Origin of the sequence: Pedobacter sp. ISL-64, assembly GCF_018613605.1 — a bacterium.
Lineage (GTDB): Bacteria > Bacteroidota > Bacteroidia > Sphingobacteriales > Sphingobacteriaceae > Pedobacter.
The window spans coordinates 296960-354630 of sequence record NZ_JAGGPU010000010.1 but is presented as its reverse complement, the minus strand read 5'-3'; the positions used below and the strand labels follow the sequence as shown (position 1 = coordinate 354630).

Sequence of the window (57671 nt, the reverse complement as noted above, 5' to 3'; positions counted from 1 at the left end):
TAACTGTGGCGACAATAGTAGTCCGAGTACAATAGTGCCTACGATTATCTCTGGCATTTGTTATTGAATTAATCGATTACAAAAGTGCTAGCTTGCTTAAAGATCTTGTTTTTGTACTGGAGGTGCTGATAACAATCCTTTAATATCACTCTCTACTTCCTCTTCTTCGCCTTTTTTCTTTTTCTTATTTTTTGCTTTTAAGCCTTTACCACTTAAACGTTCCTCAATGATTTTATCATATTCGGTTTGTTGTTCTGGCCTTAAAACATTGCGGATATTTTTTGAGGTTTCGTTCTGTAGTTTATAAAATTTATCTACATCCTCTTCGCGTGAGTTGCCTGCCTGTTGTCTTTTGATTAAATCTGCCTGCTCTTTCGCCTGGTTATAGGTAAAGCTGTAAATTACGCTTTTTTGCGTGCCATTTAGTTTTAATCGCTTATCCAGATCCTCCACATTCTTCTGTGCAATTTCCCCTGGAGTAGGTACTTTATTTTGCTGTGCACGCACCAATCCATTTACACCAACAATAACTAAAAATAAAATTACAAGCCTTTTCATTTCGAACATTTTATATCTGCGAAGTTACTTAATTATCTTAAAACAAGAAAGTCCCGATTTGCATCGGGACTTTCCTAAATTTTATTAAATGTTTAGCTTATAAAGCTTTTTTGTAAAGCTCGGCAACTGCATCCCAGTTAACTACATTCCAAATTGCCGCTAAATAATCAGGGCGTTTGTTCTGGTACTTTAAGTAATATGCGTGCTCCCAAACATCGATACCTAAAATTGGCGTTCCTTTAACTTCAGCAACATCCATTAAAGGGTTATCCTGGTTTGGTGTAGAAGAAACCTGAAGTTTTTTATCAGCACCTACTGATAACCAAGCCCAACCAGAACCAAAACGGGTAGCACCAGCTTCTTGTAATTTAGTTTTAAGATCAGCAAACGAACCAAAAGTTTCGTTAATTGCTTTAGCTAAATCGCCAGTTGGCTCACCACCTTTATTTGGGCCTAAAATGTTCCAGAACAAAGAGTGATTATAGTGACCTCCGCCGTTGTTTCTCACAGCAGCTGGGAATTTTGAAATGTTTTTTACAATTTCCTCGATGCTAGAAGTCGCTTCTGGCTTACCTTCTAAAGCTTTATTTAGGTTGGTAACGTAAGCTTGATGGTGTTTATCATGGTGGATTTCCATGGTAGTTTTATCAATATGCGGTTCTAATGCATCGGTTGCGTAATGTAACGCAGGTAATTCAAAAGCCATAATGTTTTATGTTTAAAGATTTAAAAATGTTTCTTGTAGCAAATATAACATTAGAACGTTAAGATTTGTTCATGTTATTATCATCAAATCGTTTTGTGCGCTGTTGTTGTAAAGTTGGGAGGATTTAAAAGCTGTAATGTTCAGGACGATAGCCAACAGTTTTAATGAAAAACTAACTTTTTAGTCAATAGTTGATGGTCGATAGTAAAATAGCCCGTTTCCCTATGAACTATAAACCATGAGCCATTAACTCATCTCTTCTACCTTTTCTTTGCAAAAAAATCCCTCATCAATATTGCACATTCCTCTGCCATTATCCCTCCTTTTAACACCGTTTTTGGATGCAGCAGATTCGCGTTTTTGGAAATAAAGCCTCTTTTTTCTTCTCTGGCGCCATACACAATGCGGCCTATCTGTGTCCAATAACTTGCACCGGCACACATTACACAAGGCTCGATGGTTACATATAAGGTACAATCCCTTAAATATTTTCCGCCTATCGTTTGCGCTGCAGAGGTAAACGCCTGCATTTCTGCATGCGCAGTAACATCATTAAAGCGCTCAGTTAAATTGTAGCCACGACCAATAATTCTGTTTTTACTAACCACTATTGCGCCGATTGGAATTTCATCTTCAGCCAAAGCTTTTTTTGCCTCTTCCAAAGCCAATTTCATATAATGGATATCCTCTTCTTCAGGGTCGGTATTTTCGAAGTTGTAAAAACTCATGTAGCAAATATAGGGTAAGACTTCCGAAGTTTCCAAAGGTAACAGTCAGGCGAAACCTCTGAAGTCTATAGGTAAATTTTTCTGATTAGGTTTTTGGAGCGCAGTTACAGTGCTAATCGGTTACCTCAGTCCTGCTTTCCGTTACAAGTCCTCATTCGTACCTCACTCCGGTCTTTTCACTTCAATCAGGGCTATTGAACAAAGGTCTGTGCTAATGGTGAACAAATAACGCGCTGACTTCCGAAGTTCCCAAGGGCAGAGCGCCACAAAACTTCGGAAGTTTACAAGCATTACAAAAGTTTACTCCCGTTAGGAACTTTACTTTGTACGGCAGTCAATACAATATCACCGTTCTCGTCAGCAAAACCAGTTACCAAAAATTCGGACATAAATTTTCCGATCTGTTTTTTCGGGAAGTTGATCACCCCTACAATCTGTTTCCCCGGTAATTCGTCCAAAGAATAATGTTTGGTAATCTGCGCACTGCTCATTTTTATGCCGAAGTCGCCAAAGTCTACCTTAACTTTATAGGCAGGCCGTCGGGCTTCAGGAAATTCGAAAGCCTCTAAAATGGTGCCTACCCTCAATTCTACCTTTTCGAAATCATTCCAGGTTATCTCTTCCATAGCTTAATTTTAATGTAACGGCAAAAATATAAATTATTAAAATAATTCGATTGTAGCTTAAATTAGGAATAGCATTCAATTCAACCGATTGCATTAAATGGAATAGATTTTACAAAAAATTTGCGTTTTATATTTTAACTACTATCTTTATGCAACCGTTTGCATAGCCAAATATTAAAATAATTTAAAACGATGTATTTATTAGGGATTGATTTAGGAACCTCATCTATAAAAGTTGCAGTTGTTGATGTAGCTTCACAGAAAAACATTGCGACAGCACAATACCCGGAAGAGGAAACAGCAATTAAATCTATGCAATCGGGCTGGGCAGAACAATCACCTGATGATTGGTGGCAAAATGTTCAGCAAGCCATTCTCAAATTAAATTCGACAGGCTTATTTAATCCTAAAGAAATTAAAGCCATTGGCATTGCGTACCAAATGCATGGTCTGGTTGTAGTAGATAAAGACCAAAACGTACTCCGCGATAGTATTATTTGGTGTGATAGTAGGGCGGTAGAGCTAGGCAATAGTGCTTTTGAGGCCATTGGAGAGGAGAAATCGTTAAAACACCTCCTAAACTCTCCGGGAAACTTTACAGCCTCAAAGCTGGCCTGGGTAAAAGCAAATGAGCCAGATATCTATAACCACATCGATAAAATAATGCTGCCGGGCGATTTCATCGCAATGAAATTAACAGGAGAAATTACAACAAGTATTTCTGCATTATCTGAAGGCATTTTCTGGGATTTTGAAAATCATGAAATTTCCAAAGATGTAATGGATTATTACGGAATCTCAGGCAACGTTATTCCGCAGGTGAAAGCTTTATTTTCCGAACACGGTTATTTAAAAGCTGATGTTGCAGAGTCTCTAGGCCTGTCAGCCGGTACCCCTGTCGCTTATAAATCCGGCGATCAGCCCAACAATGCACTTTCTTTAAATGTATTAAAGCCTGGAGAAGTTGCTGCAACGGCCGGAACATCAGGTGTGATTTACGGAGTAAGCAATAATCTTACCTACGATAAACAATCGAGGGTGAATACCTTTGCACATGTAACCTATTCAGAAGAGAAAAAACATACCGGCGTTTTACTTTGCATTAATGGCACTGGCAGCATGTACCGTTGGGCAAAATATAATTTCGCACCACAGTCTACATATGCCGAACTGAATAATCTGGCATTAAAAGCACCAATAGGAAGCAATGGCTTAAAAGTACTTCCCTTCGGAAACGGTGCCGAGCGGATGTTAAACAACAAATATACCGGCGCCCAGTTGTTAGGTATCGACTTAAATCTTCATAATCAATCAGATATTTTTAGGGCAGTACAAGAAGGGATTGCCTTTTCTTTCCGCTATGGACTGGATATTATGAGAGAAAACGGCATGAAACCTAAAGTAATCCGTGCTGGGAGAGCCAACCTCTTTTTAAGTGATGTATTTGCACAAACTTTTGTCGACGTCACGGGCATTCCGGTAGAACTTTACGAAAACGACGGTAGTGTAGGCGCAGCCTTAGGTGCTGGGATAGGGGCTGGGATTTTCAAAAACGCAGAAGAAGCTTTTAACAACCACGAAGTAATTAAAACTTTAACCCCACAACATTCGGCAGCATACGAACCCATTTATCAGGATTGGAAAAAAATATTAGAGAAACAATTAGCAATTGGTTAATGATTGATCGTACATAGCGAGACCGACTATGAACTATTGACCAACAGACCACCAACCAAAAAACAAAATAACATGACAAAAGTAGTAACAGGAGCAAAGGAATTTTTTAAGGGCATTGAGCAGATCAAGTTTGAAGGCCTGGGAAGTGACAATCCATTGGCATTTAGATGGTATGATGCCAACAAAGTAGTAGCGGGCAAAACCATGAACGAGCATTTTAAATTTGCCTGCGCGTATTGGCATTCATTTAATGGCAATGGTGCAGATCCGTTTGGTGGCGCAACGCACATTTTCCCTTGGGATGAAAAAAAAGATGCAGTAGAAAGGGCAAAAGATAAAATGGATGCCGCCTTTGAATTTATCACTAAAATGCAGATTCCTTATTATTGCTTCCATGATGTGGATGTGGTAGATTATAGCGACGATATTGCCGAAAACGAGCGCAGATTACAGGCTCTTGTTGAATACGCCAAGCAAAAACAAGCAGATAGCGGGGTAAAATTACTTTGGGGAACAGCGAATTTGTTCAGCCATAAGCGCTACATGAATGGTGCATCTACGAATCCTGATTTCCATGTGCTGGCACACGGAGCTGCCCAGGTTAAAGCAGCTTTAGATGCTACAATTGCACTTGGTGGCGAAAATTATGTGTTCTGGGGAGGAAGAGAAGGCTATATGAGTTTGTTGAACACCAACATGAAACGCGAGCAGGAACACCTGGCAAAATTCTTACATACCGCTAAAGATTATGCACGCAAACAGGGTTTCAAAGGAACATTCTTCATCGAACCGAAACCATGTGAGCCTTCTAAACATCAATATGATTACGATGCGGCAACAGTAAAAGGCTTTTTACAACAATACGATCTGCTCGCCGATTTCAAATTAAATTTAGAAGTTAACCACGCTACCTTGGCCGGCCATACTTTCCAGCACGAATTACAGGTTGCAGTAGATAATGGCTTATTAGGCTCTATCGACGCAAACCGTGGCGATTATCAAAATGGCTGGGATACCGATCAGTTCCCGAACGATATTAACGAACTAACGGAAACCATGTTGATCATTCTAGAAGGTGGTGGCTTACAGGGTGGGGGTGTAAACTTCGACGCAAAAATCCGCCGTAACTCTACCGACCCGAAAGACCTGTTCTATGCACATGTTGGCGGCATGGATATCTTCGCAAGGGCATTGATCACTGCAGATGCCATTCTTCAAAAATCTGATTACAAAAAAATAAGAACCGACCGCTACGCTTCATTTGATAGTGGAAAGGGTGCAGAATTTGAACAAGGCAAACTAAGTTTAGAAGATTTGAGAAATTACGCTGCAGAAAATGGCGAACCAGAGGTACGCAGCGGAAAGCAAGAATACCTGGAAAACTTAATTAACAGGTATATTTAATTTATTTTTATAAATGTAATCTCAGTGGTCTGTGTCCTCACAGGCCACTGGCATTTGATTTAATTAGAATGATCTGTGGAGACACAGACCACGGATGAGAACCGGGGCGGCCTCCATTAATTTAACCCATCCCGGTAGCGTGTGGAAAGCAGAATAGCTGTTAATTTTTAGCAGCCCAAATTAATAAACGTTACTTTAACACTTTTTAATTCAAAAAAAAGCAGAGATTAATTTATGATTTTACTACATTTAGATTTCTAAACCAAATAACCACTATTATATTAATGAAAAACAATTTATTGGACACGAAGGATTACATTGTATTTGCGGTGTACTTCGTTATTGTGGCTGCTTACGGTCTGTACATCTACAATAAGAAAAAATCCGCATCCACAGGCTCAAAAGATTATTTTTTAGCTGAAGGTTCACTTACATGGTGGGCAATCGGTGCATCTTTAATTGCATCGAATATTTCTGCTGAACAGTTTATCGGCATGAGCGGATCGGGCTTTAAGATGGGATTGGCAATTGCAACTTACGAGTGGATGGCTGCCCTTACCCTGGTTATTGTTGCTGTTTTTTTTATTCCGGTTTACCTGAAAAACAAGATCGCCACAATGCCGCAGTTTTTACACCAACGCTACAACGGAACCGTTGCCATGATTATGGCTGTGTTCTGGTTATTGTTGTACGTAGTGGTAAACTTAACATCAATTCTTTATTTAGGTGCTTTAGCTGTTAGCAGTATCTCTGGATTCGATTTGACTTTCTGTATGTATGCCATTGCGGCTTTTGCCATCGTAATTACACTGGGCGGAATGAAAGTAATTGGCTATACCGATGTTATTCAGGTATTTTTCTTAATTCTGGGTGGTTTGGCTACAACATACCTGGCATTAAACCTGGTTTCTACCCATTATGGAACCTCAGGTATTTTTGAAGGTTATAGCCTGATGACTTCAAAAGCGTCAGAACACTTCCACATGATCTTAAAACCTGAAAATGAGAATTACATTGATTTACCGGGATTAAGCGTATTAGTAGGCGGTATGTGGATTGTAAACCTTAACTATTGGGGCTGTAATCAATACATCACGCAACGTGCTTTAGGTGCAGATTTAAAAACTGCCCGTGGGGGTATTTTGTTTGCTGCATTCTTAAAGTTATTAATGCCAATTATTGTGGTATTGCCAGGTATTGCGGCTTATGTACTGTATAAAGATGGGGCTTTCCAATCGGAAATGCTGCAGGATGGCTCTGTTAATCCAGACCGTGCTTACCCTGTACTGTTAAACTTATTACCTGCCGGATTAAAAGGTTTATCGTTTGCAGCATTAACTGCAGCGGTTGTAGCCTCGTTAGCTGGTAAAGCAAACAGTATAGCAACCATTTTCACGCTAGATATTTACAAAAAAGTATTAAAAACCGATGCTTCTGAAAAGAACCTTGTTTTTACAGGTAAGATTGCGGTAGTTGTAGCCATGGTATTGGGCGTTATTATTGCACCATACTTAGGTATCGATAAAAAAGGTGGATTCCAATATATCCAAGAGTATACAGGCTTTGTTTCTCCGGGTATATTTGCCATGTTTATTCTCGGTTTCTTCTGGAAAAGAGCAACCTCAAATGCAGCACTTTTTGCAACAATTGGTGGTTTCGGATTATCGTTATTGTTAAAGGTTCTTCCTACATGGACCGATCTTTCCTGGTTATCAGGAGTAGGCTTCTCAGTTAAAAATGCAGCTGGTATTTACGAAATCCCTTTCTTAGATAGAATGGGTATTGTATTCGTGTTCTGTATTATCGGCATGGTAATTATCAGCTTGTTCGAAAACAAAAACGGTGTTAATCCAAAAGGACTGGAAATTGATTCGAAAATGTTCAAAACCACCACAGGTTTCGCTGTTGGTTCGTTAATTATTATCGGTTTATTGGTAGCCCTTTACAGTGTATACTGGTAGAAGATATCTTTTTATTATATTCATAAAGCTTTTCTGGAAACAGGAAAGCTTTTTTTGTTTTAATACAAATTGATCACTTTCACCAGGCAATTATTTTTTTTTAAAAAAGCTTATTTGAGCAAATTATAAAAGCGCCTTTTTTTTGGAAAGCAGATACAGCAGCATTGGTTAATGACAGCCCTGCTCTCTGCTACTTCCGATGAAAAATCGGAACCACTCCGATCAGGTTTAGGTGGCAGAGAAGGTGCTACTATTGTTGACTATGGAGTGCAGAAAAGAATTTTTCAGAAAATGCGGTTTTACCTTTAATAGCTGCAAAGACTGCTCAAATTAGCCCTGATTGAAGTGTAAAGCCCACATCCCGATTTTTCATCGGGAGAGGACTTGTAACGGAAAGCAGGAATGCCGTAACCGACTAGTATTACAATTGCGCTTCAAGAAAAAACTATCTTAAAACACTAGGTTTTCAATCTAACAATCGTTATAATATTTATCTATACCATTGCTTTAGTTCGTGGAGACACTAAACAAGGCGTCTGTATCTACCTGTAGGGGATATCTTTTTATTATAGGTGACCCATGAATTTATTTCAAGGTCTTTATAGCATGATAGATGCTGACCACGCAGTAGCTACAAGACATTTAAAATACTACTTCTACTTGTAAAATAAATTCAGCATGACGATCTCTGTTGTTTTTCGATGAATTACTGCGAACAAGGTCCGTCAGGGATTTCCTTACTGATTTTAAGCACTTTCATCACCACCAGGGTAGAATCGAAATCAGGTGAAACCGTAGCGGTATCAGACTTCGCGAAATAACCTTCTAATTCTACATATACTGGCTCGTAAGGCTTTTCGAACCCCAGGTTACTATAAGAGAGCTCTAAGTTTTTTACACTGTCTTTAACCCAAAATTCACGCCCATCCTCACATAAGGTAAAAGACTTCATTTCGGGGCCAAAACTATACAAACCTTTAACCGTTTTCAGATTACTTTTTTCTCCCTCGGCTTTATCGTTTCTACAAGCTGTAGCAGCTACGCCAAGGAGCACAACAAATACAATTGCTTGTTTAAATAACTTCATTTTATATAGTTTGATTAATTTGATCTATCTTTTTAACACTTAAATTGGATGACAAAGCAGATGCCAAAAATGAGAAGATGCCTACTGTAACAAAAACTAAAACAAAATCCTTCCATTTTAATCCGATTGGATAGGAACTTACCAGCGTTTTATTTACTTCATCACCCATTTTGATAAAACCATAAGTGTGCTGAAAATAATAAAATATGAGGCCGATAATTAAGCCCAGCACACAGCCAGACATGGTGATCATCATTCCTTCAAATAAAAATATACGTTTGATTAATTTCTTGCCTGCGCCTAAACTGCTCAGAATGGCTACATCCTTCACTTTATCGATTACTAACATGGTTAACGACCCTATGATATTAAATATAGCAATAATCAGGATAAAAGTAAGAATAATATATACCGCCCATTTTTCGGTATTTAAAATGTGGTAGAGTGATTTATTTTGCTCGGCCTGATTTCTGACTTCATAATCCTTCCCAGCTTTTTCGATTACCTCTTTTTGAAAATCGTCTACATCAGTACCGGGCTGGAGATTGATCTCTATTGCAGACACATTTTTCTCTTCGCCTAAAAGTTCGCGGGCAAAATTCAATGGCACAATAATACCATTATCGAAATCTTGTTGTACTTCAAAAACACCACTTACCCGAATGTTCTTTACCACAAAATCGTCGGCAGGGTTTAAGCTATTTGCAGCGATATCTTTCTTTGGCGAATAAATTTCCAGCTCTGTAAAGGGATCGACAGTATTTACGGCCAGATAACTCTGCAGGGCAGAACCAATTACTGCATTATCGCCGCTTCTGTTGTGCAGTATAAAATGGCCTTCTTTTATGGTACTATCTAATTTGGTGTTCTTTAAATAGTCTAAACTTACGCCCTTAACCATTCCAACAGCTTGTTTGTTGTTGTATTTCAATAAAGCATTTTCTTGTAGCACCTCGGTAAAAGCAGCCACATCTTTATTTTTTCTGAGCTGATTAAAATAGCCTGTGTTCGGATCAAAAGTTTTCCCCTTAGCCGGTGTAATGGCAATTTGTGGGGTAATGGTATCGAACATATTCAATACTACTGTTTCTAAACCGTTAAATACCGAAAGGATAATAATCAATGCAGCGCTACCCACCATTACACCTACCATTGATATCCCCGATATCAGGTTAATGGCATTGGTAGATTTTTTGGCAAAAAGATACCTTTTGGCAATATAAAACGATGTATTCACAGCGGCAAAGATAAATAAAAGGTTGAGGGTTTTAAGGTTAAAGGCTCCAGGTTGTAAAGCCTTTAACAATTATGAACCTTTAATCCTGCTAAAAAAATGGATTATGTTGTTTTTCAAAACCAATGCTTGTAGCTGGTCCATGGCCAGGATAAACTTTGGTTTCATCAGGTAAGACAAAAAGTTTATCGGAAATGTTTTGGATTAATTGCTGATGATTACCTCCAGGCAGATCGGTACGGCCAATACTCCCATAAAAAAGTACATCACCACCTATTAAAATATGATCGGCTGAACTGTAAAAACACAGGTGGGCCGGCGAATGCCCCGGAGCAAAAATTAAGGTCAGTGTACTGTTACCAAAAGAAATTGCTCCTGTTTCGGGCAAAAAGGTATCGGGCAGAGGAGATACATCATAACGGGTAAAGCCCATAGATGGTGCATAACCGGGAACCGCATTTAAAATTGGCAATTCGCCCGCATGTAACTGTGGTTTTAAGCCATAGGTTTCGAACACAAATTTATTGCCGAAAACATGATCGAGATGACAATGTGTATTGAGTAATAAAACAGGTTTTAATCCTTCATTTTTAATGAAAGCCGCTAATTCATTTTGCTCAAAACCTTCGTACATGCCCGGATCGATAATGACACATTCTTTGGTTTCATCATAAAGCACATAAGTATTTTCGCTGTAGGCGTTAAATGTGAAGGTTTTTACTGTAATCATAAAAATTTTAAAAAAATCCTGTTTCCAAAAGCAGGACGACAAAATAATAAATTAATTTTTCCACCTAAAGGTAGAAATCAAGGTATCGATATCCTTTTTAATAAATTTAACAACGGGTTCAATAGAGTCGTATTGTGGGCGTTCATTAAAATATAAAGCTCCTCTAAAGTAATGTTTGGCACTATCGGTTAAAAAAAACTGAACTGATGATGCGGTATTCCCCTCTATGGCGTAATAAATGCCGTAAACTTTATGATCGGGATAATTGATGAGTTTTTGATCAATCGCACTGGCTTTTATGGTATGTTTAAAAGCCAGTTTTCGGGCATCTTCTACCATTTCATCATACTCGCCTCTACCCGAAATATCATAGTACGTTAAATGCAAAAAGCCATTAAACTGCTTAAAGTGTAAGTTGTACCAGTTCTTTTGGGCATCGCGGCTTTGATCTTGTTCTACCGCAGCATAAGTTGGATATTTGAAAGTAAAAGGGACAGGTTTAGTAAATACAGTATAATCTTTTTTAGGGAATACGATCCTGTAGTAAGCTTTTGGCTTTGGGCTATAATTGTGGTTCTGACAAGCTGTTATAAACAAAAGCAGCACAAAGGGAAAGCAGATCAGTTGTTTTAGTTTCATAACATTTTATCAAAGATTGCGTCGTCGTTCCTCCTTGCAATGACGATAAGTTAAATTATTTATTCCAGATTGCCCAAGCTTTTTCTGCTTGTTTGTACAGCATTTCCAAACCGTTTTTAATTGCTGCACCGCGCTCGGCAGCTTTAACCAAAAATGCTGTCTCCAGCGGATTGTACACTAAATCGTAAGCTAAATACCCTGGCCCAACTAAACTGTAATCAATTTCGGGAAAGGTATCTACATTTGGCGACATCCCCAGGGGTGTAGTATTGATCAATAACTGGTGTGAGGCTAAAATCTCTGGCGTAACTTCCGAATATAGAATAGCACCCTTAACAGCCGTTCGTACCACAACCTGATATTGGATATTTAATTTCTCTAAAACGTACTTTACCGCTTTCGCCGCCCCACCATCACCAAAAACCAGTGCCTTTGTGTGTTGCGGCCCCAACAATGGTTTTAGCGATTCTTCAAAGCCATATGCATCGGTGTTGTAGCCTTTTAAATAAGTCGCACCTTCAAAACTTTTGATCGAAATACAATTTACGGCACCAATTTTTTCCGCAGCTTCGTCTACTTCGTTTAAATAGCAAAGCACGTTAACTTTATGCGGAATAGTAACATTAAGCCCACAAAGTGACGGATTTTCACTTAGCAGATCGGGCAGTGACTTAATATCGGCAATAGGAAAAAGCTCATATTGATGATCGGCTATGCCCTCATTTTGAAATTTTTCCGTGAAATACTTTTTCGAGAAAGAATGAGAAAGTGGGTATCCGATTAAGCCGTATGTTTTCATAAGCATATTTACGTCATTGCGAGGCACGAAGCAATCTTAATGCGATAGAAATAACTACCTACAGATTGCTTCGCGCCTCGCAATGACGAGTTTTATCTTTTATTTTACCTGGTTCAGGAAATAATCAAAAGTATCACCACGTAAACCTAAACGAATGGTTTCTAAAGGAATAACTTCTGCCGGGGCAATATTACCAAGGTTTACATTGCTGCCGATTAATTTAATAAACCAAACTTGCTGTTCTTTTTGAGGTGCTTCCCAAATAATGGTTTCTTCAGGAATCTGGGTTAAAATTTCATCAACCAATCCTTCACGAACCTCACCACTTCCACGGTAAATACCAACATTACCACCTTCGCGGGCTTCGGCAATTACTTTCCACGATCCCGCCTCGATTTCGGCCTGCATTAATTTAATCCACTTATATGGGGCAAAAATTTTAGCTGCATCTTTACTGCCTACTTCAGAAATAACGGTTACCTGTTTAGTGAGTTCGCGAATAAACTCACATTTTTTGTCGTGCTCAATTTCGATAGAACCATCAGAAACTTCTGCATATTCCATTCCATATTGATCTAAAATGCGTTGGTAATCTGCGAATTGATTACGGATAATAAATGCCTCAAACAGTGTTCCTCCAAAATAGGTAGGAATACCTGCACTTTTATATAAAGCTAATTTTTCTTTAAGTTTTGGGGTTACGTGTGATGTAGCCCAACCTAATTTCACGATATCTGTATGTACGCCGGCAACTTCAATAAAATCTTCAACCTGACGTAGGCTCAATCCCTTATCCATAACCATTGTTAAGCCTTTTTGGCGTGGTTTAGCTGGACGTTCGGGAACGTTTAATAATGGATAATTCATATGCGTACAAAAGTGAAAAAAATTTTGAGATTTATTTGTTAAATTTTTCTCACAAGGTCGTTACTTAATATATCTGTTTATAACGTTCAAAATGGCACTATTATCCTGCAATTGTGGCAAATATTCAAATAAAATATAGTGTTTATCGGGGTCGGTTGTTAAAGCCGTTTCCAAATATCCCAGTGCATCGCTATAATTCCCTTGGGCAAAAAGATAGGCTACCATCCGGTAATACAGTTCTGCTGCTTCCGGATTATTCTTAATCGCTTCTGCCATCGTTTCCGATGCTTCCAGCAATTTCCCCTGTTCGTAAAGCACGGTACTAAAATCTAACCAGGCTTCAATATCCAATGGATTAAACTCCAATACCTTTTCGTAAGCTTCGATTGATTCGTCAATCTGGCCTAATTTATAATAAGCATCGGCCATTGCAAACCAGAAATCAGGGTTCTCGGCCTCTAAATCTATTGCTTTTTTATAAAAATGCAACGATTCGAAATAACGTTCTTCAAAATTCAGCGTAACACCGATCCCAAACCAGGCATCTGCCATTTTGGGATCCATTTTTACCGATTTTTTGTAGTAAGAACGGGCTTCGTCCATTTTTTCCAGTTTCTCGTAACATTCGCCAATGGCACAATAGGTATCGGCATTAGGCTGTTCGTATTCGAAAGTCTGTTTATAAACATCTATCGCCTCATCATATTTATCGAGCTGAACCAGCGCATTACCTTTATTGAAATACGCAGAGCTAAAATCTTCTTTGATCAGGATCGCATAATCATAAGCATCGATCGCTTTTTCGAAAAGATTCAACTTATGGAAACTATTGCCCAAATTATACCATGCCGCATAAGAATACGGATCGGTATCGATGTATTGCTGATAAAACTTGATACTTTCTTCTTGTTTATCTAACACATCGTAACAGAAAGCCAGCTCATATAAACCATCCTGATTCTCCATATTCTGCTCTAAACTAAGCTTAATATAGGTAATGGCGCTTTCATAATCGCTCATGCTCTGGTAAACATAAGCCATCTGTAATAAAATTTCATCGGTACTTTCGGCCAGCCCCAAAGCTTTTTCATAATTTTCCAAAGCCTCGTCAAAACGTTCGGTATTTTGAAAAATATTACCGCGAAGCAAATAAATATCTGGTTCTGACGGCTCTAAAAGTTCAGCTTTTTGCAAGGCAATAAACGCCTTTTCGTGATTGTTGGTTAAAATGTAAAGATGAGCTTGTTTGATTAAAAACACTGTTGCATAAGGGTGCTGACTGATTGCAAAATCAACAACCTGCAAAGCTTTGACCGGATCATTTTTCTCAATGTAGAAATCTACAATGTATTCGAATGCCCCTGCATCGAAGAAATACTGATCCTGATTGCGGAGCATTTCTTCGTAACGTTCTACCGACCGTTGTGCATCTTCGTTGGATTCAAAAAAGAATTCTTCTTCCATATATTATACTATTAAAGAACCGTGCCAATTAGCAGAAAAACACATTATAAGTTTACAAGTTTTAATTATCCGTTTTTAAAATAATTATTAACATCAATCGGTTAAAACAGCGTAAATAGCTGACTATAAAGCGTATTGACTGTGATTAAGATGTGTGGATAATCTATAGATTTTTTGCAACATCGCGGTTCCTTTTCCCTTCTTTGACAAAAATACTATAAATTTATGGTATATACGTAATTAAGAAGTCATGAAAGGATTAGTCATTTTTGCCCTGTTTTTACTAGGTTTTGCTACAAATTCCTTTGCGCAAAGCGATGAAGAAAGTGCCATCCAAAAAACCATAAATAACCTTTTTACCGGTATGAAGACTGGAGACAGCACTTTAACCAGAACTGCCTTTGCACCAGCAGCAATCATGCAAACCATTACGAACAAAGAAGGTAAAACAGGTATACGTACAGAATCTGTTAACGACTTTATCAAATTTATCGGCACTCCACACCAGGAAAAATATGATGAGCGTATTGTGTTTACCAAAATATTAATCGATGGTCCTTTGGCTTCTGTTTGGACAGACTATAAATTTTATCTGGGCGAAAAATTTAGTCATTGTGGGGTTAATTCCTTTCAATTGGTAAAAGGAGATAAGGGCTGGCAGATTGTTTATATTATCGACACCAGGAGAAAAGAGGGATGTAAAGAGTAAACGCCAGCTTAATTTAAGCTGTTGTAGTATTCAAATATTTTAACCAGATCCTGATCTTGTTTGGGTTCTAATTGCTCGTTTTTGATAAATGCCAACACCTCCTCTTTTTTGTTTGCTAAAGCATTGGCAATATTCTTTGTAGATGGGGTTAACTTTTGAATCGTACCGTTTTTACCGGTAAAGTAATTAATGTGCTTTACCAATTCGGTGATCTTCTTTTTGGTGTACCAATCTTCGACCACATCTTTTTTTACCACATATTGTTTTAACAACATAATGTTGCCGTGAACGGCGACTTCGTAAAAGCCAACGGCATTATCGATTTTCATTTTGGTAAAATGATGCGGATTACCTAACGAATCGGGCGCGGTAAAGGATTGTACCGAAGCTTGAATGGCATACACATTGTTGTTTTCGGTGTACTCGAGCTGTTGTGTTTCTATATTGTACCGTAAAGCCTTTACGGTCAATTCTTTTTGCGTAATTGTTTTTATTTTACAATCGGCATAGGCCTGATTAAAATATGGGCTTCCCTCTATGTTGTTTTTCGCAACAGATACCATAAGTGGTTTTGCACCAATTCCAACCGTAACATTTTGCGAAAAAGAAAAAATTGAAGCACAAACCAGAAAAAACAATAAAAAGAACTTTTTCATGAGGATAATTTATTTTAAAAACATAAAAAATTATTCAGTCGGTTTATTTCGTTTTGAAAGAAAAAAATTCGGAAACAAAAAGCAAAACAAACTAAAGAAAACAACTAAAAACATTGTGATATGCAATATTAAACTTGATAAAAGGTAATTTACTAAAACATTTTAGCTGCTATCTAAACGCAATTTATAACATTTTTAACATAATCCTCTTTTTTTTTGATTTAGTGATAATAAAAACTGTAATTCGCGGATTATTAACTTAAATAAACTTTAAAAAACTATGAAAAAACTCGTACTGTGTTTATTCATATTTTTATTTTTCGGCATTGTACAAGCAAATGCCCAGAGTAAAAATATTACTGGGAAAGTGGTTGCATCTAACGATGGATTACCTCTTCCTGGGGTGAGTGTCCGTGTGAAGGATACCAAAAAAGCAACATCTACCGGTTCGGATGGAAAATTTACCATCAGCGTTAATGCAAATGAAGTGCTGCAATTCTCTTATATCGGCTTTGTAGCCAAAGAAATTGCTGTTGGTACCCAATCAAACTTTAACGTAAACCTGGAGCCAGACTCAAAAAGTTTAAGTGAGGTTACGATTTCTACTGCTTTGGGTATTAAACGCAAGCCAAAAGAAATTGGTTACGCTACACAACAGGTAACAGGCAAAGCTTTAACTTCTAGCAGGCCAACCAACTTAGCAACCGGTTTATCGGGAAAAGTTGCGGGTTTACAGATTAACCAGGCCAATAATCAGATTGATGCTGGTGATCAGGTAAGGGTGGTATTACGTGGTAACAGATCGTTTACCGGAAACAACCAGGCACTTTTGGTATTGGATGGAATTATTGTACCATTAAGTCAGTTAAATTCGATTAACCCGAACGATATTGAAAACGTAAACATTCTAAAAGGTGCAAATGCTGCCGCATTATACGGATCGGATGCTTCGAATGGAGTAATGATTGTAAGTACCAAGAGGGGATCTGCTGATGGAGGTACCATCACTTATACTAATTCCACTTTACTAAATCGTTTAAGTTACTTCCCAAAGATGCAAACACAGTTTGGAGGCGGTACTACTCAGGATGATTTCGGTTTTGGATTATACACCCCCTTTGAAAACCAGACCTTTGGCGAACGTTTTGATGGTAGTATCAGACCATTAGGGCGTATTTTAGAAGATGGCACTTATCAAATGGTACCTTATACTTATAAAGACGGCGAAAAAGAAAGTTTCTTCGAAACGGGTATTGATGAGCAGAACGACATTGCCTATTCAGGCGGAAATGAAAACGGAACAACTTATATCAACCTGCAACGTGTAAACAGTAAAGGTTATGTTCCGGGCGATAAATCAAACAGAACAGCCATCCGTGTTAACGGAACACGCAAAATAAATAAATTTTTAGCTGATTATTCATTCAACTATACACAAAGAAATTACGATAAAAGTACCAATCAGGTATATAATAACGTGATTAATACCCCGGGTAACGTTCCCTTAACCGAGTATAGCGATGTAACATCGAAATACGGTAACCCGAACGATTATTACAACGATTACTACCAGAGTCCTTATTTTGGCTTACAACAAAATCGTAACAACGAAAGAAGAGACGATTTATTGGGTAACCTGTCCTTCACTTACAAACCACTTGATTGGATTAGCTTAATGGCAAGAGGTGGTTTGAGTACCAAAAACACGCAGGGTAAAAACAAAAACTACGCCTATACCTATTCGGATTTTGCGCACGATTCGGGCAAAGGTTCTGCTGCTACACAATACATTAAATCATCAGTAGGCGATTACAATGAATTTGAAAGCAGATACACAGGTGATTTTCTTGCAACCGCGACTAAAACGTTTAATCAATTTAAATTTACCGTAATCGGTGGTGCGCAGGTGATCCAAAAAAACTATAAATACATGACTCAGTCTGGGTCGAACCTTGTAGTTGATAACTTGTTTAACATTAACAACCGTACCGGTGAAATTGTAGGTTCTGAAACGGAACGCAACTCGCGCCAAATGGCTGTATTTGGAGATATAACCGCTACTTACCATGATTACTTAACCATTCACATCTCTGGTAGAAATGACTGGGATTCGAGATTAGCAAAAAGCAACCGTTCTTTCTTCTATCCAGCAATTGATGCAGCGTTAACGCTTACAGATGCGATTCCTGCATTAAAAGAAAGCAAGGTTATCAGCAACTTAAAAATCCGTGGTGGTATATCTAAAGTTTATGCCGTACAGATAGATCCATACAAATTAGTTTCTACGATCAGCCCTGCAGGTAATTTCCCTTATGGCGGTACTGCTGGTTACTCTATCGATAACGTTGTATACGATCCAAACTTAAAACCAGAGCAAACCATTTCTAAAGAAATTGGCTTTGATATTGGCTTCCTAAATAACCGCATTACATTAGAAACTTCGGCATATCTTCAAAACACAAAAGATCAGGAGATTATTAATGGGGTAGATTTATCGGGTACAACCGGTTATACCAATGCGATTATCAATACAGGTGAAGGCCAGAATAAAGGGATTGAGTTTAGCTTAAATGCAGCTCCGGTTATTGGCCTTGCTAACGGTTTTAGATGGAATGTAGGGGTAAACTATTCTTACAACACCAATAAAGTATTATCATTATATCAGGGACAAAACCAATTGGGTATTGGCGATAACAACTATATCGTAGTTGGCCAGAGTTTTCCATCTTTACAGGTAAGTACTTATCAAACAGATCCACAAGGACATGTTATTGTTGATGCTAACACAGGCTTACCGATTTCGAGCCCAATTAATAAAGATTTCGGTCAAACCAACCCAAGCAGTGTTTTAGGTATAAACACCAGTTTTACCTTTAAAAATTTCACTTTATCAGGAGTAGCAGAATACCGCAGCGGTAACGTTTTTTATAACAGTTTTGCCAGCACGCTTGATTTTGCAGGTATCAGTTATACTTCTGCACAGGCAGCCCGCGAGCGTTTCGTTTATCCAAATTCAGTTATCCAAACTTCGCCAGGCGTATTTGTACCGAACACCAATACCACTACTATTAATGGCAATGGATCGTTTTGGGCTGATGGCATTCGCAATAACACTGCTTCTAACTACGTAATGAGTGCTGCGTTCTGGAAAATCAGAGAGCTTTCTTTGGCTTACCAGGTACCAACACAATGGTTACAAAGCAGAGCGAAATTTATCAAAAACGCGAGTATCGCCTTAATCGGAAGAAACTTATTTATGTTCAGACCAAGCGATAACATTTACACCGACCCGGAAATTAACGTGGGTACTGGTAATGCGCAAGGCGTTAACAACTTAAACCAAACGCCACCAACACGTATTTATGGTTTTACCGCAACAATTGGCTTTTAATAATTAAAAAAAAGACATGAAAAAGAAATTGATATATATGTTTACAGTGTCGGCAGTACTACTGCTTGGCGCATGTAAAAAAGGATTTTTAGATATTAACGATAACCCGAACAACGCTACAGCAGTTAAACCTGCGCTGGTTTTAACGGGTGCATTAAACAATACTGCTGCCTATACTACAGGTGGTTCTATTTTTTACAGCTTTGCGGCTTTGTGGATGAATTACTGGATGACACCAGGTGGTGTTTCTGGCTGGTACGAAGAACGCTCGTACAACTTTACCACCAACTGGAGCGGTTCTACAACACTTTGGGCTAATCTTTACGACAATGTAAACGATTATACCTATTTAGAAACACAGAGTAAAGCAGCAGGTCAAAACTTTTATATTGCCATTGCAAAAACAATGAAAGCATGGGATTACCAGTACCTGGTAGATTTTTATGGCAACGTACCTTATTCACAGGCGTCAAAATCGGTTGCTTTCCTTAATCCGAAATACGATAAGGCACAGGCCATTTACGAAGATTTGGCTAAACAACTGGATACTGCAGCAAACTTATTTAAAACCGCAACAGTTTCTCCGGCCGATGCCGCAGCCGATATTTATGCTAAAGGAGACTTAAAAAAATGGGGCAAATTTGCCAACACTTTAAAATTAAGAATCTTATTGCGTCAATCTGAAATAGCCGGAAGAGCGCAATATATTAAAGATGAGATTGCAAAAATTAACGCAAATGGATTCGGATATATTGGAACTGGTGAAGGCATTGCCAACAATCCGGGTTATTTAAACACCGCCGGTAAGCAAAACCCATTTTGGGCAGTTTATGGTTATGGTGTTGATGGCACAAAAACCGCTTCTCATGGTTATATGTTGGCCAGCACTTATGGATTAGACTTTCTTCAGGATAATGACGATCCGAGATTAGGTAAATTCTACACTACAGTTAACGATGGCGCAGGCAGTACTTATGTAAGTTTGGTTTGGGGTCAGGAGGTTAATTTTGATCAAACACTTACAACAGTGTCGGGCATAGGTAAAGGGGTATTAAAATCGTACGATCAAGCGCAACCGATTATGACCGATTTTGAGAGTCTATTCTTACAAGCTGAGGCAGCACAAAGAGGATACCTAACCAGCAGCGCAGAAAGCAATTATAAAGCTGCTGTGACGGCTAACTTCGTTTACCTAGGCTTAACTGAGGCTGAAGCGACAACTTATCTTACGGATCAGGATGTTGCAAAATGGGGTGGTACTGACGAAGAAAAAATGGCTTTGATTATCAAACAGAAATGGGCCGCAATGAATGGTACGAATGACATTGAGCCATGGACGGATTACAGACGTTTAGAGCTTCCGAAAGATATGCCAATCTCTATTGCTTCTACAGTAACTACGAAGAAGATTCCGGTAAGAATGTTATATCCACAAAGAGAATATAACACCAACTCTGCCAATGTAATTGCGGAAGGTACAATTAACCAGTTTACTTCCAGAATTTTCTGGGACGTTAAATAAATCAATTAAAACGATGAAAAATAAAAATATATTTAACGGATTTATTGCAGCGCTATGCGTAATGAGTCTATCTTCTTGTTTAAAAAACAAAAATGAGCAACCCGATTTTTCAGCTACAACTCCTGTGGTAGAAATTCCGGTTGGTTCGCCAGTTGGCGATGGTAGTGTGAATTCGTTAACCACATCACTTATCCAACAAGATGCGGCAAGCGATTACTTTTTTTACATTAATTATGCCGCATCAAGCACAAAAGCAACTGATATTAAGGTAACATTGTCAATCGATCCGACGGCACTTGCAGCTTATAATGCAGCGCACACTTCAGATCCGGCATTAACACAAGTGCCTTCAAATGCTTTTACAATGCAAACCACGATTACTATTCCTGCAAACCAACGCAGGGTACAGGTACCGGTTAAATTTGTAAGCACAGCGCTTAATCCGGCAATAGGTTATGGCTTACCAGTAACCATTACCGATGCATCGGGAGAAGTGATTAGCAAAAAATTTGGCTCTGTGGTGGTTAAAGTAGCCGTAAGGAACAGATATGATGGAAAATATAGCTTCAAGGGTTATGTTTTTAGAGAAGGTGATCCTGTATTAAGCGGAAACTTTAAAGGCTTAACCAAGGATTTACCAAGTAACGGTGCAACCGCTGTAGATTTTGGCCAGGTTTGGTCGAATGGTGGTGGTGTTGGCGGTATTGATGGTTTAACGATCAATGTTAACCCTACAACCAACAAGGTAACCATGAAAAGTACAGCTAATGCAACATTGATTAACGATCCGGCTTACGATAGCCGTTACGATCCAGCTACTAAAACTTTTTACATCTCATTCAAATGGGGGGTAAGTCCAAGTAGCCGATCAGCTACCGATACCCTTACCTACGTATCAATCAGATAATAGAATACTTAATTAACGCAAGAGGCCCGTTTGATTGGTTCAAACGGGCCTCTTGCGTTAATTTCTATTTAACCGCTAAAGGACCTAACGGTTTAACCATTATTCTTTTTCTAAATCTGCTGCTCCTTTTTTAAACAGCTCAGCTTGTTTACTTAAGTTGGCGTTTGCTTGTGCATTGCCACCTGAAGCTGCTGCCTGTTGCGTTTTAGCCTGGGCAGCTGCAGTATAAGCACCCACAAGTTGCTTATTTAAATAGGCTTGTAATTTTAATCTTTCAATGGCGACAGCAATGTTCATAATACCTTTCTCGGTAACTGCAGGATTATTGTTTGCTCTCAGGTACTGAAAATACTGGCCAACTACTGCAAAAACACTATTCCTGTCACCTGTAAGCATAATGTTATCATAAAATGCCTGATACTCATCCTTTGGTTCGTTGATATATAACGTTGCGATAGAAGGCGCTATATGTGCTTTCGTATCTTCATCTAACGATGCTAAAGCTGCGATGCTTTCTTGTGGAGCCAGTTTGGCTAAACCATCAACACCGGCAGCAATTACCTTGTACGATCTATCTTTTAAACTTGCTAACACTAAAGTTTTGTAAGCTTGATCGCCAGTTTCAGCTAATTTCACAATTGCAGCTGATCTTGCTTCGGTATTTTTATCTGTTTTGGCAATCTGAAGTAAAACCGGTAAAGCTGCTGTTTTAATCTGAGCATCATCCAGGTTAATCCCATCAATACTTAAAGCGCGTAAATCTGCAGATTTATCTTTTAAACCTTCTAACAATACCAGCTGGCCGCTTTTGGCTTTGCTTTGCATAATAAATTGCAGGGCTTCAATTCTATTGGCATAACTGGGCGCATTTTTGTATTGAAAATAATAGTTTTCGGCGGTTTTATTGTCATTGGTTTCGCCGACTAAAATTTTATCCGCATCAAAATCGATTAAATCGGGTTTAGCGCTCACTTCGAAGCTAAAGTTCTGCTCACGGCTATTGATCAGGATTTCTTTTCTGATTTTTTTGCCTCCTGCATAAATATCAATTTTAATGGGCAGTGTAAAGATCTGCACGCTCGAATCCTGTGTTTGTTTAACCTTAATTGTTGCCTTACCATTTTCGTAACCATAATCGATACTTAAAACCGGATGGCCACCATTGTAATACCACTGATTAAAATAAGGGCTCCAGTCTTTTCCGGTAACCTCTTCCATAGCCAAACGCAATTGATGTGTTTCGCCATTTTTAAAGGCATTGGTGGTGAGGTAACGGTTAAGTGATTTGTAGAAAGCGGCATCGCCCATTTGATTTTTTAGGGCATATAAAATAATCGATCCTTTAGCATAGCTGATGTTATCGAACATATCTTCCTTGTCGCCATAATAAAAGCGGGCTAAAACAGGGCTTTCTCCTTTTTTGGTCGATCCTAAATAAGATTGTAATTTGTCATAACGTGATTTATCTTCCGCATCTTTGCCAGCATCATGTCCGTGCCAGATCACTTCGCCAAAGGTGGCAAAAGATTCGTTCATGGTTAAGTTAGACCACGACTCTGCGGTCACATAATCACCAAACCATTGGTGAAAAAGCTCGTGCGCAATGGTTCCTTCTTCATTTTCATCCAATAACTCGCGATCTGTTTTCTGTACCTGCTCGCCATGTAAAGTAGCCGTAGTATTTTCCATTGCGCCCGAAACGTAATCTCTGGCTACCACCTGCGCATATTTATTCCATGGATAATCTACCCCTAACAAATTGCTGTAAAACTGGATCATATCAGGTGTTTTGCCAAAAATCTGCTTGGCATAGGGCGCAAATTTCGGTTCGAGGTAATAGCTTACTTCCTTACCTTTATAGGTATCTTTTGTGATTTTGAATTCGCCAACCGCCATCATAAATAAATATGGCGAATGTGGCAGATCCATTTTCCAGGTATCGGTCCTTGTTCCATCTGCATTGGCTTTCTGGCTCACTAATTTTCCGTTAGAAAGCGTTGTGTATTTCGATTTTACCGTTATTGAAATCTCTTCAGTGGTTTTCTGATCAGGTTTATCGATAGTTGGAAACCAAGCCGAAGATGATTCAGTTTCACCTTGTGTCCAGATCTGTGTTGGTTTGTTTTTATCGGTACCATCCGGGTTGATAAAATATAAACCTTTAGCATCGGTTATGGCAGCACTCCCCTTTACTTTCAATTCATCGGGTTTAGCGGTGTAAGCAATATACACTGTATACTTTTCGGTATTGGTGTACTTCTTATTTAGGGTGATATAAAGCTTATTATCTTTATAAACATATTTAAGCGGGGTATTTCCTTTTGCACCAACCAATGCAATGGTTTTAATATCCATTCCCTGCGCATCGAGGGTTAAAGAGTCGGTAGCATAAAAATGAGGTTTTAAAGTAACCCACTCTTTACCGTATAGGTTTCGCTTTGCATAATCAAAAGACACATCGAGTTTGGTATGAACCAGATCGTTAACTTTAGTTGCAGTTACACGGTAAACATTTAAGTTGTTCGATTTTTCTACGGGCTGATCCTGTGCAAAAAGTGGATTAGCAGTAAAAGCAGAAGCCAGCATCACACCACAGGCAATAATTTTTTTATTCATTTTTATGTTTTTACAAATTAATTTTACTTTGAACAAGCTATTTGTGCTAAAGTAAAAACGCAAATGTAGCTCCCTTTCTTTTGTTTTTTACAAACGCATTGAAATATTTAATTAGTTGCTACTGGCTTTAAAATGTAACCTTTAAGCTGCAACCCTTTTATCAAGCCTTCAGTACCCACTAAATGACCCGCTCCAACCGCAATAAATAACGATTGCTTCTGCATTAGGGCTGGCAGCTGATCTAACCATCTTTTGTTCCGGTTTTTTAAGAGCTCGGTCATAAATTCTTTGTTTTCCTCGTCTTGATTTTTAAAGAGTTCAGTTAATTTTCCTATATCCTGAGTGATGTAATAAGTTTTCAGCTCCTCCATTTTTTGTTTGCTTTTATCCACTTCTCGGATCGATTTTAGCAATGCTTTCTTTTGTTTCTGCAGATCACTGTCAAATAAAAGTGCCCCCTGATATTCAGCTGTTTCCAAACCATATAATGATTTTCCATTTTTTTTTGCATACTTCTGAAAGCTTTCATCCATACCTTTGCCTATATCTTTTAACATATCTGGGCTTTCAAAAAGCATCATCATTATTGATACCATTGCGGGCTTGAAATTGTTCAATTGCTTTAATTCAAAACCTGGTTGTTTGCTTTTGAAATAATCTTCTACTTCCTTGTATTCTGACTTTGTTAATAAACTATCAAGCGTATTATTTTTCATCACTAAAAATGGGGCCATTTTAGTTTGCATAGTACTATCCATTACAATTTCGCCCACTACTGCGTCGGTAGATTTAAACTTTTCCTGCAGGACCTTCATCGTATCTGCAAATTTAGCCCCTATTAAATGATGGGTACCGAATAGATAGGAAGGCTTTTTTAATCCATTACCAGAAATTTCCCACAAGAGCGAGTTAGTCGCCTTTTTTGTTTGTGCCGAAAGGGTAATACTGAACCCTAAAAAAGCAACGAGCAATAATTTTATTTTCATCTTTCCATTTTATAACAACTGAAGCCTAATTGATATCATTATTCTTTTGGAAAACTACGCTATTTATATTGCAAAGCAAAAAGCACAAATTATAGCCTTATTTACATCTGGTTATGCTTAAAGGAAGATATTGATTATGGAAATAATTTAAAGCGCAGAATGTGACCTCCTTTCTGTTAATTTTTTGTTTTTTTGTGTAAATCGTTAGATATATGACTACAGATATTCAATCCATTTTAAACAACCTGGGCATTAATGCAAGCAATGCCGCTTATAGTACGGGCGGCAATTGGGGTGGTGAACTTAATGTAAATACATTAGAAAGTTTTTCTCCTGTTGACGGCAAACTGATTGCTTCGGCCAAGATTGCAAGTGCTGCTGATTATGATGCTGTTGTACATAAAGCACAGGAAGCATTTACAGCATGGCGTACTGTTCCGGCTCCAAAAAGAGGAGAAATTGTGCGCCAGTTTGGTGATGCCTTACGCGAAAACAAAGATGCGTTAGGCACCCTGGTTTCTTACGAGATGGGGAAAAGTTTGCAGGAGGGTTTTGGTGAAGTGCAGGAAATGATCGATATCTGCGATTTTGCAGTAGGTTTATCCAGGCAGCTTTACGGTTTAACCATGCACAGCGAACGCCCAAGCCACCGCATGTACGAACAATGGCATCCGTTAGGGATTGTAGGTATTATTTCTGCATTTAATTTTCCTGTAGCGGTTTGGAGCTGGAATACCGCTTTGGCATTAGTTTGTGGTAATGTTTGCATCTGGAAACCTTCAGAAAAAACACCGCTAACCGCAATCGCCTGTCAACATATTATTGCAAAGGTTTTTAAAGATAACGATATAGCCGAAGGGGTTTGCAACCTGGTTTTAGGCGATAGGGAAGTTGGCGAACTCATGACAAATGATGGCCGCATTCCTTTAATTTCTGCCACCGGATCGACGCGTATGGGTAAGGCAGTTGGCGCGGCAGTAGGCGCAAGGTTAGGAAAAAGCTTGCTTGAACTTGGTGGTAATAATGCCATTATCATTTCAGAACATGCTGATTTAGATATGAGCTTAATCGGTGCGGTATTCGGTGCTGTTGGTACCGCAGGCCAACGTTGTACCTCTACCAGGAGACTAATTATCCACGAAAGTGTATATGATGCTTTTACCGCTAAACTGGTTAAAGCTTACGGACAGTTGCGTATTGGAGATCCCTTAGATCAAAATAACCACGTGGGACCACTGATTGATACCGATGCGGTTGCAGCATACTTAGATTCGATTACAAAATGTAAGGAAGAGGGTGGCAATTTTGTGGTAGAGGGCGGCGTTTTATCGGGCAATGCCTATACAAGCGGGTGTTACGTAAAACCATGTATTGCCGAAGTTCAGAATGATTTTAAGATTGTTCAGCACGAAACATTTGCGCCGATTTTATATCTGATTAAATACAAAACATTAGATGAGGCCATTGCTTTGCAAAATGCCGTTCCACAAGGATTATCATCGGCCATTATGACTTTGAATTTAAGAGAGGCAGAGCAATTCTTATCGGCTAAAGGCTCTGACTGTGGCATAGCCAATGTAAATATTGGTACTTCGGGCGCAGAAATCGGCGGTGCTTTTGGCGGTGAAAAAGAAACAGGCGGTGGCAGGGAAAGCGGATCAGACGCCTGGAGAGCTTACATGCGCAGACAAACCAATACCATCAATTATTCGAACACGCTGCCTTTAGCACAAGGGATAAAATTTGATTTGTAAAATCGTCCTCGTTTGTAACCATAGCCGTTAACTAAAAAAAGGCACTAGATTTTAAATTTAGTGCCTTTATGGTAAAATATATGATAGGGTTAGAATAGTTTTTCTAATAAATCTACCTGAAGATCATCGTAGCGCGATTTATTGTTGCCTGCTATAGCAGATTTGGCAACCCATTTAATATTACTGTCCTGAGCAGTAAATTTGCTGGTTTCGATTTTAGAAGCTATGCCGCTTACAGATAAGTGTGTTTCTGTTGAACCTTCAAGCTTTAACGATGCTGAATCTTTTACGTCTGTAGTTAGGTTAACAGCATTAACATTAATATAGGCCGAAGCATTATCACCCAAAACAACATTTAAGTTTAACAGGTTAAAGTTTCCTGTAGTACTTACCGTTGCTGTGTTCGATGCTTCAATAGCGGTTAAATTATTTAAGTGGGCAATTACAATTAATGTCTTTTTATCAAAAGAGCTGATTCTAAGTTCATCTCCCTGCTGTTGTACCAAGGCATTTTTGGTATAATATTGATCATAAACTTCAACGCTTTCTTTGGCATCCTGAACAAGGATCAATTTAACGTTTCCGGTAACTACAATTTTACCGATATTTTTAACCTGAGTTATAGTGGTATAATTTGCGTTGTTTTCTGTAGCGTTTGCTACTACTGTTGCGCTACTTAAAGTAACCATTACTAATGCAATTGCGAATAAATTTTTAATAGAAGTTCTCATGACTTTAATATTTTTATGTTGTGATAACTTTGTTTTAAACACCTAACTATCAGTAGGTTTTGCAGGTAAGACTGCGGATTATCAAAAACGTTTCAGCGAGTTACCAGCTATTATACCATGAGCTTGTATTTATAGACGAACGACTAATTAATCTATATGAAAAACGATTTGTTGTAAAACCTGAAAGATTAAAATGAATTGAGTATTAGGCAATAATGTTAAAAAAGGTTAAACCATTATGCACAACTAACATATTAGTTTTATATTCGGCAAACAAAACCAAATCTTATCTATGAAACGCCTATTACTCTCGTTGTGCCTGTTCGTTTTTATCTCCACTTATTCGAAAGCACAAAGCCTCCATGCCATTAAAGGCCGAACGATTGATACTGCATCGACAATGCTTTTATCTGGAACCTCTATCGCAGTTTTAAATGCAAAAGATTCTACATTGGTGAAATTTACCCGGGCAGCAGAAAATGGCTCATTCGAGCTTAGCGGAATTAAAAACGGGAAGTTTATCTTATTGGTTTCTTACCCTAAGTATGCAGATTTTGTAGATCATTTTACGCTCGATTCTACCACTCAGGTTAAAGATTATGGAAAAATTAATCTTACAGGTATGGCCAAAATTCTTGCCGATGTAATTATTAAAGGAAACAGAACAGCCATAAAAATTAAAGGCGATACTACAGAGTTTGATCCCAAAGCATATAATATCGAACCGAACTCAAAAGTGGAAGATCTGATTAAACAGTTTCCTGGCTTTCAGGTAGATAAGGATGGGAAAATTACAGCTCAGGGCAAAACCGTACCGAAGGTATTGGTAGATGGTGAAGAATTTTTTGGCGACGACCCAACGCTGGTAACTAAAAACCTGAGGGCAGATATGGTAGAATCTGTTCAGCTTTACGATAAAGCCAGCGATCAGGCTAGTTTTACAGGCATTGATGATGGCGAAAAAACCAAAACACTTAACATTAAACTTAAAGAAGATAAAAAGAACGGCTACTTTGGCAAAGTGCAGGGTGGTTATGGAACAAAAGATTTTTATCAGGGTCAGGGAATGTTTAATAAATTCTGGGGCAAAAAGAAATTTTCGGCCTACGGCATTTTGGGCAATAATGGAACAGTGGGCTTAGGCTGGGATGACCGGGATAAATATGGGGGCTCTGGCGGCCTGACGATGAGTGATGACGGTGGAATGTATTTTAGTAGTGGAGGCGATGACTTTGATAGCTATGATGGGCAATATAATGGTCAGGGGTTACCTCTAGCCAGAACCGGGGGCTTGCATTTCGATAACAAATGGAACAAAGACAAGGAATCGTTAAACACAAATTATAAAATTGGATCAATCAGGGTTCAGGGTGATAAAAACTCAATAAATCAGAACAATTTAGAATCGGGAGTACAGAATAATACCTCAAATGAATCATTCGACAATGACATGTTCAGACAAAAACTGGATGCCATGTATGAGCTAAAAATCGATACTACCTTAACCATGAAAGTTAACGTTGATGGTGCATTGAAAAAAAGTAATACCTCAAACCATTTTGTAACTTCAACTTTCGGTGAGAACGATAAATTCCTAAATTCATCTGACAGAACGCTAAGCAATGAGGTAGATGATCAAAGTTTTAACATGAACGTTTTATTCACCAAAAAATTAAAGAAAAAAGGGCGTACATTATCATTAAACTTAAATCAATCGATCAACAAAAGTAATAGTGAAGGATACTTAAACTCGCTTAACAAACGGGCAAATGAGACCGGAACAGGAATAATAGATAGTCTTACCAATCAATTAAAGACCAACGATATAACAAATAGTGCCTTTAAGTTAAATGCAGCTTACACTGAACCCCTTTCAAAAACCTTGACGGTAATTATTAACTATGGCCTAAGTTTAATGAACGGGAAATCAGATCGACTATCCTTTAATCAATCTGGAACTGGCAGATATGATATTTTAGATACGCTCTACAGTAACAACTTTGAACTGAACCAGACCATCAATCAGGCAGGTGCAATTTTCAATTATAAAAAAGGTAAAACGGTTATCAATTTTGGATCGAAATTTAGTGGGGTAAATTTCAAACAGGATGATATTTACCATAACAAAACCTATGTAAGAAACTTTATTAATTATATGCCCCAGGCAACTTATCAATATCGTTTTTCTCAACAAAAATCATTACGGATTAGCTATAATGGTAATACCAACCAGCCCACACTTGATCAACTTCAGCCAGTTAGGATAAATAACGATCCATTTAATGTTGTGGAAGGAAATCAAGATTTAAGACCATCATTCAGAAGTAACATCAATGCAAGTTATAACGCTTACAAAGTTTTAACCAACCAATCGGTTTGGTTAAGCGGCTCTTACAGCTTTACTGCAAATCCAATTATTAGCGATGTAACCACCAATGGTGTTGGTAAAAGCACCTATCGATACATCAATTACAATGATAAAATGCAAACAAATTTCTATTTATATGGACAGATAAGCAGGAAAATAAACACGCTTGGCGAAATAAATATAGGTTTAAATGCAAATGCAAATGGGAGTTCTTCTTATAACTTTATTACCACCGATTTAGGCAGAACCTTAAATAACACTAAAAACTATACCTACAGTGGGGGCATCAATATTTCGAAATACAAAGATAAAAGTTATAGTTTTTATACCCGCTTTGGCCCATCGTATAATATGGCAAGAGCAAGTATTGGTAGGAATAGTGATGGATGGGGATGGTCTGGTTATGCGTCGGGCAATGTGCAATTACCAGGGAAGTTTGAAATATCTACAGATGCAGAATACCAGTACAACGGAAAAACACAAGTGCTTACCGAAAGTTTTGAGCGTCTTATCTGGAATGCATCAGTAAGCAAAAAATTCTTTAAAACAGAAAATTTAAGATTCTCAGCAACTGTAAATGATATTCTTAACCAGAATATCGGCTTTAATCGTTCGGCCAACAATACAACCATTAGCCAAAGCAGTTATACTACCATTAGAAGATATTTAATGTTCTCCGTATCGTGGGATTTTAATAAAATGGGCGGCGGTATCAAAACACAAAAATAACAACCATGAAAACTACACTAAAATATATCATCTTATTTGCTGTTATTTTCATCAGCAAGAGCTTATCCGCTCAAAATATACACTTCGTACAAAATGGCGTAATCGAGTTTGAAAAAAGATCGAATATGTATGCCTTGATCAAAAAGAAGATTGATAAGGACAATGAAAGTTATATGAATCAGGCTTTTGATCAATACAAAAAAAATAATCCTCAGTTTAAGGTCGCTAAAAGTACCCTAAGCTTTAATAAGGATAAAAGCTTATTTAAATGGCCAACGGTAGAAGAAACAGTGAATAACAATTGGTTATCAACAGATGTACTGGCCGATTTAAAAAACACAATTGCTACAAATTTTGATTCGCAAACCAGCACTACACAAAAAAATGTTTACGAGGATACTTATCTGGTTAAGGATAGCGTGCGCAAAATTAACTGGAAAATTACCGACGAAACAAGAGAAATTGCGGGTTACGAATGCCGCAGGGCCAATGCCATCATTATGGATTCGGTTTACGTGGTGGCGTATTACGCTAACCAAATTGCTGTTCCTGGCGGCCCTGAGTCTTTTACCGGATTGCCTGGTATGATTTTAGGTTTAGCTTTGCCGCATGAAAATGTAACCTGGTTTGCTACTAAAGTAACAGAAGTTGCTGTGCCAGAGAAAGAATTAGCAGCGCCTACAAAAGGAAAACCTACTGATAACAAAGGCTTAAAAGCCATATTACTTGGTGCGATGAAAAATTGGGGCGAATATGCGCATCCCATATTTAAGGCTTTTTCGCTTTAGCGCCCCATATTCTATTCTTATAATTATACCTATTTTAGCTCATCAATATATAGCAATGGGTAGCGCACTTTATAAGCATATTAATAAATTTATAGATTTGAGTAACGATGAACAGGAAATTCTTGCGCCGTTTCTCAAATCTTTTTCAGTTAAAAAGAAGGCTTTTTTATTAGAAGAAGGACAAACCTGCAGGGCGAATTATTTTGTGGTAAAAGGCTGCCTGAGGCTTTATTTCATTGACATAAAGGGTGCTGAACAGACCACTCAATTTGCCATAGAAAACTGGTGGATTACCGACCTAACCAGCTTTCTTTTTCAGGAACAGTCTGAATTTTATATCCAGGCAGCAGAGTCCACCGAGGTGATTGCTATTGAACACCATCATTATGAAGAAATGTTCCATAAATTACCCAAGCTGGAGCGATATTTTAGATTGATTCTGCAAAAAAACCACCAGGCCTCACAAAGAAGGATTAAATTCCTATATAGCCAAACCGCTGAAGAAAGATACCGCCATTTTAATAGTTTATTTCCCGAATTTGTACAGCGTGTGCCACAATATATGCTGGCTTCTTATCTTGGCTTTACCCCAGAATTTTTAAGCAAAATCAGGGCTAAAAAGTAATCGTTTGTTAACCGCAAAGTTCACAGAGAAAGAAACGCGAAGCACGCAGAGTTGAGCTTATTGATTTTCGTCATTTCGACTGGAGCGAAGCGGAATGGAAAAATCTGTAAGTTCTGTTATTAACTAAATTACCCATAGATTTCTCCACTGCGGTCGAAATGACGAATCGAACAAATTTATCAAGTAATATTAAATGGCGAACTAAAAGGGCTTTTAACCTTGCTTAGCGCAATTGCGAAAGCCTTTGTGCCCTTTGCGGTTAGAAAATTCATTTCTTAAACTACATTAAGTTTTTTGCTCGATAAGTTGCAGACCTTTACATCGTAATCAAAAAACAAATAAAATGGAAAGTAGAATTGATATCCCAAAAGTAGAACCCGCAGCTTACCAAGCGATGTACGGTTTAGAGAAATATTTATCAACCAGCAAACTAGATCCAATTCTTTTAGAACTGATTAAAATGCGTGCATCGCAAATTAACGGCTGTGCATTTTGCTTAAATATGCACTCAACCGATGCCCGCAAAATAGGAGAAACCGAACAACGTTTGTATTTATTAAATGCCTGGAGAGAAACAACCTTATTTACGGCACAAGAAGAAGCTGTTTTAGCTTTAACAGAAGAAGTAACCTTAATTAGCCACCATGTTTCTGATGCAACTTATCAGAAAGCTGCAAGCTTTTTTAATGAGCAGGAATTAGCACAGATTATTATGGCTATAGTTACCATTAATGCCTGGAACAGACTGGCTATTACCGCTAAAGTGATGGTTGGCTAACTAGATTCCTCTTTCAGCCTAGCACAAGGATACAATAACACTTGGTTAATTTCAAAATACCCTGGTGCTTTGTGTCTTTGTGCTTTAATGTAGATCGGTAAGGGATAAATTTATAGCACCCTTAACAACAATCCCTTTAAGTATTCTCCTTCCGGAAAAGAAATCCGGACCGGATGATCTTCTGGCTGGCAGAATTGTTTAATAATCTGAACTTCTTTGCCTGCATCAAGTGCCGCCCAGGCGATAATCTGTTTAAAGGTTTCGATATCAACCGCCCCGGAACAAGAGAAAGTAGCCAATAAGCCCCCTTTTTCAAGCAACAACATGCCCAAACGGTTTAAATCTTTATAGGCTCTTGCCGCGCGGTCTAATGCTGAACGCGATGGTGCATATTTAGGTGGATCGAGCACAATCACATCAAACAGTTCTCCTGATTCTTTGAAAGCCCGGAGTTGTTTATTTACATCTGATTGTATGGCTGTTACTTTATCTGTATCGAATTGGTTTAAGGCTACGTTTTGTTTTAATGTTTCTACAGCCAAAGCCGAACTATCAACACTGGTAATGCTTGCAGCACCATTAGCTAAACTATTTAAGCTAAAACCACCACTATAGCTAAAACAGTCCAAAACCTTTTTGCCTTTTGTATAACTGGCTAAAATGTGCCTATTATCGCGCTGATCACAATAAAATCCTGATTTTTGTCCTTCTGCGATATTGATGTGGTAAATAATTCCATTTTCTTTTACCTCCAAAAATTCTGGCGGGTTTTCACCCCAGAGCAGTCCGTTTTCGATAGGTAAACCTTCATGGGTACGGGCAGTGGCGTCACTTTTATCAAAGATCCCTTTTGGATTTAATTCGGTTTTTAAAATTTCTACGATTTCTGCTTTCACTTTTTCGATTCCAGAACTTAAAATCTGAAGAGAAAGAAAATCAGCATATTGATCAACAATTAAACCTGGAAGGAAATCGGCTTCGCTAAAAACCAGTCGGCAGGTATTGGTCTGTTCGTCTAAAATAAACTGACGTGAAGCGATAGCCTGTTTTAAGCGGTTCTGGTACCAGCTGTTATCAATGGTTTGAGTTTCATCCCATTCCAACAAACGTACAGCAACACGAGAATTGCTGTTGAAATAACCGTAGGCAAGAAATTCATTATCGAAAGCAAAAACTTTTACCACATCGCCATCTTCGGGTTTTCCCTTAACTTTTTCCAGTGCACCAGAAAATACCCATGGATGTCTTTGTAATGCCGCTTTTTCTTTGCCCTTTTTTAATATGATTTCTACCATGGCGCAAAGGTAATAATTAGTTTGGAGTTGAGAGATGGGAGTTTGGAGCGTTCGGCGCCTAGCACTAAGCGTTTAATCGGCAATCGCCCTGTGCCTTACCGCTTCTTTACCAGTTCGGTATCTAAAACCTTGGTCTCGAATTCTGTTACGGGCCTTTTGGCTTCGATCATGGAGATTAACAATTCGGTGGCGACCTGGCCCATTTCGAAAGCAGGCTGTTTAACTGAGGTTAATGAAGGTGAAAATAACTCAACCAGATTAGAGTTGGTGAAGCCAGCAATTGCAATTGTATGTGCTACTTCAGGATTAGTTTTTTTCAGTGCCATGATACAGCCTGTAGTTAACCGGTCACTCGAAATAAAAATCCCATCTGGATGCAAGGGCAGAAGTTCTTTAACTGCTTGCTCCAGTTCTGCGCTGTGCATACCGCCATGCTGGCAATATTTAACCAGTTCTGGCCTAAATTCGATATGATATTTAATCAAAGCTGCTTTATAACCTTCTAACCTTTCTTTCGTTATCGAAAGGTTTTCGGAATTTGTTAAATGGGCAATAGTTCTTTTTCCTGATAAAATAAGATGTTCTGTGGCATCAAAAGCGCCTTTAAAATTGTTGGCGATTACCTTATGGGTTTCAAAATCATTAGGTACGCGGTCAAAAAAAACAATTGGTAAACCTTTGGCATACAAACTTCTGAGATACCCGATGTCTTGTGTTTCTGAAGAAAGCGCAATCAATAAACCATCTATGGAACGCGAGGCCAGATGCTCTACGTTCAATTTTTCCTGTTTGTAAGATTCGTGACTTTGAGAAATAATAACATGATAATCTTTATCGTAGGCGATTGATTCAATGCCATTAATAACCTGTGAAAAAAAATTGTTGGCAATTTCACTTACAATAATGCCGATAGAATAGCTACGGCGCTCCTTTAAACTTCTGGCGATCGGATTGGCACGGTAATTTACCTTTTCGGCATAGGCTAAAACAAGCTTTTTTGTTTCCTCACTAATTTCGTAACGATCTCTTAAAGCCCGGGAAACCGTAGAGGTAGACAGTCCTAATGCTTTAGCAATATCTTTTATGGTAGATGTTTCAAATCTCATGTTTCGTATTGCGTACAAGTTACAAAAAATATCTCTTTAAGGGGTTTTGATCTCAATATTAATAAACGTTGTTTTAACGTTTTTGGGAACGTTTGCACAGTTTTTTAGTTAAAATTGGTTTCAATCGGTTTTTAGTTTGTAAAATTGTTACATCAACGTAACCAAATATAAACAAACAATAACATCCCGAAATAGAATTATATTCTACATGCAAGCGATTGCAGCATCTTAAAAAACCAAATCATTTCAAATAAACAATAATTTATGAGCAGAGTTCTACTCTTTTTAGCATTTTTCTCTTTTTTTGGATTATCTGTCGCACAGGCCCAAAACAGACAGCTAACCGGAACAGTAAAGGATAAATCAGACGGGCAGCCACTGATTGGCGTGAGTGTATCGATAAAGGATTCGAAGATTGGAGCGAGTACTGATGCAAATGGGGTTTATAAAATTACCGTTCCGGCCAAAGGCGCTAGCCTAATTTTCACCTATGTAGGCTATAAAACAAAAAATGTTGCTGTAGGTGAGCAAAATAAAATAGATGTAACACTTGAAGAAGATGCCAACACTTTACAGGAGGTTACCGTAAACATCGGTTACGGATCTGTACGTAAAGAAGCCTTAACAGGTTCAGTGTCTTCCATTACAGGCAAAGATATTGATCAATTCCCTGTAAGCACCGCAGCACAGGCTTTGGCAGGTAAATTGGCAGGGGTATCGGTTACCACAACCGAAGGAAGCCCAGGCGCTGAAGTGGTCATTAAAGTAAGGGGCGGTAGCTCGCTTACGGGGGATAATTCTCCCCTTTATATTGTAGATGGGATTCAGGTAGAAAATGCATTGTCTATTTTATCGCCCAACGAGATTCAATCTATTGATGTTTTAAAAGATGTGGCATCTACTTCGATTTATGGTAGTAGAGGTGCTAATGGAGTGGTTATTATTACCACGAAAAGCGGAAAAAAAGGAAGACCTATTGTTTCATTTGATGCTTATGCAGGCGCCAGACAAATTGTAAACAAGCTGGATGTAATGAACCCTTATGAGTTTATTAAATACCAGTATGAGCTTTATAACAACAATACCAATCAGGACGTTAAAGACACTTTTACAAAGAAATATGGCACGTTTGAAGATTTAGACATCTATAAAAATATTCCGAACATCGATTGGCAGGATAAAGTATTCGGCCGCCAGGCCTGGAGCAATACCCAGGTTGTAAATTTATCGGGCGGGACAACTAAAACCACTTACAATGTTTCGGTAAACAATACACAAGAAGATGGAATCATGCTTAACTCTGGTTATAGAAGAACTTTTGCTTCCATGCGTTTAGACCACAAATTTTCTGACAAATTCAGAGTAGGCTTAAATGCCCGTTATAGCCGTCAGCGTGTTGATGGAGTGGGAACGACCTCTACAGGTTCGCAAGGAACAAATCGGTTAAGGAATTCGGTTCGTTACCAGCCCTATTCAGGTGGCGGAGATTCTGGCGATTTATTCGATGCTGATTATTTAACTACCGGATTAACCAATCCAATTACTTTGGCCAACCAGGAATTGAAATATGATTATCGCAACGATTTAATTTCGAGCGGCTATGTACAATATTCGATTCTTAAAAACTTAACGATAAAGAGTACCATTGGTTACAACCGAACCAACAGGCACGTTAATACTTTTAATGGCCCGGTAAGTAACGTAGCCAGGAACAATGCGGGTTTACCTGCCATCCAACTGGACACGGTAGCCCAAAAATCTTTTATCAATACCAACACCATTAACTATAAACCAAATCTGGGTAAAGACCATAGTTTAGATTTATTGGTAGGCCAGGAAATCAACATGGTCGATATAGATTCGAGAACAACTGTACTTAAATTTTTACCCATAAACATCTCTCCCGATGATGCTTTTGTGAGCAGCCCTCCGGCAAATACCATTCAGGACAGGCCAACTTCACTAATTTCTGGCACCAGGCAGTTTTCGGTATTTAGCAGGGCCTCTTACGGTTTTAAAAATAAATACCTGGCCACTGTAAACTTCAGAACAGATGCTTCTTCATTATTTGCGGCAGGGAAACAATGGGGTTATTTCCCATCGGCACAGGTAGCCTGGAGGGTAACGGAAGAGAAATTTGTAAAAGATATGAACCTCGATTGGTTAGATAACTTTAAAGTTAGGTTTAGTTATGGTGCAGCAGGGAACAACCGCATCGGTCAGGATTTATTTAGAACATTATTTTACCTAAGTTCTACCACCGGTGGTTATGCAGATACCGATGGCTCAGTATCAACTGGTTTAATTTCAGGTACAGCTACAGGAAATATTTTATCTAACCCGAACATTACCTGGGAAACCAATATTTCTAAAAACCTGGGTATTGATATCGATTTATTTAAAAACAAGTTATCGCTTAATTTAGATTATTACGACAACAGAACAAAAAACCTACTTTTAAATGCAAATGTGCCACAAACTACGGGGTATGCTACACAACAGCAAAATGTGGGTAAAACCCAAAATACAGGTTTCGAACTGCAATTGAATTATCAGGCCGTTAAAACCAAAAACTTTAGCTACAATACCAGTTTCAACATTTCATTCAACAAGAACAAAATTGTCGAACTGCAAAATGGCGTAAATTCATACATCACACAATCAGGCTGGGTAAACAGCTTGGGCGATTTTAAAGTCGAAGTAGGCCAGCCGGTTGGTCAGTTTTACGGTTTCGTTTCGGACGGGCGATATACTGTTGATGATTTCACCTATGTCCAAAACACAACTACTGGTGCCTATACCTATACACTTAAGCCAACTGTTGCAAATAGCAGGGTATTATTGGGTAACCGTGATCCTCAGCCAGGCGACATGAAGGTTCAAAAACTATCATCTTCATCAAGTATGATGATCGGGGATGACGACAGAACGGTTTTAGGTACAGCGCAGCCGAAATTCACGGGTGGTTTCAACAATCAGTTTGCCTATAAAAATTTCGATCTAACTGTATTTGTAAACTTTAGCTACGGAAGCAAGGTGTACAACGCCAACAAAATAGAGTTTACCTCGCAATACAACGTAAAAGACAACAATTTACTTGCGGTGATGAACGATCGCTGGCAGAACTTTGATGCCAATGGTGTAAAGGTAACAGATCCGGCATTATTGACTTCCATGAACGCCAATACTTCATTATGGACACCAACAGGAGGGAACTATGCTTTAACTTCTTACGCTATTGAAAATGGCTCGTTTTTAAGAATCAGCAATCTGACACTGGGTTATACCTTACCACAGGGTTTGATTAGAAAAACAGGTTTCATTTCAAAATTAAGGGTATACGGAACAGTTAATAATTTATATACGATAACGGGCTATACAGGTTATGATCCTGAAGCAAACACCCGCCGATCGAATCCACTTACACCTGGTATAGATTACGCTGCTTATCCGCGCAGCAGATATATCCTCGCTGGTATAAACATGGTATTTTAACCTCAACATTAAAGAAAATGAACAATAAATTTATAAAATCGGCTTTAATGGTAATTGCTGTTGGAGCATTGAGCATAACTACTTCCTGTAAAAAATATTTAGATGTACAATCGCCATCTACTTCCAGTCCGGATGTTGTTTTTGAAAGTACAGCAAACACCAATGCAGCAATTATTGCGGTTTACAACCGTCTTTGCGGTGATAATGGTTACGGAAGCCGCATATCTACACTATTTGGTTTAACCGCCGATGATTTTAAAACCTCGGGAAGTTATAGTTCTTCCGATCGCAGGGGGATTAGCATGTACGGTGCGAGTTCAGACAATACCGATCTGATCAACCCATTTTTACAATTATATGCGGGCGTAGAGCGGGCCAACATCTGCATCAAATTTATCCCGGCCTCTAGTCTTTATACCAATGGTTCTGAGGCTGACAAAACGATTATGAAGCGCTATTATGGTGAAGCTTTAACATTAAGAGCACAATTTCTTTATGAATTGATCCGTAACTGGGGTGATGTTCCTGCGTCTTTCGTGCCTTCTGCAGATGCCGAAACATTGTATGGCCCAAATGTAGACCGCAATAAAACCTATGATCGGATCATCGCAGATTTAAAAATGGCTGAGGACCTGGTGCCATGGAGAAGTGGAATCACAGAATATGGCAGTTTCCGTTATACCAAAGGTGCAATTAAAGGCTTAAGAGCCCGTATTGCTTTAGCCAGAGGCGGTTATTCGCTAAGGTCGGCCAACCATACTATGGAACGCAGTGCTGATTACTTAACTTATTATAAAATTGCTTTTGATGAGTGTTTGGACATTATGAACCACCGTTCGGAGCATAACCTGAATCCTGTTTATGAAAATGTATTTAAGACCTTGCACACCACAACCCGCTATGATGACGCCCACGAGCTGATGTTTGAAGTGGCTGCTTTTGGCGGCAACGCTTCTACCGATAGCAAATTAGGTTATTATAACGGTATCCGTTTTAACTCCGCATCTACTTTTGGTTCAGGCGGCGGCGGGATGAATGCTATTCCTACTTACTTTTATGAATTTGATGTCACCAAAGACTGCCGCAGGGATGTAACCATCGGCGTTTTCGAAATTACCGCAACATCAAAGAAAATTATCAATACCCTGTTTAACATGACGGATGGAAAATTCCGCAAATCATGGACAACTTTTAACAACTCTTCTGCTGCTCAAACTTTCGGGGTAAACTGGCCAATGTTACGTTTTGCGGATATACTGTTAATGTATGCAGAGGCTGATAATGAAATTAACGGAGCACCATCTGCTACCGCCGTTAATGCCTTGCAGGAAGTACAGAAACGTGCCTATGCTGGTTTTGAAGGTCAAATCCCCGTAACACCAATGGATAAAAATGGCTTTTTTACTGCTATTGTGAAAGAAAGGTTGTTGGAATTTGGAGGAGAGGGCATCCGCAAATATGATTTAATCCGCTGGAATTTATTAGGCAGTAAATTTGAAGAAACACGCACTAAAATACGTGCTTTGATTGCAGGAACGGGCGATTATACCAGTGTACCAAATTACGTTTATGCCAAAGAGGGGAATTACCTGTTGGGAACGAGCGTAAACGAAGTAGCCACACTCGATCTCTATGGTGGTGTACCAAATAATGTGTTTGCCTCACCAGGATTAAACACTTCAACAGCACCGAGCGGATATACCACTAAAAACTGGAGAAAGGCTGTTACAGAAGAAAACTCCATAACCAGCACTTCTACGGGAATTGCTTTTTACTTCGAAGCAAATAAAAAGGAACTTTTCCCATATCCTAAAACAACATTGATCGAAAATCCGAGTATGGCTCAAAACTTTGGTTATTAACTAGATATTAATTATGAAAACATTTATAAATAAATTGGGGGTTAAATTCGTTGTTTTATTATTGATGGTTGTAGCAATTTCTTCCTGTAAAAAGGAAGAAGATGTTCCAACAGAACCAGCACGGATATTTAAGCCAAGCGATGTAAAAATTACCGCTGGCGAAACTTCAGCGAAATTAACCTGGACAGTTCCTTTAATGTCGACTGGAAAAACCTTTAAATACAGTATCGATTTCTCAACAGATTCGCTGTTTGCTACTGTAAATTACACCACTACAGCAGATACGGCCGGTGTAACGGTAACTGAAGAGAATTTAGCGGTAAGAACCAAATATTATGCAAGGGTTAAAGCCAGTGCAACTGAAAGCCAGCCTGAATCGAAATATATACGTAGCAGCGTTTTTCAGTTAACCGGGATTCAACTTTTTACGGCCATCAGAGATAATGAAATTAAAGAGAATAACGTTACACTGCGTTATACCCCAGCCGTTGGGTTAACATCCATTGTTTTAACCCCTGAAAGCGGAACGGCAACCACGATAACCCTGAGTACCACTGATGCCTCGGCAGGATTAAAAGCCATAACAGGATTAACAGCAGGAACAAAATATACCGCCGAACTATTTGCAGGAACGAAAAGCAAAGGAATTGCCACTTTTACTACCCTTGCTCCAACTACCTATACGGTAAAATTAAATCCTGGTGATGACCTGGCTGCTGCGATTACTTCAGTCGCGAATGGTGCTATTATTGGTTTAAATCCGGGTACTTATAATATAACGGCTGTATCAACATTTATTACACAAAAAACCATCACTATAAAATCTACCTCAGGCAACCCAACCGATACTAAGGTAAATTATAAGGAAATTGATTTAGAGGGTACTGGGGCAGGCGTAACGCTTTCGGGTATTGAATTTGATGGAACAGCCAGTGCATCGCTTTATTTCCTTAATTTTATTGGCACACAGGCAGCCAATGGTGCAGCAGCAACTTTTACCAATGTAGTGGTAGATAATTGTATTGCACATGGCTCTGTAACATCGTTTTTAAGAGGTGATAGAGGCACGGCCGCCCGTGATTTTAAAATCACAAACATTACGGTTAATAACTCGATTGTTTATGACATGGGCTTAAATGGTTCATCTGCCTATTATACTTTCCATGTAAATAAAATGCAGTTTAACACGCTTACCATATCCAAATCTACTTTTTACAACGCAGGCCCCGGCCTGGTTACAGCGAGCACCACTTATGCAGGAGATGTTATCCCAACAGTTGCGATCACCAATTCGACCTTTAATGGCTTTGGTGGCAATGCCAAGTACGCCCTGTTAGATGCGAATGCCAATCCGATCAATTTTACCATTTTGAACAGCATTTTTGCAAATACACCAAAATCGGGTACGGTTAACGCTGCTGCCATTAGGGGCACAGGTGCAGGAAGTACATTGAAGATTTCGAACAGTAATTACTTCAACCTGTTCAGCGCCCTAACCGGCGGAACAGCACTAACCTTTGGAACATCAACTTTAGCAAGTAATCAATCTATCAATACCGGCTGGACAGCCACAACAACTGATTTCACTATAGCTGTTGGTTCGCCTTTAAGAAGTGCAGGAAGCACCGGTGGTCCGATCGGCGATCCGAGGTGGACATACTAACAAAAATATAGGGCAGGTTTTAATCTGCCCTTTTTTAATGAATTTTATGCAGGGTTGGTATTTAATAGGTTCCAAATAAGAATCGTCCTCTCGACCGGAGCATCGCGAAGTGGAGAGATCTGCCTCGATAGATCTCTCTTGAATAATGACAATCCAGGAGTTGTTAATTAAAATTAAATTCAGATCTTAACTGACCAAATGACAAGAATATCCTACTTCAAGCTGATCACGCTACTCCTCTTCAATATATCCTTTCTTTATCTCCATGCCCAGGATCTCAAATATCCTTCAGAAATAATTGTTGCGCAGGATGGCAGTGGAAATTACAAAACCATTCAGGAGGCTGTTAATTCGGTGAGGGATTTAGGCGAGAAAGCAGTTAAAATTCATGTTAAAAACGGAACCTATAAAGAGAAGCTGATTATTCCTTCTTGGAAGATCAAAATCTCTATAATTGGAGAGGATACTGAAAATACCGTCATCACCTTTGATGATTATTCAGGAAAATCCAATGCATCAGGTAAGGACGTTTTTGGCAATGCTAAATTCAGCACTTATACCTCATTCACAGTACTTGTTCAGGGAAGTGATACCCAGTTGGAAAATTTAACCATTATCAATTCATCTGGAAGAGTTGGACAGGCGGTAGCCTTACATGTAGAAGGCGATCGTTTTAAAGCAAAAAACTGCAGATTTTTGGGCAATCAGGATACGCTGTATGCCGCGATCGAAAATAGCCGGCAATACTATCAGGATTGTTATATTGAAGGTACAACCGATTTTATTTTCGGCAAGGCTACGGTAGTCTTTCAAAATTGTACAATCAAAAATCTAAGCGATTCTTATATTACCGCAGCTTCAACTTCAGCGACGCAAAAGTTTGGGTTTGTTTTTATAAATTGTACGCTCATTGCAGATGAAACTGTAACAAAAGCTTATCTCGGCAGACCATGGAGGCCTTATGCAAAAACGGTATTCATTAGCTGCGATCTGGGGAAACATATTTTGCCTGAAGGTTGGAATCCATGGAAAGGTGATCTGATGTTCCCTAATAAGGAATTGACCGTTTTTTATGCAGAATATAAAAGTAAGGGCGAAGGCGCGTTACCTAAAACGAGGTTAGCCTGGACAAAACAATTAACAGATAAAGAGGCAAAAAAATATACTTTAAAAAATATATTAGGTGGAACGGATCAATGGAATCCAGCTAAATAAAATAACTGATAAAAACATGAACAAGAATTTCTTTAAAATTTTGGCGGCAGGAATAATAGCCATTTTATTTTCTTTTACATTCATTCCAAAGAAAACAAAACTCTATATCATTGGCGACTCTACCGCAGCAAATAAAGAAGAAAAAGCGTATCCAGAAACAGGCTGGGGCATGGCATTACAATCTTATTTTAAGGCTGATGTTACCGTTGATAACCGGGCTTTAAACGGAAGGAGTACAAAATCTTTCAGGGCAGAGAAACGCTGGGACCCAATATTGGCCGAGTTAAACCCAGGCGATTATGTTTTTATCGAATTCGGGCATAACGATGAGAAAGTTGATAAACCAGCTGTCGGTGTATCCTTAGCAGATTTCAAGATCAATCTGGTTAATTATGTAAAAGAAACCAGAAGTAAAAAAGCTTTCCCTGTTTTATTGACACCAATCTCCCGCAGAAGTTTCAAGAACGGGGTTTTACTCGATTCTCATGGAGATTACCCTCGGATTACCCGCCAGGTTGCTGATTCTTTAGGTGTTCCTTTAATTGATATGCTGGTTAAAACCGAAAGTTTATTAAACCGCTTAGGTGAAGAGCCATCCATTAAATTATTCAATTACGTTGATTCTGGAAATGTGAACTACCCAAATGGCAAGAAAGATAATACACATTTAAGTCCAGAAGGTGCTAAACAAATTGCCGGTTTAGTGGTGAAAGGGATTAAAGAGCTAAAGTTAAGCTTGGTGAAGAGCTTGAAGTAAAGTTTTTTGGTACGTTGGTTAGCCACAAACCTTGAGCGTGAATACCAGATTCCACTAGAAAGGTCGTCATCTCGACTGAAGCGCAGCGGATTGGAGAGATCTGCCAGCGATAGATTTAGCTTCGCTGAGCACTCCGTGGTTCTCGACTGCGTTGCACTCCGCTCGAAATGACGACCAGTGTACAAAACAAAAAGCCGCAAATTCAGAGATTTTAATCTGTGAATCTGCGGCTTAGTTTTTATAATTTATTTAAAAAATATATTTCGTACTTAAAAAGTTCGAATCATCGCCTTTAACAATTTCGTTCAATAACTTTTTATTATCATCTGTAAATTTGGTTGCCACCAATGAACGGATCGAGAACGAGCGCAATGCATCCACTACAGAAAGTGTTCCTTCAGCACTGTCTTTACGACCAGTAAAAGGGAAAGCATCTGGTCCTCGCTGACATTGGCAGTTAATGTTCACACGACTTACCTGGTTAACCAAAGGATCGATTAATGACGAAATTACCGCAGCATTATTACTAAAAATACTCACCTGCTGGCCGTGTGGCGAGCCAATTAAATATTCGATAGGTTCTTCCAGATCATCAAACGGAACAACAGGAACAATCGGCCCAAACTGCTCTTCGCGGTATAGTTTCATATTGCTGTTTACCGGATACATAATGGCTGGATAAACAAAAGTTTCTAAGGTTTGCCCACCATTTTTATTGATCACTTTAGCGCCGTGCGAAACTGCATCATCAATACATTCTTTTAAGTATTCAGGTTTGTTCAGCTCGGGCAGCGGTGTAAGGTTTACGCCTTTCTCCCAAGGCATACCAAATTTCAGTTTCTCTACTTCGGCAGATAAACGTTTCAAAAACTCCTGAGCTAAACTGCGGTGAACATAAACGATTTTAATCGCAGTACAACGCTGTCCGTTAAAAGAAAGCGAACCTAGAACCGTTTCAGAAACCGCTAAATCAAGATTGGCATCTTTAGTAATGATTGCAGCGTTTTTAGCATCCAAACCTAAAATCGCCCTTAAACGGTTTACTTTAGGGTGCAGTTTTTTCAGTTCGTTGGCTACTTTACTAGATCCGATTAAGGTAAGCACATTAATTTTTCCCGATTTCATTAGTCCCGGCACAATGGTATTGCCACGGCCATAAATGGTATTTACAACACCTTTAGGGAAGCTGGAACGGAAAGCCTCCAATAAAGGATAGTGCAATAAGGTACCATGCTTAGGTGGTTTGAATAAAAGCGTATTACCCATAATCAAAGCCGGGATAAGCGTAGTAAAAGTCTCGTTTAACGGATAGTTGAACGGCCCCATACAAAGCACCACACCCAGCGGAGAACGGCGTACCTGGGCAACAATTCCCTGCTCAATTTCAAAACGTGACGATTGCCTGTCGATATCCTTTAGTGCATCGATAGTGGCATAGATATACTCAACCGTACGGTCGAATTCTTTAACCGAATCGGCATAAGATTTACCGATCTCCCACATAATCAATTTCGCAACAATTTCTTTTTGCTCAATCATTTTGTGGGTGAAGTTTTCTACGCAAGTAATCCGATCGGCAACGCTCATGGTCGGCCATTGTCCACGGCCATTATCATAAGCGGCTACAGCTGCATCTAAAGCTTCTGTCGACTCTTTTTCTGTACAAACAGGGAAACTACCAATACGCTTTCGTTTTAAGCCTGCGGGGGTTTTTACGCATACCGGAGAAAACACTTCATTAAATGGTCCATTCCATGGTTTCATCTCTCCATTTGAAAGAAACTCTTTTTGATTGATTTCTTCCTTGAGCCTAAATTCATCTGGAATCTGGCTCTCTTCAACGAAAATACTTTCGAGGTTTAGCGATGTACTCAATTTGAGGTTGTTGTTAGGGTTAAATTAATGTTAAGTCTATAGTTTAAGTATAGATTTATTGTTGTAAAAAGACCGGGTATGAGGATTGTTTATGCTCCTTAAACCTCAGCCTTTAATTTATTTTAGTTCGATAACTTTATATTTTGGCACTAAGGTTTTCATTACAGTCCAGCCGATGAGGTAACATACCGCACAGATAGAGAAGATAATAAAATAACCTGCTTCTTCACCTTTAAAACCCATAAAAACAACGTGGTTTTTACCAGTATAATCAAACAATACGCCAGAGCCTTTATTGATAATAAACGCACCGATACCACCAGCCATACCACCGATGCCTGTAATGGTTGCGATAGCTTTTTTAGGGAACATATCGCCAACAGTAGAAAATATATTGGCCGACCACGCCTGGTGAGCCGCACCTGCAATACCGATAATAATTACGGGTATCCAATAGGTAATGTGTCCCAAAGGCTGTGCAGCTAAGGCTAATAGTGGAAAAAATGCAAAAATTAACATGGCTCTCATTCTGCCTTCGTAAGGGTTCATCCCTTTTTTATCAACGAAATAGGTTGGTAACCATCCACCGATAATGGACAGTAAGGTAATCATGTAGAGTACAAATAATGGGAGGGCGCTTTGGGTAGAATCCATTCCATAAACCGATTTAAGGTAGGCGGGTGTCCAGAACAAAAAGAACCACCACACTCCATCGGTCATAAATTTACCAAAAGCAAAAGCCCAGGTCTGTTTGTATTTAAAACAATCGATAAATGAAACTTTCTCTGTAGTTTCTTCAACATAATCGGCTAATTTACGGTCATTGATCACATCCTGCTGAATATAAGCCAATTCTTCCGGGCTAACTCTTTTATGCAACTCTGGTTTGTTATACACAAACACCCATAATCCCATCCATATAAAACCCAGTGCACCGATAATGATGAACGACATTTCCCATCCATAAGCTTTGGCAATGAAAGGAATAGTGATGGGGGCAGCAAGTGCACCAACAGTAGCACCAGCATTGAAAATACTGGTTGCAAATGCCCTGTCTTTTTTAGGGAAATACTCGGCTGTGGCTTTAATCGCTGCAGGAAAATTTCCTGCCTCTCCAACAGCCAATACAAAACGGGCAAAAATAAACAGGGTAACACTTACCGAAACAATTAACCCGGTATCGTTAACACGGGCAATAACTTCTTTAGCACCCTCAAATCCTACAAACCAGTTTCCATTGATGATCCCAGCTGTGGCGATACCACAGAAGGCATGTAAACAAGCTCCAACAGACCAAACGCCTATTGCCCATAAGAAGCCTTTTTTGGTATCTAGCTTATCAACCAAACGACCTGCAAAAAGCATCGATATTGCATAGAAAATAGAGAACAGGGCAGTAATATTTCCATAATCATTATTATCCCAATGAAATTCTGGTTTAATAAAATCTGTCCAGGTTAACGAAAGTACCTGCCTGTCTAAATAATTTATGGTTGTAGCTAGAAATAACAGCAAACATATGGTCCATCTGTATTTGCTTGTTTTGGGTTGGTTCATTTGGTTAGGGTGTGTTAAATTTATTTGCTCTGCTGAATTAAGTCAAGCGCTAGTTTTGTATTGTCGAATAACTCCTCGTAAAGACCTTTGCTCATCACATCTTTACTGATTAATTTGCTGCCCATACCTACGGCACAAACGCCTGATTTAAACCAGGTTTTTAGGTTGTCGGCATTAATTTCTACGCCACCAGTTGGCATAAACAGCTGTCCGGCGAAAAGATCTTTAATCGATGAAATAAATTCAGGGCCTAAAATATTGGCAGGGAAAATTTTGATCAACATGGCTTTGTGCTCTTGAGCGACACTGATTTCGGTCGGCGTCATACATCCAGGGATCCAAAGCATACCAATTTTATTTGCAATTTCGGCAACTGCCGGATTTACAATCGGTGCCACAATAAAATCTGTTCCGGCTTCGATAAATGCATTTGCATCGGCAGGAGTTTTAATCGTTCCAATTCCCAAATAAAGATCGGGCATTTCAGCATCACGGATTTCTTTCAACTTTTTAAAGTTCGGCAGGGCCGATTTACCTCGGTTGGTATATTCAAAAACGCGAACGCCGGCTTTATACAAAGTGCGTAATATTTCTACGCTACCCGATTCGCTATCCTGGTAAAAAAGGGGTAACATGCCCTGCTCTAAAATGGCATCTAAAATTTTGTGCTTGTTGCTAATCATTGCGTATTATTCTTTTTTCTATATCGGCTACAGTACTGGTTGTAGCATCGCTTGGAATGTATAATTTATCGTATGCTGCTGCGGTGGCAAAATTTAAGGTTTCTTTGGCCGATAATTGGTTGTAAAAGCCATAAATCAGACCGGCCATAAAACAATCGCCACTACCTACCTTATCTAAAATTTCCTCTGAAACATATTCCTCAGAAACTGTTAATTCGTCAGTAGTATAAATGGCAGTATAATACCTGATACCCTTGCCATGATCGAACCTAAAGGTATTTGCAACCGCCTTGCAAGACGGAAACAAACTTAATATTTCTTTAGAAGTATCTGTTGCCTGTTGCAGTAACGTTTCCTTTGCATAACCCTCAGTTGGTGTTAAATCTTCGTGAAGTGCAGTGCCCAACATTTTATTGGCGGCCCACACATTGCCCATAATCAGCGTGCAATATTGAGCCAGTTCGGGCAACACATCAATCGGATCTTTACCGTATTTCCAAAGTTTGGCACGATAGTTTAAATCAAGCGAAATGGTAATATTTTTCGCACTTGCCACTTTTAAAGCTTCTAAGCAAACATCAGCAATAGATTGATTTATTGCCGGGCAAATGGCGCTGAAATGAAACCAGCTCACACCTTCAAAAACTTCATCCCAGTTAATTTGGCCAACTTTTAAACCGGCATAGGCCGAATTTGCCCTATCGTAAATTACGCCTGCATTTTTAAGGTCTTTCCCTTTCGGAAGATAGTATAACCCCAAACGTTCGCCATGATAAACCATTGGTGTGGTATCAATGTTCCGTGCATCGAGATAATCTACAATCTCTCTGGTTACCGAATTATCAGGCACAGCCGATAAATAGGCCGATGGTACGTTCCAAAGTGCCAGTGCAGTAGCTACATTCAGCTCAGCACCACCCACGTAAAACGGCAGTTTGTTTTCTTTTAACCATTGGCCGTCCATATCAGGACAGATGCGCAAAAGTATTTCACCAAAGCTTAAAACTTTTTCTCCTTTTTTTGATGAAGCGAATATTTGGGTGCTCATTTTTGTATCTAATCGGCGTATTTCATGCTGTTTTCTGCAACGGTATGAAAATGGAAGGAAAACGATTGAAATGATTTGATTCCAACGAAATACCTCTTTAAAGCCCTATTTTGGTTAAAATTTAAAGTAATTTTTTGCGTTAAAGTACGAAATATCCTGAACAATTTTGCCAACCCACTCCAAGTCGTTCGGCAATTCGCCATTCTCAATGTCTTCGCCAAACAGGTTACAAACAATTCTTCTAAAATATTCGTGGCGAGGGAAAGAAAGAAAACTTCTCGAATCGGTAAGCATCCCTACCAAACGGCTTAAAAGCCCCATGTTCGATAACGCATTTAATTGTTTAATCATACCATCCTTTTGGTCTAAAAACCACCATGCCGAACCAAATTGCACTTTACCCGCAACCGAACCGTCGTTAAAGTTTCCGATCATTGTTGCAATTAATTCATTATCAGCAGGATTAAGGTTATAAATAATGGTCTTTGCCAGTTTATCCTGATTATCCAAACGGTTTAAGAATTTAGAAAGCATTCTGGCCTGACTAAAATCGCCGATAGAATCCCAGCCGGTATCAGGACCTAACTGCCTTAACATCCGGGCATTGTTGTTACGCAATGCACCCAGGTGATATTGTTGCACCCAACCTTTTTCGTGATCCCATTCTGCAAAATAAATCAGCATGGCCGATTTAAATTTCAGGTTCTCCTCGTAAGAAATATGTTGTTTACTGCGGATTTTGTCGAAAATTGATGCAATTTCTGCTTCTGTATAATCTTCAGCATAAATCTGCTCTAAACCATGGTCAGAAACTGAGCAGCCATTTGCCGCAAAGTAATCGTGACGGCTTTTTAAAGCATCGATATAATCCTGAAAGCTACTGATTGTTTTATCTACAACACTTTCCAATTTGTCAATATATTCATTTAAACCTTCAATATCGTCACTGTTCATCGCTTTATCCGGGCGGAAGGCAGGCAACATTTTAAAGTTTGCGCCTTCTCTTGCCAATTGTTGGTGATAGTTTAAGCTATCCAAAGGATCATCGGTAGTACAAACGGCTTCTACATTCATTTTGGCTAGCAAACCACGTACAGAATATTCAGGTGTCTGCAATTTTGCAGAACATTCGTCGAAAATTTTCTGCGCAGTTTTGCCAGAAAGCAGATCGGTAATGCCGAAATAACGCTGAAGTTCCAGATGTGTCCAGTGGTATAAAGGATTACGTAAAGTATAGGGAACAGTTTCTGCCCATTTCTCAAATTTTTCATAGTCAGACCCTACACCTGTAATGTATTTTTCATCAACACCGTTGGCACGCATGGCTCTCCATTTGTAATGATCGCCGGCAAGCCAAACCTGGCTGATGTTTGCAAACTGAGTGTTATTGGCAATCTGCTCCGGAATAAGGTGATTATGGTAGTCGATAATCGGCAATGATTTTGCAAAATTGTGATAAAGCTTTTCAGCAGTTTTGCTTTGCAAAAGAAAATTTTCGTCTAAAAAAGGTTTCATGCTATGTGATTTGAGATAAGAGATTTGAGCTGATCAAACCGCTTATCTATTCATTTTTTATTTATCCCTGGTCTGTGTCCTCACAGATCGGAACTCAATTTATGTTTTATCTATTGCGGTCTGTGAGGACACAGACCACGGAATTTGACTTAGCATCCAAGACGCAGGACTTCAGACTATGGACTAAAGACTTACGCCCCTTTTCCATGGAATAAAATCATCCTGATTAAGCAACACAGCTTTAGGTATTACTTCGCCACTGGCTGCTTTAATGCAATATTCCAAAATATCTTCTCCCATTTCTTCAATGGTTTTTTCGCCTTCAATTACCGGTCCGCAGTTGATGTCGATAATATCGCCCATGCGTTTGGTTAATGCATTATTGGTTGAAACTTTGATGGTTGGACAAACCGGGTTTCCGGTTGGTGTTCCTAAACCTGTGGTAAACAAAATCAAGGTAGCTCCAGCTGCTGCTTTGCCTGTAGTGGCCTCAACATCATTTCCGGGAGTGCAAACTAAGTTTAATCCTGGTTTTGTAGCAGGCTCAGTATAATCCAAAACATCTTCTACTGGTGATGTTCCACCTTTTTTGGCCGCGCCGGTACTCTTAATGGCATCGGTAATCAAACCATCTTTGATATTTCCAGGTGACGGATTCATGAAAAATCCAGAACCAACATTTTCTGCAGATTGATTGTAAGCAGTCATCAATTGGATGAATTTACGCGCTGCAGTTTCGTCTTTTGTACGGTCGATTAACTGTTGTTCTGCGCCGCAAAGCTCAGGAAACTCAGCAAGAAGTACAGTGCCACCTAAAGCCACCAATAAATCGGAGGTATAACCTACTGCCGGATTAGCGCTGATTCCACTAAACCCATCACTACCACCACATTTAACCCCTAAAACCAGTTTACTTAAGGGGGCAGGCTGGCGTTCGATCTTATTGATTTCGGTTAAGCCGATAAAAGTTTTCCTGATGGCTTCTTTAACCAGTTGTTCTTCGCTCTGCGATTGTTGTTGCTCAAAAATGAACAAAGGTTTATCAAAATTTGGACTACGGTGTTTTAAATCGTCCATAAAATCTTTCACCTGTAAATTCTGGCAGCCTAAGCTCAATACGGTTACGCCCGCAACGTTAGGATGATCGGCATAAGCAGCCAATAATTTACTTAACACAGCAGCATCCTGACGGGTACCACCACAACCACCCTGATGATTTAAGAATTTAATACCATCTACATTTTTAAAAACACGGTTGGTCGATGGATTTGCAATTCCAATTGAGCTTGGATCAGCTTCTTCCAAAATTTCGCCATTTTTATAAGCCTCAACCAATTGGTGGGCATAAGATTTGTATTTATCGGTTACGGCGTAACCCAATTCGTTGTGCAAGGCTTCACGGATCACATCCAGATTACGGTTTTCGCAAAAAACGGTTGGAATAAACAACCAGTAATTTGCAGTTCCAACGCGGCCATCACTACGGATATAACCGTTAAAGGTCCGGCCTTCAAATTTAGAAACATCAGGTGCATGCCATTCGTAATGGTAAGGGCGGAACTCGTAAGGATCTGATGCATGTTTAGTGTTTTCAGTATCCATTAAGCCGCCTTTTAGGATGAAATGCTGCGCTTTCCCCACCAGCACACCGTACATAATGATGTGATCGCCTGCATTCATATCCTGCATAAAAAATTTATGCTTAGCCTGGATATCATCCTGTAAAATATATTCCTGCCCATCGTAAATAACGGTTTCGCCTTTTGCCAGATTTTGCAGGGCAACAAGTACATTATCGTTAGGATGGATTTTTAAAATTCTCGTAACCATTTTAAATTGTTCTTTCTGAATGCAAGTTACTTAAAGTTTCTTTTGCACCTTTATTTTGTAATAAATCAACGTAAGATTTTACGGCCTCGTTAAAGCCGGGATAGTTATTCAAGTTTTTATCCCAAAGACGCCTGTCGCCAAGGGTATTATCTACAACCGTTTCTGGATTCTTCCAGTATTCGTATAAAATCTCTGCAAATTCATCCTGTACCGGATAGGTTTTTCCATTTGCGCTGGCCGTGTAGGTATCGCCATCTTTGTTTACATTCATAAAAAGAATATAAGCAGCAACCCCTAATGCCGTAAGTTGAGGAACTTCATTTTTTAAAGCATAATATCCTCTAATGAGTGGCATGTTACGCATCTGCATCTTTGAAGTGAAGTTTAGTGTAATGGCCTGCCATTGGTGTTCTAAAGCAGGATTGCTGAAACGATCGATCACACTTTCTGCAAAAGCAATTGCCTCATCATAAGTAATATCTTCATTTACCACAACCGGTGCAATTTCATCTTTCATCAATTTTAACACATTGGCAGAGAAATCTTTATTCGCCATAGCCTCTTTTACGGTATTAAAACCTGCTAAAATGGCTAATCCACAACTGATGGTGTGTGTACCGTTAAGCAAACGAAGTTTTAATTCTTTAAATTTATCGATCGATGGGACAATAACAACGCCTTTATCAGCCATTGCAAATGATAAAATTTCTTTAACCTTTTCACTCGCTGATTCGATCGCCCAAAGCCTGAAAGGCTCGGCCATGATCATGAGTTCATCTTCGTAACCCAGTTCACTTTCAATCGCTTTTTGTTCGGCCTCTGGAAGTTTTCCAGGCACAATTCTATCCACCAAAGTTTTGCAGAAATAATTGGCCGTTTTTAACCAGTTTTCGAAATCCCAACCTAATTTGTTCTGGATGGCAAGATCCAATAAGATTTCTTTCAGTTTATCGGCATTATCACTGATTAATTCTGTCGGTACGATCACCATTCCGCTTTCGGCGGACCCGTTAAAAGCTTTATACCTTTCGTGCAAGAAAGCCAATAATTTTCCAGGGTACGATTGTGGTGGGTTATCGGTAATTTTATCTTCACTTTTAACAATCCCAACTTCAGTCGTATTCGAAATTACAACCTGCATTTCTGGCTGGTGGGCAGCCTTCAAAATTTCGGCCCAATCTTGCGAAGCCGATAAAACACGGCTGATTGAAGCGTTGATTGAATTTTCTTCTACATTAATACCATCTTCGATACCTTTTACACAAAGCGTGTATAAATTATCCTGTTTCGAAAATGCATCGGCACCACCTTTTGAAGTAGATTTGACTACTAAAATACGCCCATTAAAAATACCTTTCTGGTTGGCCTTATCAATAAAATAATCTGGCAAACCACGTAATAAAACACCTGTTCCAAACTGAATTATTTTTTCTGGTAAAGCCAAAATTTCGGTGCTTGGTTTGGTAACCTTGTCGCCGTTAATGTTTGCTAAATTTTCTTTGTTTAAAATCATATCCTTGCGATTTCCGTCATTGCGAGGAACGAAGCAATCTTAAAACGGTAGAAATTCCCACCCATAGTAGTAAGATCGCTTCGTGCCTCGCAATGGCGATTTTTATAATTATTTATTTCCCATTCGTGCTTAACCACTTCGGGTATTCCTTTTCAATTAATTTCTGTCCCCAGTTGCCATACCAGGCATAACCGTTTCGCCGCTCAGGACTTAACTCTTCCAATTTTGTTTTAATGGTATTGTCGCGATCGCCGAAAATTGGGGTGTTTTTCTCTATATCGTAAAAACGGGCCCAAGCCATGCTGGTGTTATCGGCAACCAAAGCTGAAATATTTTTGTTCCGATCGAAACGGTAACCAGCTATTTTATAGGTATCGAACCATTTCACTGCTGCGGCAACTGCATTTTTTACTTCTGGTGATGGGTTTTTAAGCCTCATCAGGAAACGGACAATACCTGCCGATTCACTTGTGCTTAACGAAGCCGGCTCAAATGCTCTTGCTTTTGCGGGCAACATCGAGTCTTTATCGTATTGCGCAGCCCAGATGGTTAACGTTCCATTCTGTTTTACCTGTGTTTTGATAATACAATCGATACCTTTTACAATGGCTTTCTCTGCTTTTTTGATATAAGCTGGATTCACGACGTCAAAATCATTTTTCTGTGTAACAATATCCTGTAAGATATTAAGCACATTAATCATTGCATCATCATTGTAAGTAATTTCTGAACGGTACAAAGTTTTATCAGGATAATACTGAGGCCAGCCACCATTGGCATATTGAGCGGATAAAATATAATCTAATCCTTTTTCAGCTGCCGTTAAATAAGCCTTGTTTTGTGTTTTTTTATACGCTTGAATGAGGTATACCACTTCTCTGCTGGTGGCCCTATTATCGAATGTAGCATGCAGATCTTTGGTGGCTTTTATCCTGGCCAAAAGCTCAGGTGTTAAGGTTGCACCATAGTTAACCACACTTTTATCTTCTAACTGCTTAGGCCAACCACCATTGCCAAGTTGATATACAAGCATTTTTTCTGCGGTAGAATCATTAGGCTGCTGCGCATAACAAGATAGCATTAAGCTTATACAGATCAGGGTTAACAATATTTTTATTTTCATCATTTCTGTTTGTTAGTTTTTTGCCACGGAGGCACGGAGTATTTTTTCATCCAATATGTCACGTTGAGCTTGTCGAAACGCTGTTTGCTGTAATTTTAACAAGTCCTTCGACAGGCTCTCTGCAGGAGTCCTTTGGACAGGATGACAGTTTTACTTCGTCATCTGTGTTCATCTTTTTCATCTGTGGTTACTTTTTACTGGGAACCTGTTTAATCAACCAGTTTACCAAATCGTTCGTTGCCTTAAAGTTTTCAAAATCTGCGGGCAATTTTCTGCCATCGATATATTCGTTATAAAACCAAGGATCGCCCACCGCGAAAACAGTTCCCTTACCATATTTTGCTGTTGCAATAAGCACATCACCATTATCCTTTAAGGCCGAAACGGCAGGGCTTTTTGCCACAATAGTGGAAATCTCTTTGATATAAACTTTCTTAGCTGTTTTAAAAATTGAATTTCCGGCGGGGATTTTTACTGCGCCCTGTTCAAAGTTCGAACCTTGAACCTTGTTGCGGCTATCCTCGTTAAAATGGATGCCAAAGGTTTCTGGTAATACATTGAATTTCGAAATTTCACAATTGCCAACATCATTTAATAACAATACCAATACGCCACCCGCTTTAACCCACTCGCTAACCTGTTTGGCATGTGCAGCATTCATGAAATTTGGGTTTGCAGTTTCTTTTTCCGTATCAGGGTCTACAATAATGTAAATGTTACTTCCTTTTAAGTTTGCTGTTGTTGGTGCAGTTTTAAGGGTAGCGGTTTTTACACCAGCATCGTTAAATACTTTACCGAATAACGAAAAGCCATTGTTATCATCTTCTTCCCATACGTAATGAAAGGGGATTTTATCTCCGGTTGGGCCGGTCATATACTCGTTATTGAAAAAATTATCAACCGTAACGGTTAAACCTTTACCTGTTTTAGGGAGCGCGGCAATTTCCATTTCTGAAGCGGCGCAAATAAATGCCCCTACACCTTTCGGATCGTTGGTGATTACTTTTTCGCTGATGTAATAGTCGAAACTTCCGTCGCGGTATTTAGGTTTCCCACCCAATCCCGATACCGAAACGGTTTTGGTGAGGTTAATTCTTTCTGCTCCTGCTTGTTCAACAAATTCTTTCTTTAAACCAGCATAACCCTTATTTGCAGCATCCATAAATGTTGGCGCCAACCAACCTTTACGCACCCCTTTGGCCAGGCCATATACAAACATGCTCGAAGCTGAACTTTCGAGGTAATTTCCTTTTCTGGTTGGCATATCCAAAATATCAAACCAAACACCTGATTTTTGATCCTGATATTTTACAGTAGCAATTGCAGTACGGTTTAAAATGGCAATTAATTCTTTTCGCTGCGGGTGGTTAGCCGGAAAATTATCCAATACATCTACCAGTGCCATGATATACCAGCCCATCGCTCTGCCCCAAAAGTTTGGCGAACGGCCTGTTGTTTTATCAGCCCATTTTTCTGTTCTGCTTTCATCATAACCGTGGTAAAGTAATCCTGTTTTAGCATCACGCGAGTTCTTTTCCATCAGGATAAACTGCTTTGCAATGTCGTCGAAAGCTGCATCTTTTTTCATCAGCTTAGCATACTCCGCATAAAAAGGTTCACCCATGTATAATCCATCCAACCACATTTGGTTCGGATAAATTTTCTTGTGCCAAAATCCACCTTCTTTGGTGCGCGGTTGTTTTTGAAGCTGATCGTATAGTTTAGTTGCCGCTAACAGGTATTTTTGCTGTCCGGTAACCTTATATAACAATAATAATGAACGGCCATTTTTAATGTTATCGATATTAAAATCATCAGGTTTATACGTATTGATATTTCCTTCCTTATCCAAATAGGCATCCATTGAGCTTTGGATGTACTTGAAATATTTCCCATCGCCGGTATTCCGCCAAACTGCTGCAGCACCTTCCAGTACCACGCCCATGTCGTAGGTCCATTTAGGGCCTTTTGCACCTTTTAACAATGTAGTATCCTGAAACAGTTTTTCCATCGCTGTTAAGGTTAACTGTTCTGACAATTTCTTTTGGGCAAATCCACTTTGTGATAAAATAGAAAAACCGATGAGCGCAGCTG

Annotated in this window: 44 protein-coding genes (2 of these 44 running past the window's edge); 17 read left to right on the top strand and 27 right to left on the bottom strand. The window is 39.0% G+C overall.

The window, feature by feature from the left end; all coding sequences use genetic code 11:
• The 5 genes from J7E57_RS15660 to J7E57_RS15640 all read right to left on the bottom strand — a co-directional run.
• Nucleotides 1-57 carry the beginning of a hypothetical protein gene (locus J7E57_RS15660; RefSeq protein WP_215165799.1) on the bottom strand. 189 nt of this gene lie to the left of the window's left edge, so the window shows 57 of its 246 coding nt (coding positions 1-57); it begins with the start codon at nucleotides 55-57; its stop codon lies beyond the left edge, outside the window.
• 39 nt (nucleotides 58-96) lie between these two features.
• Entirely contained in the window at nucleotides 97-558 is a 462-nt protein-coding gene (locus J7E57_RS15655) for a hypothetical protein (RefSeq protein ID WP_215165797.1), read from the bottom strand.
• A gap of 97 nt (nucleotides 559-655) precedes the next feature.
• Nucleotides 656-1264, bottom strand: a complete 609-nt coding sequence (locus J7E57_RS15650) for a superoxide dismutase (protein ID WP_029274949.1) — start codon at nucleotides 1262-1264, stop codon at nucleotides 656-658.
• A gap of 260 nt (nucleotides 1265-1524) precedes the next feature.
• On the bottom strand, nucleotides 1525-1992 hold the full coding sequence (locus J7E57_RS15645; RefSeq protein WP_215165794.1) for a nucleoside deaminase: 468 nt from the start codon (nucleotides 1990-1992) through the stop codon (nucleotides 1525-1527).
• Nucleotides 1993-2282: 290 nt separating this feature from the next.
• Entirely contained in the window at nucleotides 2283-2618 is a 336-nt protein-coding gene (locus J7E57_RS15640) for a tRNA-binding protein (RefSeq protein ID WP_215165792.1), read from the bottom strand.
• A 192-nt stretch (nucleotides 2619-2810) separates the two neighbouring features.
• Here J7E57_RS15640 and J7E57_RS15635 point away from each other — a divergent pair, with 192 nt between their 5' ends.
• From J7E57_RS15635 to J7E57_RS15625, 3 genes are all read left to right on the top strand, one after another.
• Nucleotides 2811-4295 carry a xylulokinase gene (locus tag J7E57_RS15635; protein WP_215165790.1) on the top strand — a complete coding sequence of 495 codons (1485 nt, stop codon included), beginning with the start codon at nucleotides 2811-2813 and terminating at the stop codon, nucleotides 4293-4295.
• Between the two features lie 72 nt (nucleotides 4296-4367).
• On the top strand, nucleotides 4368-5699 hold the full coding sequence (xylA, locus tag J7E57_RS15630) for a xylose isomerase (protein WP_029274945.1): 1332 nt from the start codon (nucleotides 4368-4370) through the stop codon (nucleotides 5697-5699).
• A gap of 284 nt (nucleotides 5700-5983) precedes the next feature.
• Complete coding sequence (locus tag J7E57_RS15625) at nucleotides 5984-7660, top strand: sodium/sugar symporter (protein ID WP_215165788.1); 1677 nt, start codon at nucleotides 5984-5986, stop codon at nucleotides 7658-7660.
• Between the two features lie 706 nt (nucleotides 7661-8366).
• Here J7E57_RS15625 and J7E57_RS15620 read toward each other — a convergent pair.
• The 7 genes from J7E57_RS15620 to J7E57_RS15590 form a co-directional block, all read right to left on the bottom strand.
• The gene (locus J7E57_RS15620; protein WP_215165780.1) at nucleotides 8367-8747 is read right to left on the bottom strand and encodes a hypothetical protein; all 381 of its coding nucleotides are present in this window, start codon (nucleotides 8745-8747) and stop codon (nucleotides 8367-8369) included.
• Nucleotide 8748: 1 nt separating this feature from the next.
• Nucleotides 8749-10053 carry an ABC transporter permease gene (locus tag J7E57_RS15615; RefSeq protein ID WP_251029934.1) on the bottom strand — a complete coding sequence of 435 codons (1305 nt, stop codon included), beginning with the start codon at nucleotides 10051-10053 and terminating at the stop codon, nucleotides 8749-8751.
• A 19-nt stretch (nucleotides 10054-10072) separates the two neighbouring features.
• A complete protein-coding gene (locus J7E57_RS15610) occupies nucleotides 10073-10711 on the bottom strand; it encodes an MBL fold metallo-hydrolase (RefSeq protein ID WP_215165778.1) in 639 nt (212 codons plus the stop codon).
• Nucleotides 10712-10762: 51 nt separating this feature from the next.
• A complete protein-coding gene (locus J7E57_RS15605) occupies nucleotides 10763-11350 on the bottom strand; it encodes a gliding motility lipoprotein GldD (RefSeq protein ID WP_215165776.1) in 588 nt (195 codons plus the stop codon).
• A gap of 55 nt (nucleotides 11351-11405) precedes the next feature.
• Nucleotides 11406-12149 carry a shikimate dehydrogenase family protein gene (locus tag J7E57_RS15600; RefSeq protein ID WP_215165774.1) on the bottom strand — a complete coding sequence of 248 codons (744 nt, stop codon included), beginning with the start codon at nucleotides 12147-12149 and terminating at the stop codon, nucleotides 11406-11408.
• A gap of 99 nt (nucleotides 12150-12248) precedes the next feature.
• Nucleotides 12249-13016: a phosphosulfolactate synthase gene (locus tag J7E57_RS15595; RefSeq protein ID WP_215165772.1), complete on the bottom strand. Its 768-nt coding sequence runs from the start codon at nucleotides 13014-13016 to the stop codon at nucleotides 12249-12251.
• Between the two features lie 60 nt (nucleotides 13017-13076).
• Entirely contained in the window at nucleotides 13077-14480 is a 1404-nt protein-coding gene (locus J7E57_RS15590; protein ID WP_215165770.1) for a tetratricopeptide repeat protein, read from the bottom strand.
• Between the two features lie 250 nt (nucleotides 14481-14730).
• Here J7E57_RS15590 and J7E57_RS15585 point away from each other — a divergent pair, with 250 nt between their 5' ends.
• The gene (locus J7E57_RS15585) at nucleotides 14731-15189 is read left to right on the top strand and encodes a nuclear transport factor 2 family protein (protein WP_215165768.1); all 459 of its coding nucleotides are present in this window, start codon (nucleotides 14731-14733) and stop codon (nucleotides 15187-15189) included.
• 8 nt (nucleotides 15190-15197) lie between these two features.
• Here J7E57_RS15585 and J7E57_RS15580 read toward each other — a convergent pair whose 3' ends face one another.
• Nucleotides 15198-15845: a hypothetical protein gene (locus J7E57_RS15580; RefSeq protein WP_215165766.1), complete on the bottom strand. Its 648-nt coding sequence runs from the start codon at nucleotides 15843-15845 to the stop codon at nucleotides 15198-15200.
• A gap of 280 nt (nucleotides 15846-16125) precedes the next feature.
• On the opposite strand from J7E57_RS15580, the gene J7E57_RS15575 reads away from it, so the two are divergent.
• From J7E57_RS15575 to J7E57_RS15565, 3 genes are read left to right on the top strand one after another with little or no spacing between them, the layout of a single operon-like run.
• Nucleotides 16126-19236, top strand: coding sequence for a SusC/RagA family TonB-linked outer membrane protein (locus tag J7E57_RS15575; RefSeq protein WP_215165764.1), 3111 nt, complete (start codon nucleotides 16126-16128; stop codon nucleotides 19234-19236).
• Nucleotides 19237-19252: 16 nt separating this feature from the next.
• Complete coding sequence (locus J7E57_RS15570) at nucleotides 19253-20758, top strand: SusD/RagB family nutrient-binding outer membrane lipoprotein (protein WP_215165757.1); 1506 nt, start codon at nucleotides 19253-19255, stop codon at nucleotides 20756-20758.
• A 13-nt stretch (nucleotides 20759-20771) separates the two neighbouring features.
• Nucleotides 20772-21665 (top strand): DUF1735 domain-containing protein, encoded by an 894-nt coding sequence (locus tag J7E57_RS15565; protein WP_215165756.1) that lies wholly within the window; start codon nucleotides 20772-20774, stop codon nucleotides 21663-21665.
• 99 nt (nucleotides 21666-21764) lie between these two features.
• Here J7E57_RS15565 and J7E57_RS15560 read toward each other — a convergent pair whose 3' ends face one another.
• On the bottom strand, nucleotides 21765-24281 hold the full coding sequence (locus tag J7E57_RS15560) for a M1 family metallopeptidase (protein WP_215165754.1): 2517 nt from the start codon (nucleotides 24279-24281) through the stop codon (nucleotides 21765-21767).
• Nucleotides 24282-24388: 107 nt separating this feature from the next.
• Entirely contained in the window at nucleotides 24389-25267 is an 879-nt protein-coding gene (locus J7E57_RS15555; RefSeq protein ID WP_215165752.1) for a TraB/GumN family protein, read from the bottom strand.
• A gap of 212 nt (nucleotides 25268-25479) precedes the next feature.
• On the opposite strand from J7E57_RS15555, the gene J7E57_RS15550 reads away from it, so the two are divergent.
• Nucleotides 25480-27021: an aldehyde dehydrogenase family protein gene (locus J7E57_RS15550; protein ID WP_215165751.1), complete on the top strand. Its 1542-nt coding sequence runs from the start codon at nucleotides 25480-25482 to the stop codon at nucleotides 27019-27021.
• An 89-nt stretch (nucleotides 27022-27110) separates the two neighbouring features.
• On the opposite strand, the gene J7E57_RS15545 is transcribed toward J7E57_RS15550, so the two are convergent.
• Complete coding sequence (locus J7E57_RS15545; protein ID WP_215165749.1) at nucleotides 27111-27752, bottom strand: GIN domain-containing protein; 642 nt, start codon at nucleotides 27750-27752, stop codon at nucleotides 27111-27113.
• A 292-nt stretch (nucleotides 27753-28044) separates the two neighbouring features.
• Between J7E57_RS15545 and J7E57_RS15540 the strand changes: the two genes are divergently transcribed.
• The 4 genes from J7E57_RS15540 to J7E57_RS15525 all read left to right on the top strand — a co-directional run bounded on the left by J7E57_RS15540 (nucleotide 28045) and on the right by J7E57_RS15525 (nucleotide 33040).
• Nucleotides 28045-30849: an outer membrane beta-barrel family protein gene (locus J7E57_RS15540; protein WP_215165747.1), complete on the top strand. Its 2805-nt coding sequence runs from the start codon at nucleotides 28045-28047 to the stop codon at nucleotides 30847-30849.
• A gap of 5 nt (nucleotides 30850-30854) precedes the next feature.
• The gene (locus J7E57_RS15535) at nucleotides 30855-31637 is read left to right on the top strand and encodes a GLPGLI family protein (protein WP_215165739.1); all 783 of its coding nucleotides are present in this window, start codon (nucleotides 30855-30857) and stop codon (nucleotides 31635-31637) included.
• 97 nt (nucleotides 31638-31734) lie between these two features.
• Nucleotides 31735-32262, top strand: a complete 528-nt coding sequence (locus tag J7E57_RS15530) for a Crp/Fnr family transcriptional regulator (RefSeq protein ID WP_317196558.1) — start codon at nucleotides 31735-31737, stop codon at nucleotides 32260-32262.
• Nucleotides 32263-32605: 343 nt separating this feature from the next.
• Complete coding sequence (locus J7E57_RS15525; RefSeq protein ID WP_131029441.1) at nucleotides 32606-33040, top strand: carboxymuconolactone decarboxylase family protein; 435 nt, start codon at nucleotides 32606-32608, stop codon at nucleotides 33038-33040.
• Between the two features lie 110 nt (nucleotides 33041-33150).
• Here the strand turns inward: J7E57_RS15525 and J7E57_RS15520 are convergent, their stop codons facing one another.
• Nucleotides 33151-34335 (bottom strand): class I SAM-dependent rRNA methyltransferase, encoded by a 1185-nt coding sequence (locus J7E57_RS15520; protein WP_215165731.1) that lies wholly within the window; start codon nucleotides 34333-34335, stop codon nucleotides 33151-33153.
• Nucleotides 34336-34430: 95 nt separating this feature from the next.
• Nucleotides 34431-35441 (bottom strand): LacI family DNA-binding transcriptional regulator, encoded by a 1011-nt coding sequence (locus J7E57_RS15515; protein ID WP_215165723.1) that lies wholly within the window; start codon nucleotides 35439-35441, stop codon nucleotides 34431-34433.
• A 264-nt stretch (nucleotides 35442-35705) separates the two neighbouring features.
• Between J7E57_RS15515 and J7E57_RS15510 the strand changes: the two genes are divergently transcribed.
• From J7E57_RS15510 to J7E57_RS15490, 5 genes are all read left to right on the top strand, one after another.
• A complete protein-coding gene (locus tag J7E57_RS15510) occupies nucleotides 35706-38936 on the top strand; it encodes a SusC/RagA family TonB-linked outer membrane protein (protein ID WP_215165721.1) in 3231 nt (1076 codons plus the stop codon).
• Between the two features lie 17 nt (nucleotides 38937-38953).
• Nucleotides 38954-40798 carry a RagB/SusD family nutrient uptake outer membrane protein gene (locus J7E57_RS15505; protein ID WP_215165719.1) on the top strand — a complete coding sequence of 615 codons (1845 nt, stop codon included), beginning with the start codon at nucleotides 38954-38956 and terminating at the stop codon, nucleotides 40796-40798.
• Between the two features lie 13 nt (nucleotides 40799-40811).
• Nucleotides 40812-42461, top strand: coding sequence for a fibronectin type III domain-containing protein (locus tag J7E57_RS15500; RefSeq protein ID WP_215165712.1), 1650 nt, complete (start codon nucleotides 40812-40814; stop codon nucleotides 42459-42461).
• Between the two features lie 198 nt (nucleotides 42462-42659).
• Nucleotides 42660-43676 (top strand): pectinesterase family protein, encoded by a 1017-nt coding sequence (locus tag J7E57_RS15495; protein ID WP_215165703.1) that lies wholly within the window; start codon nucleotides 42660-42662, stop codon nucleotides 43674-43676.
• Between the two features lie 16 nt (nucleotides 43677-43692).
• On the top strand, nucleotides 43693-44433 hold the full coding sequence (locus J7E57_RS15490; RefSeq protein WP_215165702.1) for a rhamnogalacturonan acetylesterase: 741 nt from the start codon (nucleotides 43693-43695) through the stop codon (nucleotides 44431-44433).
• 249 nt (nucleotides 44434-44682) lie between these two features.
• On the opposite strand, the gene J7E57_RS15485 is transcribed toward J7E57_RS15490, so the two are convergent.
• The 9 genes from J7E57_RS15485 to J7E57_RS15445 all read right to left on the bottom strand — a co-directional run.
• Nucleotides 44683-46308: an NADP-dependent glyceraldehyde-3-phosphate dehydrogenase gene (locus J7E57_RS15485; protein ID WP_215165700.1), complete on the bottom strand. Its 1626-nt coding sequence runs from the start codon at nucleotides 46306-46308 to the stop codon at nucleotides 44683-44685.
• Nucleotides 46309-46425: 117 nt separating this feature from the next.
• Entirely contained in the window at nucleotides 46426-47865 is a 1440-nt protein-coding gene (locus J7E57_RS15480) for an MFS transporter (RefSeq protein ID WP_215165697.1), read from the bottom strand.
• Between the two features lie 20 nt (nucleotides 47866-47885).
• Entirely contained in the window at nucleotides 47886-48548 is a 663-nt protein-coding gene (locus J7E57_RS15475; protein ID WP_193419254.1) for a bifunctional 4-hydroxy-2-oxoglutarate aldolase/2-dehydro-3-deoxy-phosphogluconate aldolase, read from the bottom strand.
• Nucleotides 48541-49596, bottom strand: coding sequence for a sugar kinase (locus J7E57_RS15470; RefSeq protein ID WP_215165695.1), 1056 nt, complete (start codon nucleotides 49594-49596; stop codon nucleotides 48541-48543). The genes J7E57_RS15475 and J7E57_RS15470 overlap by 8 nt, the downstream gene beginning before the upstream one ends.
• Nucleotides 49597-49710: 114 nt before the next feature.
• Nucleotides 49711-51111 carry a glucuronate isomerase gene (gene uxaC / locus J7E57_RS15465; RefSeq protein WP_215165684.1) on the bottom strand — a complete coding sequence of 467 codons (1401 nt, stop codon included), beginning with the start codon at nucleotides 51109-51111 and terminating at the stop codon, nucleotides 49711-49713.
• A gap of 183 nt (nucleotides 51112-51294) precedes the next feature.
• Complete coding sequence (locus J7E57_RS15460; protein ID WP_215165682.1) at nucleotides 51295-52941, bottom strand: UxaA family hydrolase; 1647 nt, start codon at nucleotides 52939-52941, stop codon at nucleotides 51295-51297.
• A gap of 1 nt (nucleotide 52942) precedes the next feature.
• Nucleotides 52943-54454 carry a tagaturonate reductase gene (locus tag J7E57_RS15455; protein WP_215165674.1) on the bottom strand — a complete coding sequence of 504 codons (1512 nt, stop codon included), beginning with the start codon at nucleotides 54452-54454 and terminating at the stop codon, nucleotides 52943-52945.
• 112 nt (nucleotides 54455-54566) lie between these two features.
• On the bottom strand, nucleotides 54567-55580 hold the full coding sequence (gene pelA, locus J7E57_RS15450; protein ID WP_215165672.1) for a pectate lyase: 1014 nt from the start codon (nucleotides 55578-55580) through the stop codon (nucleotides 54567-54569).
• 184 nt (nucleotides 55581-55764) lie between these two features.
• Nucleotides 55765-57671, bottom strand: the 3' portion of a protein-coding gene (locus J7E57_RS15445) for a glycoside hydrolase family 88 protein (RefSeq protein ID WP_215165664.1). 25 nt of this gene lie beyond the right edge of the window; the window shows 1907 of its 1932 coding nt (coding positions 26-1932); its start codon lies off the right edge, out of view — the gene reads right to left on this strand; its stop codon occupies nucleotides 55765-55767.

Excerpts from the sequence above, each read along its gene's own strand:
- J7E57_RS15545 (WP_215165749.1), bottom strand. The coding sequence starts at position 27,752 with ATGAGAACTTCTATTAAAAATTTATTCGCAATTGCATTAGTAATGGTT.
- J7E57_RS15600 (WP_215165774.1), bottom strand. The coding sequence starts at position 12,149 with ATGAAAACATACGGCTTAATCGGATACCCACTTTCTCATTCTTTCTCG.
- J7E57_RS15620 (WP_215165780.1), bottom strand. The coding sequence starts at position 8,747 with ATGAAGTTATTTAAACAAGCAATTGTATTTGTTGTGCTCCTTGGCGTA.
- J7E57_RS15590 (WP_215165770.1), bottom strand. The coding sequence starts at position 14,480 with ATGGAAGAAGAATTCTTTTTTGAATCCAACGAAGATGCACAACGGTCG.
- J7E57_RS15605 (WP_215165776.1), bottom strand. The coding sequence starts at position 11,350 with ATGAAACTAAAACAACTGATCTGCTTTCCCTTTGTGCTGCTTTTGTTT.
- J7E57_RS15520 (WP_215165731.1), bottom strand. The coding sequence starts at position 34,335 with ATGGTAGAAATCATATTAAAAAAGGGCAAAGAAAAAGCGGCATTACAA.
- J7E57_RS15580 (WP_215165766.1), bottom strand. The coding sequence starts at position 15,845 with ATGAAAAAGTTCTTTTTATTGTTTTTTCTGGTTTGTGCTTCAATTTTT.
- J7E57_RS15540 (WP_215165747.1), top strand. The coding sequence starts at position 28,045 with ATGAAACGCCTATTACTCTCGTTGTGCCTGTTCGTTTTTATCTCCACT.
- J7E57_RS15555 (WP_215165752.1), bottom strand. The coding sequence starts at position 25,267 with ATGAAAATAAAATTATTGCTCGTTGCTTTTTTAGGGTTCAGTATTACC.
- pelA (WP_215165672.1), bottom strand. The coding sequence starts at position 55,580 with ATGATGAAAATAAAAATATTGTTAACCCTGATCTGTATAAGCTTAATG.
- J7E57_RS15475 (WP_193419254.1), bottom strand. The coding sequence starts at position 48,548 with ATGATTAGCAACAAGCACAAAATTTTAGATGCCATTTTAGAGCAGGGC.
- J7E57_RS15495 (WP_215165703.1), top strand. The coding sequence starts at position 42,660 with ATGACAAGAATATCCTACTTCAAGCTGATCACGCTACTCCTCTTCAAT.
- J7E57_RS15500 (WP_215165712.1), top strand. The coding sequence starts at position 40,812 with ATGAAAACATTTATAAATAAATTGGGGGTTAAATTCGTTGTTTTATTA.
- J7E57_RS15625 (WP_215165788.1), top strand. The coding sequence starts at position 5,984 with ATGAAAAACAATTTATTGGACACGAAGGATTACATTGTATTTGCGGTG.
- uxaC (WP_215165684.1), bottom strand. The coding sequence starts at position 51,111 with ATGAAACCTTTTTTAGACGAAAATTTTCTTTTGCAAAGCAAAACTGCT.
- J7E57_RS15610 (WP_215165778.1), bottom strand. The coding sequence starts at position 10,711 with ATGATTACAGTAAAAACCTTCACATTTAACGCCTACAGCGAAAATACT.
- J7E57_RS15645 (WP_215165794.1), bottom strand. The coding sequence starts at position 1,992 with ATGAGTTTTTACAACTTCGAAAATACCGACCCTGAAGAAGAGGATATC.
- J7E57_RS15585 (WP_215165768.1), top strand. The coding sequence starts at position 14,731 with ATGAAAGGATTAGTCATTTTTGCCCTGTTTTTACTAGGTTTTGCTACA.
- J7E57_RS15510 (WP_215165721.1), top strand. The coding sequence starts at position 35,706 with ATGAGCAGAGTTCTACTCTTTTTAGCATTTTTCTCTTTTTTTGGATTA.
- J7E57_RS15560 (WP_215165754.1), bottom strand. The coding sequence starts at position 24,281 with ATGAATAAAAAAATTATTGCCTGTGGTGTGATGCTGGCTTCTGCTTTT.
- J7E57_RS15505 (WP_215165719.1), top strand. The coding sequence starts at position 38,954 with ATGAACAATAAATTTATAAAATCGGCTTTAATGGTAATTGCTGTTGGA.
- J7E57_RS15570 (WP_215165757.1), top strand. The coding sequence starts at position 19,253 with ATGAAAAAGAAATTGATATATATGTTTACAGTGTCGGCAGTACTACTG.
- J7E57_RS15565 (WP_215165756.1), top strand. The coding sequence starts at position 20,772 with ATGAAAAATAAAAATATATTTAACGGATTTATTGCAGCGCTATGCGTA.
- J7E57_RS15635 (WP_215165790.1), top strand. The coding sequence starts at position 2,811 with ATGTATTTATTAGGGATTGATTTAGGAACCTCATCTATAAAAGTTGCA.
- J7E57_RS15655 (WP_215165797.1), bottom strand. The coding sequence starts at position 558 with ATGAAAAGGCTTGTAATTTTATTTTTAGTTATTGTTGGTGTAAATGGA.
- J7E57_RS15535 (WP_215165739.1), top strand. The coding sequence starts at position 30,855 with ATGAAAACTACACTAAAATATATCATCTTATTTGCTGTTATTTTCATC.
- J7E57_RS15470 (WP_215165695.1), bottom strand. The coding sequence starts at position 49,596 with ATGAGCACCCAAATATTCGCTTCATCAAAAAAAGGAGAAAAAGTTTTA.
- J7E57_RS15460 (WP_215165682.1), bottom strand. The coding sequence starts at position 52,941 with ATGGTTACGAGAATTTTAAAAATCCATCCTAACGATAATGTACTTGTT.
- J7E57_RS15455 (WP_215165674.1), bottom strand. The coding sequence starts at position 54,454 with ATGATTTTAAACAAAGAAAATTTAGCAAACATTAACGGCGACAAGGTT.
- J7E57_RS15525 (WP_131029441.1), top strand. The coding sequence starts at position 32,606 with ATGGAAAGTAGAATTGATATCCCAAAAGTAGAACCCGCAGCTTACCAA.
- J7E57_RS15575 (WP_215165764.1), top strand. The coding sequence starts at position 16,126 with ATGAAAAAACTCGTACTGTGTTTATTCATATTTTTATTTTTCGGCATT.
- xylA (WP_029274945.1), top strand. The coding sequence starts at position 4,368 with ATGACAAAAGTAGTAACAGGAGCAAAGGAATTTTTTAAGGGCATTGAG.
- J7E57_RS15490 (WP_215165702.1), top strand. The coding sequence starts at position 43,693 with ATGAACAAGAATTTCTTTAAAATTTTGGCGGCAGGAATAATAGCCATT.
- J7E57_RS15480 (WP_215165697.1), bottom strand. The coding sequence starts at position 47,865 with ATGAACCAACCCAAAACAAGCAAATACAGATGGACCATATGTTTGCTG.
- J7E57_RS15650 (WP_029274949.1), bottom strand. The coding sequence starts at position 1,264 with ATGGCTTTTGAATTACCTGCGTTACATTACGCAACCGATGCATTAGAA.
- J7E57_RS15640 (WP_215165792.1), bottom strand. The coding sequence starts at position 2,618 with ATGGAAGAGATAACCTGGAATGATTTCGAAAAGGTAGAATTGAGGGTA.
- J7E57_RS15515 (WP_215165723.1), bottom strand. The coding sequence starts at position 35,441 with ATGAGATTTGAAACATCTACCATAAAAGATATTGCTAAAGCATTAGGA.
- J7E57_RS15595 (WP_215165772.1), bottom strand. The coding sequence starts at position 13,016 with ATGAATTATCCATTATTAAACGTTCCCGAACGTCCAGCTAAACCACGC.
- J7E57_RS15550 (WP_215165751.1), top strand. The coding sequence starts at position 25,480 with ATGACTACAGATATTCAATCCATTTTAAACAACCTGGGCATTAATGCA.